General features: G+C 45.8%; 47 protein-coding genes and 1 other RNA gene (2 of these 48 cut by a window edge). 43 read left to right on the top strand and 5 right to left on the bottom strand.

What is annotated here, in order from left to right:
• Positions 1-897, top strand: partial view of an ABC transporter ATP-binding protein gene (locus MHI27_RS23900; RefSeq protein WP_076284793.1) — the 3' portion only. The gene continues 810 nt to the left of window position 1, outside the view; 897 of the gene's 1,707 nt are visible here — the last part of the coding sequence; its start codon lies beyond the left edge, outside the window; it ends in the stop codon at positions 895-897.
• The gene (locus MHI27_RS23895) at positions 894-1,724 is read left to right on the top strand and encodes an energy-coupling factor transporter transmembrane component T (RefSeq protein ID WP_340972259.1); all 831 of its coding nucleotides are present in this window, start codon (positions 894-896) and stop codon (positions 1,722-1,724) included. Before MHI27_RS23900 ends, MHI27_RS23895 begins: the two co-directional genes overlap by 4 nt.
• A 52-nt stretch (positions 1,725-1,776) precedes the next feature.
• Here the strand turns inward: MHI27_RS23895 and MHI27_RS23890 are convergent, their stop codons facing one another.
• Positions 1,777-2,763 carry a Na/Pi cotransporter family protein gene (locus tag MHI27_RS23890; protein ID WP_076284792.1) on the bottom strand — a complete coding sequence of 329 codons (987 nt, stop codon included), beginning with the start codon at positions 2,761-2,763 and terminating at the stop codon, positions 1,777-1,779.
• Between the two features lie 99 nt (positions 2,764-2,862).
• Between MHI27_RS23890 and MHI27_RS23885 the strand changes: the two genes are divergently transcribed.
• Positions 2,863-4,287 (top strand): class I SAM-dependent rRNA methyltransferase, encoded by a 1,425-nt coding sequence (locus MHI27_RS23885; RefSeq protein ID WP_405174840.1) that lies wholly within the window; start codon positions 2,863-2,865, stop codon positions 4,285-4,287.
• Between the two features lie 461 nt (positions 4,288-4,748).
• Here MHI27_RS23885 and MHI27_RS23880 read toward each other — a convergent pair whose 3' ends face one another.
• Positions 4,749-5,423, bottom strand: a complete 675-nt coding sequence (locus MHI27_RS23880) for a DUF4097 family beta strand repeat-containing protein (protein WP_405174839.1) — start codon at positions 5,421-5,423, stop codon at positions 4,749-4,751.
• A 397-nt stretch (positions 5,424-5,820) separates the two neighbouring features.
• Between MHI27_RS23880 and MHI27_RS23875 the strand changes: the two genes are divergently transcribed.
• The 30 genes from MHI27_RS23875 (at position 5,821) to rnpB (ending at position 43,138) form a co-directional block, all read left to right on the top strand.
• Entirely contained in the window at positions 5,821-6,621 is an 801-nt protein-coding gene (locus MHI27_RS23875; protein ID WP_405174838.1) for a MerR family transcriptional regulator, read from the top strand.
• Positions 6,622-6,914: 293 nt separating this feature from the next.
• Positions 6,915-10,427, top strand: coding sequence for a helicase-exonuclease AddAB subunit AddB (gene addB / locus MHI27_RS23870; RefSeq protein WP_405174837.1), 3,513 nt, complete (start codon positions 6,915-6,917; stop codon positions 10,425-10,427).
• 2 nt (positions 10,428-10,429) lie between these two features.
• On the top strand, positions 10,430-14,548 hold the full coding sequence (locus MHI27_RS23865) for a UvrD-helicase domain-containing protein (protein ID WP_405176787.1): 4,119 nt from the start codon (positions 10,430-10,432) through the stop codon (positions 14,546-14,548).
• A gap of 41 nt (positions 14,549-14,589) precedes the next feature.
• Positions 14,590-15,771 carry an exonuclease SbcCD subunit D gene (locus MHI27_RS23860; protein WP_076284787.1) on the top strand — a complete coding sequence of 394 codons (1,182 nt, stop codon included), beginning with the start codon at positions 14,590-14,592 and terminating at the stop codon, positions 15,769-15,771.
• A gap of 1 nt (position 15,772) precedes the next feature.
• The gene (locus tag MHI27_RS23855; protein WP_405174836.1) at positions 15,773-19,186 is read left to right on the top strand and encodes an AAA family ATPase; all 3,414 of its coding nucleotides are present in this window, start codon (positions 15,773-15,775) and stop codon (positions 19,184-19,186) included.
• 366 nt (positions 19,187-19,552) lie between these two features.
• Positions 19,553-19,912 carry a histidine triad nucleotide-binding protein gene (locus MHI27_RS23850; protein WP_042130338.1) on the top strand — a complete coding sequence of 120 codons (360 nt, stop codon included), beginning with the start codon at positions 19,553-19,555 and terminating at the stop codon, positions 19,910-19,912.
• A 139-nt stretch (positions 19,913-20,051) separates the two neighbouring features.
• A complete protein-coding gene (gene rpsU / locus MHI27_RS23845) occupies positions 20,052-20,225 on the top strand; it encodes a 30S ribosomal protein S21 (protein ID WP_036657994.1) in 174 nt (57 codons plus the stop codon).
• Between the two features lie 15 nt (positions 20,226-20,240).
• A complete protein-coding gene (locus tag MHI27_RS23840) occupies positions 20,241-20,684 on the top strand; it encodes a GatB/YqeY domain-containing protein (RefSeq protein ID WP_042190953.1) in 444 nt (147 codons plus the stop codon).
• A gap of 139 nt (positions 20,685-20,823) precedes the next feature.
• A complete protein-coding gene (locus MHI27_RS23835; protein WP_076284868.1) occupies positions 20,824-22,188 on the top strand; it encodes a nodulation protein NfeD in 1,365 nt (454 codons plus the stop codon).
• Positions 22,189-22,251: 63 nt separating this feature from the next.
• Entirely contained in the window at positions 22,252-23,253 is a 1,002-nt protein-coding gene (gene floA / locus MHI27_RS23830) for a flotillin-like protein FloA (protein WP_042190951.1), read from the top strand.
• Between the two features lie 18 nt (positions 23,254-23,271).
• Positions 23,272-23,823 (top strand): hypothetical protein, encoded by a 552-nt coding sequence (locus tag MHI27_RS23825; RefSeq protein ID WP_076299665.1) that lies wholly within the window; start codon positions 23,272-23,274, stop codon positions 23,821-23,823.
• Between the two features lie 171 nt (positions 23,824-23,994).
• Positions 23,995-24,288: a sporulation protein YqfC gene (gene yqfC / locus MHI27_RS23820; protein ID WP_060621997.1), complete on the top strand. Its 294-nt coding sequence runs from the start codon at positions 23,995-23,997 to the stop codon at positions 24,286-24,288.
• On the top strand, positions 24,285-25,466 hold the full coding sequence (gene yqfD, locus MHI27_RS23815; RefSeq protein ID WP_076284784.1) for a sporulation protein YqfD: 1,182 nt from the start codon (positions 24,285-24,287) through the stop codon (positions 25,464-25,466). The genes yqfC and yqfD overlap by 4 nt, the downstream gene beginning before the upstream one ends.
• A gap of 15 nt (positions 25,467-25,481) precedes the next feature.
• Positions 25,482-26,453 carry a PhoH family protein gene (locus MHI27_RS23810; protein WP_042190944.1) on the top strand — a complete coding sequence of 324 codons (972 nt, stop codon included), beginning with the start codon at positions 25,482-25,484 and terminating at the stop codon, positions 26,451-26,453.
• A gap of 14 nt (positions 26,454-26,467) precedes the next feature.
• Positions 26,468-28,723 carry an HD family phosphohydrolase gene (locus MHI27_RS23805; protein WP_076284783.1) on the top strand — a complete coding sequence of 752 codons (2,256 nt, stop codon included), beginning with the start codon at positions 26,468-26,470 and terminating at the stop codon, positions 28,721-28,723.
• On the top strand, positions 28,720-29,217 hold the full coding sequence (ybeY, locus tag MHI27_RS23800) for an rRNA maturation RNase YbeY (protein ID WP_076117315.1): 498 nt from the start codon (positions 28,720-28,722) through the stop codon (positions 29,215-29,217). Before MHI27_RS23805 ends, ybeY begins: the two co-directional genes overlap by 4 nt.
• Positions 29,217-29,612, top strand: a complete 396-nt coding sequence (locus MHI27_RS23795) for a diacylglycerol kinase family protein (protein ID WP_405174835.1) — start codon at positions 29,217-29,219, stop codon at positions 29,610-29,612. The genes ybeY and MHI27_RS23795 overlap by 1 nt, the downstream gene beginning before the upstream one ends.
• Positions 29,613-29,816: 204 nt before the next feature.
• Positions 29,817-30,236: a cytidine deaminase gene (locus MHI27_RS23790; RefSeq protein WP_042190934.1), complete on the top strand. Its 420-nt coding sequence runs from the start codon at positions 29,817-29,819 to the stop codon at positions 30,234-30,236.
• A gap of 551 nt (positions 30,237-30,787) precedes the next feature.
• A complete protein-coding gene (gene era / locus MHI27_RS23785; RefSeq protein WP_042190933.1) occupies positions 30,788-31,681 on the top strand; it encodes a GTPase Era in 894 nt (297 codons plus the stop codon).
• A 112-nt stretch (positions 31,682-31,793) separates the two neighbouring features.
• Positions 31,794-31,937, top strand: a complete 144-nt coding sequence (locus tag MHI27_RS23780) for a YqzL family protein (protein WP_076117313.1) — start codon at positions 31,794-31,796, stop codon at positions 31,935-31,937.
• Positions 31,938-31,973: 36 nt separating this feature from the next.
• Positions 31,974-32,729 carry a DNA repair protein RecO gene (recO, locus tag MHI27_RS23775; RefSeq protein ID WP_042190931.1) on the top strand — a complete coding sequence of 252 codons (756 nt, stop codon included), beginning with the start codon at positions 31,974-31,976 and terminating at the stop codon, positions 32,727-32,729.
• Positions 32,730-33,154: 425 nt separating this feature from the next.
• Complete coding sequence (gene glyQ, locus MHI27_RS23770) at positions 33,155-34,042, top strand: glycine--tRNA ligase subunit alpha (RefSeq protein ID WP_042130314.1); 888 nt, start codon at positions 33,155-33,157, stop codon at positions 34,040-34,042.
• Positions 34,035-36,110: a glycine--tRNA ligase subunit beta gene (gene glyS / locus MHI27_RS23765; protein WP_405174834.1), complete on the top strand. Its 2,076-nt coding sequence runs from the start codon at positions 34,035-34,037 to the stop codon at positions 36,108-36,110. Before glyQ ends, glyS begins: the two co-directional genes overlap by 8 nt.
• Positions 36,111-36,349: 239 nt before the next feature.
• Entirely contained in the window at positions 36,350-36,826 is a 477-nt protein-coding gene (locus MHI27_RS23760; protein WP_042194373.1) for a DUF188 domain-containing protein, read from the top strand.
• A gap of 39 nt (positions 36,827-36,865) precedes the next feature.
• A complete protein-coding gene (gene dnaG / locus MHI27_RS23755; RefSeq protein ID WP_042190927.1) occupies positions 36,866-38,686 on the top strand; it encodes a DNA primase in 1,821 nt (606 codons plus the stop codon).
• Between the two features lie 40 nt (positions 38,687-38,726).
• A complete protein-coding gene (gene rpoD, locus MHI27_RS23750) occupies positions 38,727-39,860 on the top strand; it encodes an RNA polymerase sigma factor RpoD (RefSeq protein WP_042130309.1) in 1,134 nt (377 codons plus the stop codon).
• 106 nt (positions 39,861-39,966) lie between these two features.
• A complete protein-coding gene (locus MHI27_RS23745) occupies positions 39,967-40,791 on the top strand; it encodes a hypothetical protein (RefSeq protein ID WP_405174833.1) in 825 nt (274 codons plus the stop codon).
• Positions 40,792-40,796: 5 nt separating this feature from the next.
• Positions 40,797-41,567: a tRNA (adenine(22)-N(1))-methyltransferase gene (locus tag MHI27_RS23740; protein WP_405176786.1), complete on the top strand. Its 771-nt coding sequence runs from the start codon at positions 40,797-40,799 to the stop codon at positions 41,565-41,567.
• Positions 41,543-42,658, top strand: a complete 1,116-nt coding sequence (locus MHI27_RS23735; protein ID WP_076284780.1) for a Nif3-like dinuclear metal center hexameric protein — start codon at positions 41,543-41,545, stop codon at positions 42,656-42,658. Before MHI27_RS23740 ends, MHI27_RS23735 begins: the two co-directional genes overlap by 25 nt.
• A gap of 64 nt (positions 42,659-42,722) precedes the next feature.
• Positions 42,723-43,138, top strand: an RNA gene (rnpB, locus tag MHI27_RS23730) — RNase P RNA component class A.
• A gap of 532 nt (positions 43,139-43,670) precedes the next feature.
• Here the strand turns inward: rnpB and MHI27_RS23725 are convergent.
• On the bottom strand, positions 43,671-44,891 hold the full coding sequence (locus MHI27_RS23725) for a PLP-dependent aminotransferase family protein (RefSeq protein ID WP_405174832.1): 1,221 nt from the start codon (positions 44,889-44,891) through the stop codon (positions 43,671-43,673).
• 93 nt (positions 44,892-44,984) lie between these two features.
• Here MHI27_RS23725 and MHI27_RS23720 point away from each other — a divergent pair, with 93 nt between their 5' ends.
• Positions 44,985-46,424: a PLP-dependent aminotransferase family protein gene (locus MHI27_RS23720; protein WP_405174831.1), complete on the top strand. Its 1,440-nt coding sequence runs from the start codon at positions 44,985-44,987 to the stop codon at positions 46,422-46,424.
• Between the two features lie 5 nt (positions 46,425-46,429).
• On the opposite strand, the gene MHI27_RS23715 is transcribed toward MHI27_RS23720, so the two are convergent.
• Positions 46,430-48,370: a S8 family peptidase gene (locus MHI27_RS23715; protein ID WP_076299660.1), complete on the bottom strand. Its 1,941-nt coding sequence runs from the start codon at positions 48,368-48,370 to the stop codon at positions 46,430-46,432.
• Between the two features lie 309 nt (positions 48,371-48,679).
• Here MHI27_RS23715 and MHI27_RS23710 point away from each other — a divergent pair, with 309 nt between their 5' ends.
• The 6 genes from MHI27_RS23710 (at position 48,680) to thiI (ending at position 53,518) form a co-directional block, all read left to right on the top strand.
• Entirely contained in the window at positions 48,680-49,177 is a 498-nt protein-coding gene (locus MHI27_RS23710; RefSeq protein ID WP_042190914.1) for a YpuI family protein, read from the top strand.
• A 234-nt stretch (positions 49,178-49,411) separates the two neighbouring features.
• Entirely contained in the window at positions 49,412-49,633 is a 222-nt protein-coding gene (locus MHI27_RS23705) for a DUF1540 domain-containing protein (protein ID WP_042190912.1), read from the top strand.
• 12 nt (positions 49,634-49,645) lie between these two features.
• Entirely contained in the window at positions 49,646-50,059 is a 414-nt protein-coding gene (locus MHI27_RS23700; protein WP_231573335.1) for a DUF5353 domain-containing protein, read from the top strand.
• A gap of 182 nt (positions 50,060-50,241) precedes the next feature.
• Positions 50,242-50,949, top strand: a complete 708-nt coding sequence (locus MHI27_RS23695) for a lytic transglycosylase domain-containing protein (protein ID WP_076284776.1) — start codon at positions 50,242-50,244, stop codon at positions 50,947-50,949.
• Positions 50,950-51,076: 127 nt separating this feature from the next.
• Entirely contained in the window at positions 51,077-52,228 is a 1,152-nt protein-coding gene (locus MHI27_RS23690) for a cysteine desulfurase family protein (protein ID WP_405174830.1), read from the top strand.
• A 3-nt stretch (positions 52,229-52,231) separates the two neighbouring features.
• Positions 52,232-53,518 carry a tRNA uracil 4-sulfurtransferase ThiI gene (gene thiI / locus MHI27_RS23685; RefSeq protein WP_231573334.1) on the top strand — a complete coding sequence of 429 codons (1,287 nt, stop codon included), beginning with the start codon at positions 52,232-52,234 and terminating at the stop codon, positions 53,516-53,518.
• Positions 53,519-53,555: 37 nt separating this feature from the next.
• Here the strand turns inward: thiI and MHI27_RS23680 are convergent, their stop codons facing one another.
• On the bottom strand, positions 53,556-54,248 hold the full coding sequence (locus MHI27_RS23680; RefSeq protein ID WP_405174829.1) for a TerC family protein: 693 nt from the start codon (positions 54,246-54,248) through the stop codon (positions 53,556-53,558).
• 173 nt (positions 54,249-54,421) lie between these two features.
• On the opposite strand from MHI27_RS23680, the gene MHI27_RS23675 reads away from it, so the two are divergent.
• From MHI27_RS23675 to typA, 3 genes are all read left to right on the top strand, one after another.
• Positions 54,422-55,081, top strand: coding sequence for a TerC family protein (locus tag MHI27_RS23675; RefSeq protein ID WP_405174828.1), 660 nt, complete (start codon positions 54,422-54,424; stop codon positions 55,079-55,081).
• A 269-nt stretch (positions 55,082-55,350) separates the two neighbouring features.
• On the top strand, positions 55,351-55,860 hold the full coding sequence (locus MHI27_RS23670; protein WP_042190902.1) for a hypothetical protein: 510 nt from the start codon (positions 55,351-55,353) through the stop codon (positions 55,858-55,860).
• A gap of 206 nt (positions 55,861-56,066) precedes the next feature.
• Positions 56,067-57,671, top strand: the 5' portion of a protein-coding gene (typA, locus tag MHI27_RS23665; RefSeq protein ID WP_042190900.1) for a translational GTPase TypA. 237 nt of this gene lie beyond the right edge of the window; the window shows 1,605 of its 1,842 coding nt (coding positions 1-1,605); the start codon lies at positions 56,067-56,069; the stop codon falls past the right edge of the window.

Raw genomic sequence — 57,671 nt, 5'->3', positions numbered from 1 at the left:
GATGAAATTCGGCTGGACTCTTGCTCCAGCAAGCTTGAGTACTGGTATGATAATAATAATTCGCAGCAGGATAAACGTGAGAGTCTACCTATCCTTGAGTTACATGATGTTTCATTCGGTTATGAGAAGAGCAGACCAGTACTTCATAAACTTAACCTTCTTATTCATAAAGGAGAAATGGTCTGTATAGCTGGGAGAAATGGTGCCGGGAAATCCACGGTATCTAAGCTTATCTGTGGCTTTTATAAGCCCACTTCCGGTTCGATATTGATGAACGGAAGGGATATTGCCAAGGATACGATTAAGGAGCGGGCAGAGCGGATCGGTTTCGTGATGCAGAATCCTAATCATATGATTTCTAAGACGCTTTTATATGATGAGGTTGCGCTAGGCCTTAAATTACGAGGGGTGTCCGAGGAGATTATTCGTGAGCGAGTGCATCATGTTTTGAAAATATGCGGTCTATACGCTTTTCGTAGCTGGCCCATCTCTGCGCTCAGCTACGGTCAGAAGAAACGTGTGACTATTGCTTCTATTATGGTCCTGGAGCCGGAAGTGATCATATTAGATGAGCCGACTGCAGCACAGGATTATAGGCACTACAACGAAATGATGGAATTTCTTTTGATGCTTCGGGAACAGGGAATGACGGTCATTATGATTACGCATGATATGCATCTTATGCTGGAGTATGCCGATAGAGCTGTAGTGTTGTCTGATGGTATTAAGCTTGCTGATGATAGCCCTGAGCGAGTATTAACCGATATAGAAGTAGTGAGGAATGCTAATTTGAAAGAGACCTCACTATTTACATTGGCTATGAAGGTCCAATTGGATCAGCCAGAAGAGTTCGTAAGAAGATTTATTGCATACGACAGGAGGAGCCGGGGCGGATGAAGGCCACAATGTTAACTTTTACGAAGCAAGATTCACCTATTCACCGTCTTACAGGCGCTACTAAGCTGATTTTATTTATAGTGTGGTCTGTGACAGGGATGATTACATATGATACAAGATGTTTAATAGTGATGCTATTATTTAGTTTGATTGCCTTTAGAGTCTCTAAAGTTCAATTTCAGGATTATGCTTTCGTACTATATTTTATCCTGATCTTCTTTGTGCTTAATCATATAGCTATCTTTATTTTTTCTCCTTTGGAAGGTGTAAAGGTTTACGGTTCACGTCATGATATTGTTCATCTTGTAGGTCGGTATACCGTTACATATGAGCAGCTATTCTATCAATTAAATATTGCCCTTAAGTATGCAGTAGTCATTCCCATGGCACTGTTGTTCCTTCTAACGACAAATCCTAGTGAGTTCGCAGCGTCTTTAAACCGGATTGGTGTGAATTATAAAATTGCATATTCTGTATCGCTTGCGCTGCGGTACATTCCGGATATCCAAAGAGATTATGAGAATATATCGTTCTCTGCTCAGGCACGGGGAATAGACATCTCTCGAAAAGAAAAGCTGCCTAAGCGGCTTAAAAATATCATTTCGATTCTAATGCCCTTGATTCTGACTAGCATTGAGCGAATTGAGAATATTAGTACGGCTATGGAGTTACGTGGCTTCGGAACTAATAGAAAACGGACTTGGTACAGCAGACGTCCGTTCTCAAGAAATGACTATATTGCTTTAATCTTATTCGCTCTGATCGCAATATCTTCGACGGTAATCACTTTTTACGATGGATCGCGGTTTTATAATATTTTCGATTGAAGTATAATAGTACAGTTGTGGAAAGTTTGGGATCAGGCGTTACAGTATATTGTTACGATTGAAGACGTTTCTCCAGTCTTGACCATACAGGCAGGTAACATAATGGCAGTGCGATTAGCGAGCATACTACATTAAAAATAGTCTGTGCATGGGCGATTTGTGAGGCGGCTCCTCCGCCAATCCATGCAGCAGTTGCTTGTAGGGGCCCAATAAGAGGTAGGAACAGTAGCGCACCGCCTACATTGAGCGCAACATGCGACCAAGCGACGAAGACGCCGGAAGATGAGCCGCCGATGGAAGCAATGACTGCCGTGACGCAGGTACCGACATTAGCACCGAGCACGATGGCTATGCCGAGCTCTGGCGGCATGGCACCCGAGGCGGCAATACCCATGGCCATGGCTATAACTGCTGCGCTGCTATGTAACAGGGCAGTTAAGCAGGCACCTGCGGCGAGTCCCCATAGGGCACTTGTGGCGGCATGATTCAGGAACCAGAGGAATAGGCCACTCTCTTGAAGAGTTCCGCCGATGGATTGCATGACTGCGATTCCCCATAAGACTAGGGCGAATCCTGATACAGCCAGGCTGATGAATTGCAGCGGCTCTGATATTTTCCGGCACAGTGCTACCGCCCGTGACGTATGTGGTAACTCGCCTGCTATAACCGCAGCTGCCCACAGACTCAGCGAGGCAGCCAGCAATGGGGAGGCCATGGAATTGATCTGAAGTCCGATCAGTTCTGTGGTCAAAGTAGTGCCGATGTTGCTACCTAAGATAATGCCTAGTGTACGAGCATAGGTGAGCAGGCCGGCATTCACCATACCGATCGTTAGCACGGTTACAGCCGTGCTGCTCTGAAGCAGGGCCGACAGCAAGCTACTGGCAATCATTCCTTTGATTGGTGTAGAGGTAGCCTTATTAAGGCTTCTAGTCATCAGAGGGCCTGCGAGCTTGGACAAGGCTGTTTCCATAAGCTTCATGCCAGCCAGAAAGATAATAAGACCATATATGATAGGGAAAAGCAGTTCACGGAACATAGGGCATACTCCTTTGGACGAGGGTTGTACACCAATATATGAAAGTAACAAGTAGGACATGTATAAAATCATTTTTAGAAAAACAGGGAGTTGAAGTCATTGGCATCGGTTATTTTAGAACGCAATCGTAAAAAAAGACTGGAACAGGGCCATCCATGGGTCTACGCAGGTGAAGTTGCATCAGTTGAAGGAAACCCAGAGGCTGGGGGATTAGTTGATGTCCTTAACCATCAAGGTCGGTTTCTGGCTGTAGGATATTACAATCCAGCATCGCAGATTCGGGTGAGAATTGTATCACAGGGACCGTTGGCTATAATGGACACCGCTTTTTTCACAGAACGGTTTACGAATTGTCTACAGCATAGAGAACGTTTCCTTCCTGGGGCAGATGCTTACCGTTTGGTTTATGGAGAGGCGGACTTTTTGCCAGGGCTTATTGTGGATCGATTCGGGGATATTCTGGTTGTGCAGCTCCTTACACTTGGAATGGACAAGCGCCGTACAGAGATTGTTGAAGCACTTGTACAGGTTATGACACCGCGTGGTATTTATGAACGCAGTGATGTTAGCGTGCGCGAACTGGAAGGGATGGAGCAGACTACGGGTGTGCTGTACGGGGAATGCCCGCGTCATGTTACCGTAAGTGAGAATGGCCTTAAGCTGGTAGTAGATATCGAAGAGGGCCAAAAGACAGGCTACTTCTTTGATCAGCGTGAGAATAGAGCATCCATTGCCCCACTCATGAAGGGCTGGGGTGGACGAAGTGGCATTACGCTGCAAGAAATCGAAGCAGAAGATGGCTCGTTACAAACTTTGCCGGTAAACAAGAGTGGTAAACACGTAACCTTCCCTTATTGGGATGGTGCTACAGTGCTGGAATGTTTCTCTCACACAGGCAGCTTCACTCTGCATGCTTGCAAGTATGGTGCGAAAAAAGTAACCTGCCTTGACGTTTCCGCTCATGCTATAGAGAGTGCCAAGGTCAATGTGGAGCTGAATGGCTTTAGTGATCGAGTGGAATTTGTAGTGGATGATGCTTTTGCCTACCTGCGCAATCAGGTAAAAGGTCTGGAGGAACGTTCGGAGCGGGCGACGATTGCAAGCGGAACGGAATCAACAGTAGCGTCTACAAATGCTAAATCCGGAGGCAAAACAACCAAAACGGATACCTCCAAGCCGATGACAGCAGGAGGAGGTAAAACTTGGGATGTAGTTATCCTAGACCCTCCAGCGTTTGCGAAAACTAAAAGTGCAGTAGCAGGTGCTTGCCGTGGTTACAAGGATATTAATCTACACGGCATGAAGCTGGTGAACGAAGGCGGATATTTGGTTACTGCAAGTTGTTCTTACCACATGCAGCCGGATCTATTCCTTGAGACGATTGCCGACGCAGCTAAAGATGCAGGTAAAGTATTGAGACTTGTGGAATGGCGTGCCGCAGGCAAAGACCATCCGCAGATTCTAGGCGTTAACGAAGGACACTATCTGAAGTTTGCGATTTTTGAAGTGCGGAGTAAGAAATAAGCTGGCTGTTCATATAGGTAATGGATTTTAATCCGTAAAAGGAGTCTTCGATTGAGGCCTCTTTTTACGGATTTTTTGCTATGTTCTAAGAAGAGTAGGATTCGGGATTAACAAGGTATGTCCGCTTAGTCCGAAAAGTTGCCAAAACAGCACGAAATTCATGAATGGCGACTCCTGAGTCCGAATGTAATCCATAAAGTATAAGCCGCTGTAGTGCGGCTTATATTTTATTTTGATGGAAGTTACGATCAAGCTTAATTTTGGGCTTCGGGTACATCATAAGATAATCGATGTACGAGTCGGATCAACAACTTTATCGAGGTGATTTTCCATTACAAGAGGGATATTTTATCGGTCATAGGCCGGTGGAATAGTCGAAGAGGTAGGACCAGAAGTTTCAAAAGTGAAACAGGGGTTATCCCTTGTATTTGATTTCATACGAGCCAATATTTAACTACTGGCTACTCAGAAAATTGTAAGGTAATATCGCCGTTATTTGTATAAGCAGATAATTTTTTCGAACCATTCTCTTTATTGGCAGGCAAATTGCTATCTCCTTTTTTTACCTTGCTTAAGATCGCGAAATCATCATATGACCCTGAAATTGAACCGCTAATATTTCCGTTTTTTGTTTCAAGGGTTATAGCCGTTCCTACATTCAATTTGTCCAGTTGGATATTTCCGTTATTTATGTTTACTTCCACTGTCCCTAAAAACACGATTGTCGGTAATACAATACTTTCATTTGATGTTTTTAAAGTCAAATTTTTTAAAGTTGCATCAGGTATCGATACCTGAATAGTTCTGGTTACTTGCGAGCCTTTTCCTCCGATATAGTCGTTCCATTCCTTATTACTGTCACTTACCATTGACAGTTCTTTATCGTCAGATAGATCAATCTTGTAAAAATCTTTCTCACTTTCATAGTAAACAATATGAATTTGTTCATCTTTAGATTGGAGGATATTTATTTTTTTGTCCTTTACATCAATTGTTAAGGTATCAATCTTTTGGGCAGGTATGATGTAATTTTTTTCCTCCATGGAAGTGGAGTCGGAGGAACATCCTGCTAATGATATCAATAGTGTCACCAATATGCCTATAGTAGTTAGTAATTTTTTTGCAGTACTTTTCATTATAAAATGCTCCTTTGTTAAATCATTTTTCTTTTAAATATAGCCAGTCCTACGAATGCCAATCTTAAGCTGCTATGCAGACAAGTTCCGATATGCAACAAAGCATTAGAGTTGAACATAATGATCTTGAAAAAGTCTACCCAAATATGTTGCAAGGGTTGGATTGGAATAAATACACAAAATGATAGTCACTAAAGTAGGATCTGTCAGCCAACCATACCAATATGACTGCATAGACAGCAATACATGTTTGATAATCCTTTGATACATGATTTAGTTCTTCATATTTGCCTTCCTCTCTGGTAATAAATTCATTTTGTATTTCGTTGCGTTTATCAGTCGCATATGTTTTAATCATCATAAACTTTTGTGTTACAAAAAGGTCAAGAGGGTAGATATGAACAACTATTTTACAATTAAGCAAGCAGCAGAGATCGTAGAGATGACCACTGAGACCTTGCGGCACTATGATCGTATTGGATTAGTCAAGCCATGCCATAAAGATGAATTGTCGGGATATCGATACTATTCCGAGCAGGAGCTCGTAAAGCTGCAAACCATTGAACTGCTCAAAGCAATGGATCTTACTTTAATGGATATTAAAGATATTTTGCAGCAGAATGATCTCTCTAAAGTAATTGCATTTCTAAAACAAGCAGAAAAAAGAGCAGACGATAAAATTGCTCGTCTGCAGTATGCAAAATCGAAAATTAAACGTGCCTATCTACATTATGAAAATAAGTTCCACGACGGTTATAGTCAAAGTGAAAATTACTTTGTCAGACACATAGAGGAAAGGGTAATTATGCTTTCGAATAAAATGGAAAGCCCCACACTTAAGAATTTATGGGACTATCACAGACATTTCTATCAACAAATTGAAACGTCTCTGCATTCACAATTTCTGTTTGAAGATATGGCAGGAATGTTCACGACTGAAGGAATAACACGATTATTTGCTGTTTGCTTGAAATATCCGTCTTTAGAGGGGCTGACTGTGCTACCAGAAGGGGACTATCTGTGTGCAATTTGTACCGAAGAGAATAAGAATGCTGTATTACAAAATTTACTTGAAAGGGCAAAGACGGAATACGATGTGTGTCCAGATTTTGTTCTTCATAACATTATTGTGACTGGAATATTGCAGTGGGATTATCAGATACAACTGTTCATTAAGAAGGAAAAGAAAAATGTTTGATTGAAAGTCGCTAATTTAGCGGCTTTTTTTGATTAAGGAATCACGTTTCTTGCTTAACAAACTAGAAATACTAAACAGCAACTCACCAAAATACAATAGTTGCTGTTTACTTCGTAGCTTTTTTATTGTAAATCATTAGAAAATACTAGCAAACGCATGTTCTGATATGTGCAGCTATGTTATACTGAGGGGACGAGGAACGACTGAACTTTTTCATTTGAACATTATCAAACGGTGAGTATTTCACCTTGTATCATATACATTTTCTCCGCTACGGAAGGAGTCTATCATTTATGTCGGTAACCTTTTTACTAGGCCGCTCTGGTAGTGGCAAGACAACAAAAATATGGGAGTCTATTTCTTCTTCATTAGAGAAGGAGCCTCTTGGCGCGCCGATCATTATTCTTGTACCTGAACAAGGTTCCTTTGGAGCAGAACGGGGGCTTTTGACCGTAGGGAATGTGAAGGGAAGCATTCGGGCGCAGACACTGAGCTTTTCTCGGCTTGCCTATCGAGTGAAACAGGAAACTGGAGGCAGCGCTAGTCTGCCGATCAGTGAAGAGGGTAAAAAGATGTTGATTTACAAAATCATCAGTCGCCGTAAAGAGGAACTGAAATTATTCGGTGCCTCTGCCGACAGACCGGGTTTTGTCGAACGGTTGAATCAACTGCATACGGAGATGAAGCGTTGCTGCTTGGCTTCCTCTGATTTAGAGGAGCAGTTATCCGCAATGCGAGGCGCTATTGCAAGAAGTCCTATTCTTGAAGGCAAGCTGGATGATTTACAGCTGGTATTCAGCGATTTAGAGAAGGAAATGTCACGCCTCTATATCGACGAAGAGGATCGTTTAGCGGAACTAGCTGAGCATATTCCTGATTCCTCTTACATTCGCGGGTCGGAGATTTGGGTAGATGGGTTCCACGGCTTTACCCCGCAGGAATTCGTAGTGCTTCGAGAATTGATGCAGCAAGCATCGAAGCTGACCGTGTCCCTTACACTTGATCGTTCGTATCCCTATGGAGATCAGTTGAATGAGCTTGAATTGTTTCACCCAACTGCGGTTACTTACATTAAACTGCGTGGAATAGCTGAAGAGCTGGGCATTGATGTGTGGGACGAGCTTCTGGAGCCAGCGGTTCTTCCGCGTTTTGAAGAAAGTCCTGTTCTTGCTCATCTCGAAAGGGGATATGACCGCCGAAAGGTCTGGATGGGTGCAGATGAACTGGCAAATGAAGCGATATCTATAGGCGCAGCAGTTTCTCATAGAGCAGAGGTTGAGGGAGCACTGCGTGAAATGATCAGACTGGCGCGAGATGAAGGTGCAAAATATGGTGAAATGGCCGTATTGATGCGTAATATTGGAGATTACGAGCAACTGATTAAACCGTTGTTCCAAGATTACGGAGTACCTTTTTTTCTGGACCAGAAGGTAAATGAGCTGCACCATCCATTGGTAGAGTTTGTACGCTCCGCATTGGATGTGGTGCGTCGACGCTGGCGCTTCGAGGATGTATTCCGCTGTGTAAAGACAGAGCTTTTGCTACCGCTGGACGGTAGTATTACGCGTGAGGATATGGACGCCTTAGAGAATTATGTGCTGGCTTGTGGGATTCAAGGGTATCGCTGGACGGATGGCCGTTCATGGAAAGGGATTCCTAGCTTGTCGCTGGAAGGCGGCAGACAGATGGATGAAGAACTGCTTGCTACAATGGAGCGATGCCGTGCTAGTATAACGGGACCTCTATTTGCTTTTGAGAAACGGATACAGAAGAGTAGAAGCGGCCTTGAACTATGTACCGCAGTGTACAAGCTGCTTAATGAGACGGATGTTGCCCGAAAGCTGGAGAAACTTAGTGTCGGTGCTATGGAGAAGGGGCAACCCGAGAAGGCTAGAGAACATAGTCAGCTGTGGGGTGCAGTGCTTGATCTGCTAGATCAGATCGTCGAGATGATGGGCAACGAGAGACTTGAATTTGATGTGTTCACCGGAGTCCTAGAGACAGGACTTGCTGAGCTTAAGATGGGACTTGTTCCTCCCGCGCTCGATCAAGTACTGGTTGGTAACATGGATCGGACTCGACCAACGGGAGTTAAATACGCTTTTTTGCTTGGATTTAATGAAGGTGTTGTGCCTGCGCAGTTTAAGGAAGATGGAATTCTCTCGGAAGGCGAACGCTCTGTGCTTGAGAACGCCGGTATGGAGCTTGCTCCTGGTGCTTCTCGTAAGCTGCTGGACGAGCGGTTTTTGATCTATAATGCGCTAACGACAGGAAGTCGAAAGCTCTGGATTAGCTACGCCACTGCTGATGATGAGGGCAAGGCGCTTCTTCCCTCTGAGGTAATCCGTCATTTGCATAGAATGTTCCCAAGTGTTCATGAGCACAGCTTGGCAGCACTTCCACCTGCAGGACTACCAGAAGAAGTCAGAGATTCCATTCACCTCGGTTACATTGGTCATCCAGAACAGAGTCTTCGTGCATTGATTATGCAGCTACGCCAGTGGCGCCAGGGGACGGAGATACCTGAATTATGGTGGGATGTGTATAACTGGTTCGCTGCTGATGATATTCGTAGTCTCGAATTGAAACGTCTGCTCAGTTCATTGTTCTACCGTAACGTGGGAACGAAGCTAAAACGTGGAACAAGCCTTAGATTGTACGGTGGATCGACACTGCGAGGCAGTGTGTCCCGGATGGAGAAGTTTGTTGCTTGTTCCTTCTCCCATTTTGCATCTTACGGACTTAGACTGAAGGAACGCCAGCTATATAAGCTGCAAGCACCTGATATTGGACAACTGTTCCATGCTGCGTTAAGTGACATGGCGGTAAGACTGAAAGAAGAGGGCCGCGGCTGGGGAAGCTTGTCTCCAGAGGAATGTCGGCGTGAGGCAAGTGAGACGGTAGAACGTTTATCGCCGATGCTGCAGGGTGAAATTCTGATGAGCTCTAAACGTTACGGATACATCTCACGCAAGCTGAAAAATATTGTTGGACGTGCTTCTGTAATTCTGGGCGAGCATGCCCGCCGAGGCAGCTTTGAGCCGGTAGGGCTGGAGCTGGATTTTGGACCGGATAAGGAGTTGCCTCCTTTAAGAATTACGCTGCCGAATGGCTGTGTGATGGAGGTTGTTGGACGGATTGACCGTGTAGACATGGCCCGAGGAGAGAATGGAATTCTTCTGCGGGTGATTGACTATAAATCGAGTCAAAAAGACCTCAAGCTGCACGAGGTGTACTATGGATTATCGCTACAGATGCTGACCTATCTGGATGTGCTGCTTACGTACTCGGAGCAATGGCTCGGGCAACCGGCGCTTCCAGCAGGGACACTGTATTTCCACGTACATGACCCACTGTTAACCTCATCTAACGGGATGAACAAGGAACAGGCAGAACAAGAATTGCTGAAACGCTTCAAGATGAAAGGACTGCTTACAGCAGACCGCGAGGTAGTATCCCTGATGGATACGACTTTAGACAAAGGGTATTCTTCTATCGTGCCTGTAGCAGTAAAAGCTGATGGCAGTTTTTATAGTAGTGCTTCTGTAGCTACACCAGAGCAATGGGGACACTTATTATCATCCGTTCGGGGAACGATCTCGGATATCGGGACACGCATTACGGAAGGTGATGTGGCGATTGAGCCATACCGGATTGGGCAAGAGACAGCCTGCACATTCTGTTCCTTTAGACCCGTCTGCCAGTTCGATGAAGCCGTGGAAGGCAATGGCTACAACAATCTGGGTAAGCCAGGGAAGGACGTTATTTGGGATCTGCTGTCCCGCAAAGGAGGAACTACACCGTGAGTATGAAGTCTGAAATAGAAGCGAAACCGGTAGGAAGCATATGGAGTGATGACCAGTGGCGCGCCATCGCTGAGAGCGGTGATGATATCCTCGTTGCCGCGGCGGCAGGTTCCGGTAAGACAGCGGTACTTGTAGAACGGATTATTCGCAAAATCAGCAAGGAAGAGAATGGCTTTAGCGTAGATAGATTGCTGGTAGCTACGTTTACCAAAGCTGCTGCTGCCGAGATGCGCCAGCGGATTAGGGAAGCACTAGATCGGGAGCTTGAGGAGAATGGAGAGAATGAACATTTACGCCGTCAGCTGTCGTTGCTCGGGAAAGCCTCGATTACAACACTACACTCCTTCTGTCTGGAAGTAATCCGGCGTTACTATCAGATTATTCCTATAGATCCTGGTTTCCGTATCCTGAACGAACATGAAGCAGAGATGATGCGGCAGGAGCTGCTTCAAGAGCTACTGGAGGAAAAATACGGTGAAGTAGGTGAAGATGGCGCGGATAGCGTATTTGTACAGCTTGCTGACTGGTTCAGTGGTGAACGCAGCGATGATGCGGTACATGCGCTCATACAGCGACTGCATGATTATGCCCGCAGCCATCCTTGGCCAGAGCAGTGGCTTCGTGATACCGCAGCTGATTTCTCATTACCAGACACAGATAGCTTAGGTCGAACTCCTTGGGTGCTAAGTATTCTTGAAGAAGCGAAGTTGACCCTTGCGGGTGCAGCCAGTCAGCTTATCCAAGGCCGGGAGATCGCGCTACAGCCGGGTGGTCCGGCGCCTTATGCCGAGAATTTGACGACTGACCTTGAGATGGTAAATGCATTGCAGGAGGCTGTGAATGAACGGCCATGGGCAGAATTATATGATATTTTCATGGAAGTATACTTTGGAAAATTGAAAGCTTGTAAGAAGGATTCGACAGATCCTGGACTGCAGGAAATGGTTAAAGAACTGCGCGATAGTGTGAAGAAGAGTATTTTAGATCTTCAGAAGGCATTGTTTGGTCGTCCTGCAGATGTTTTTTTGAGAGAACTGAACGAGGCGGCTCCTCTTATGGCAGAGCTTGCTGAGACGGTGATAGCGTTCGGTGAACGTTATCGAATCGAAAAAGCAGGACGGGGTCTCGTCGACTTTAGTGATTTGGAGCATTATTGTCTGCAAATTTTGCGCCATCCAGATTCTCTACCAGGCCATTCCCTGCCTTCTGATGCAGCGATGGAGTACCGTGCCCAATTCGATGAGGTTCTGTTAGATGAATATCAGGATACGAATAGTGTGCAAGAAGAGATTGTGCGGCTTATATCCCGCGAAACACCTGGTAACCGATTTATGGTCGGAGATATGAAGCAAAGTATTTATCGGTTCCGTCTGGCAGAGCCGGGGCTGTTCCTGGATAAATACCGTAGCTTTGGCTCTAAGAATGCCGGAGGTGGCAGTAATACAGTTGGCGAATCCGAGTTAAGTGAGTTATCTGAGAAGCCTAATGAATCGTCCGGCGGTTCGGTTATCGATCTAGCCCGTAATTTCCGTAGTCGTATGGAGGTTGTAAATGCCGTAAATATGATTTTTCGGCAGATTATGAACGAGACAGTGGCGGAGATTAATTATGACGAACGTGCTGAGCTTGTGTATGGAGCGAATTTCCCGGGTGCAGCAGAAAAGGGGCCAGATACTTTTTTTGCACCAGAGCTATTATTGATCGATCGCGGAGCGGCAGCAGGTAAAGTAGAAGAGACTGAGGACGGTGAGACTCCACTTCAGGAGAGCGAAGCTATTGAGAGTGAGACTGCGCAACTGGAAGCACGGGCGATTGCTCGCCGCATTTCACAGATGACTGGCCTGAATGGCGGATCTCCGCTACTGATTTATGATAAAGGGCTTAAGATTATGCGCCCAGTGATTTATGGTGATATCGTGATTTTGCTTCGTTCGGCGAGAATATGGACCCCTTTAATTATTGAAGAGCTTCGAATGGAGGGAATCCCTGCTTACGGGGATCTGAATAAAGGCTATTTTGAAGCTACAGAAGTAGAAATTGCACTCTCACTCTTAAAAATAGTCGATAATCCTCAGCAGGATATTCCACTCGCTGGCGTGCTTCGTTCACCTGTTGTTGGTTTAACTGAAGAGGAACTGGCTAAAGTTAGGATGTACAGCCATGGTTCTTTCTATCATGCTGTACAAATGGCAGCGAACATGCAAGATGGAAAGGAAGCTGAGGAAGAATACGATCTTTTCTCAGCTCATGTGATAGAAACAGCAAGTGCAGCGGAAGAGAAAGTTACCTCAGATAATAATGATGAAATCATTAATGATGTGGAATCTGGAAGTGGAGCTTTACCGCAAATCAGCCTAAAGCTGAAGCATAAGCTTAAGAATTTTCTAGAACGGCTTGAAAGCTGGAGAGATGCGGCTAGACAAGGCAGTCTCAGTGAGCTGATCTGGCGTATTTATGGTGAGAGCGGCTATCTGGAATGGGTTGGAGGCTTGCCTGGAGGCTCACAGCGACAGAACAATCTTAAAGCTTTGTATGATCGGGCTGTTCAATTTGAGAATGATACTGCGGCGCGTGGGTTGTTCCGTTTTCTGGTGTTCATTTCACGGCTTCGTGAGAATGGCGGAGATCTTGGTGTAGCTGGTGGTGGCGGCGAAGAGGGCAATGGGGTCAGAATTATGACTATCCATAAATCCAAAGGCTTAGAGTTTCCTGTTGTTTTTATAGCGGGTATGGCCAAGCAGTTTAATCGGCAGGATTTGCATTCTCCTTTCCTGATGCACAAGGAGCTTGGCTTTGGGCCACGTTTTGTGGAGCGGGAAACACGGGTCAGCTACCCTACGCTTCCTTATTTGGCTATTAATCGTCGTACACGACTTGAATTATTGGCTGAGGAAATGCGGGTATTATATGTAGCTTTAACTCGTCCGAGAGATAAGATGATTCTAGTCGGTACCGTAAGAGATTTACCACGGAAAATTGCTAGCTGGAGCAGTGTGCAGAATCGGGATGAGCTACTGCTTGCTGATCATTTACTAGCCCGGGGTCGCAGCTATCTGGACTGGGTTGGACCGGCATTGATCCGGCATCCGGCGGCGGCTATTCTTCGGAAGCTAGGCGGCTCTGAAGGTACCGTCTCGACAGTGCTGCACAGCGATGTCTCAAACTGGAGCATCAGTGTGCAGAATGCTTCCGAACTGAATTCCGGGGCGTTCCTTCCTTCGGATAACTCAGAGGACAAAGCAGAAGAACGTCAATCTGTACTCAAGGCGCTGCAAAAAGGTGAATCTGTAAGTGTCTATGGATCAGTGAATAGCGATGAAATTGCTAGAAGACTAGAATGGCCCTATCCGTTTGCGGCTGCCTCTGGTATTCCTGCCAAAACCTCTGTTACAGAGTTAAAATCTTTGTTGTCGATGCAGGACCAGCCTTCTTATGATCTCTTAGAGGAAAGTGGCTATCCTGTCACCTCAACAGAAAACAATAAACGTACAGATGTGGCAGGAGCAGACAGTCTGCATTTGCGGCGTCCGAAATTTATGGAAAAGCGCAGTCTAACCCCAGCGGAGCGCGGGACAGCCTACCATACGGTTATGCAGCATATTCCGCTGGAGGGTTCTGTTGATCCTAAAGTTGTGGAAGAAACATTAGCCCGTTTGCAGAGATTAGCTATTCTAACTGCTGAGCAGGTGGAGGCGGTATCCCCCGATCAGATAGAGACTTTTTATACGAATGAACTTGGTCGTAGATTAATAGATTCTTCTTGGAAGCTTAGAGAAATGCCGTTCAGTTATATGCTTCCCGCAGGCGAGGCTTATGGAGGGCTCGATTATATGAATAAAGCCGTCACAGAGCTAAGCCATGGAAATAATAATGAAGGCTTTAGTGAAGGAGTGCTGATCCAAGGGGTCATTGACTGCCTGTTCCGCGAAGAGGACCGGATTATTCTGTTAGACTATAAGACGGACTCTGTTTTAGAACATCAGGGTGGGTTAGAAGCGCTTAAGGAAAAATATCGTTTTCAGCTAGAGTTATACAGCAAGGCATTACATGATATTTTGGGAGAACCGATCAGCGAGATTTGGCTGTACTTTTTTGACGGCGGACATGCTGTGAAATTATAAATCTATTCATTACCGCGTAGGAGCGGGGAAAGAGGACGAAGATGCGGATATTGCATACGGGAGATTGGCACCTCGGCCGAACGCTGGAAGGAAGAAGCCGGCAGAAGGAGCAAGAGCAGTTCATAGATGAATTGGTGGAGATCGCCGATTTTCATAAAGTGGATTTGATAATGATGGCGGGAGATGTGTACGATTCCGTTAATCCACCAGCGGCTTCAGAACAACTATTCTATGAGGCTGCCGCAAGGCTGACTGCAGGGGGCAGGCCCCTTGTTGTGATCGCCGGAAACCATGATCAACCGGAGCGCGTATCTTCAGTTTCACCGCTTGTATTAAGGCAGGGGATTACATTAGTGGGGCTTCCTACCTCAGAGCCAGTGACTGTTCATGCTGCACGCACGGGTGAGATCGCCAAAATCGCAGCTCTTCCTTATCCCTCCGAGGCGCGTCTCGGTGAACTACTTGCAGGAGATAGCGGAGAAGAGGAGCTTCGACTGGCTTATAGCGCACGGGTAGGCAAGCTCATGCAGCTATTGGGACGGGAATTTACGCCGCAGACCGTAAATTTAGCGATGAGCCATATTTATGTGCTTGGTGGTGTGGAAAGTGATTCGGAACGTCCGATTCAAGTGGGTGGAGCGTATACCGTTGATCCTTCTGCTTTGGCTTGTGGAGCGCAATATACTGCACTAGGACATCTTCATCGCGCTCAGCGTGTCAAAGGTGAAGGAATGATCCGTTACAGCGGATCTCCGCTGGCATACAGTTTTTCTGAAGCAGGACAGGCCAAATCGGTAACGCTGATTGATGTTGCGCCGGGCGGTGAGCCAATTTTTGAAGAAATTTACCTTCGCTGTGGGCGTCCGCTTGTAAGATGGAGCTCCACAGGTGGATTGCAGGAGGTATATAACTGGCTGGATGAAGGTAGAGATGCTTCTGCTTTTATAGATTTGGAGATTCGGCTTAGTGAAGCTATGTCGATGAATGATATACAGCGTCTGCGCAAGTCACGCGAGGGAATTATTCATATTCGTCCAATTTACCCGCAAATGGAGATGGAGCTTGAACAGACTTCCCGTTCACGTATGCCGGTGCAAGAATTGTTCCGTAAATTCTATCAGCGTCAGACAGGTGGAGCGGAACCGGAGGATAGCTTGATAGAGCTGTTCTTACAGCTAACCGAAGAAGAACGGCGTCAGCCAGAGGAAGGAGAGGAGAACTAAGGTGAAACCTATCCTATTAAAAGTAGCAGGATTACAGAGTTATAGAGAAATGCAAGAAATAGATTTTGAAAGTCTGTGTGAGACGGGTCTGTTTGGGATTTTTGGACCTACGGGCAGCGGCAAGTCTAGCTTGCTGGATGCTATTACTTTGGCGATGTACGGGAAAGTGGAACGTGCCGTTAATGGAACACAGGGGATTATGAACCACTCTGAAGATTTACTCAGCGTAGCGTTTACCTTTGAGCTCACTTCTTCCGCGGGGGCACGTCGTTATCGGGTTGAACGTAAATTCAAACGTACAGGAGAGCAAACCGTCAGCAACACGATTAGCCGTTTCATCGAAATTACATCTGACGGAGATAATGTTATGGCGGATAAGCTCGCAGATGTTACGCGCTGTGTGGAGGAGCATATCGGTCTAAAAATGGATGACTTCACGCGAGCGGTTGTATTGCCGCAGGGGAAATTTGCCGAATTCTTATCGCTTCGTGGCGTAGATCGCCGGCAAATGCTGCAGCGCCTGTTCCATCTGGAACAGTATGGCGATCAGCTTGCGATCAAGCTTAGCCGCCGGGTGAAGGAGAATGAGGCTGCGCTCCGCGCGCTGGAAGCGGAGCAGCAGGGTCTTGGCAGTGCAGGCAAAGGGGATGTAGAGGCAGCGGCGGAGCGCCTCGAGCAGGCCACCCTTTATGCTGCGGAATGCCGCCGCAAACTGGAGGCGGCGCTGCAGGTCTCGGAGCGTTTTGCGCGTATACGCGAGCTCCAAGAGGAACGGACCCGCCGCGAGTTACAGCGGCAGGGGCTGCTCGCCAAGGAGGAGGAGATTCTCCTCCTTGAACAGAAGCTCGGCCAAGCTGACGAGGCCGAGGCAAGGCTTCCCGCGCTGAAAGCATGGCGCAGCGCGGAAGAAGCCTTTAAGAGCCGATTGGCCCGCGCGGAGGGCCAAGAGGTGCTGGCCGCCGCCGCCGAGCAGGAGGCGGCGCGTGCCGCTGCCGTCGCGGCTGCTGCGCAGGCCGCACTTGTGGCGGAAGAGCCGGCCCTCCGGGAGGGGGCCGGCACCTATCGCCGCGCGCTCGAGCTCGAGTCCGAGCTCGGCGGCCTGCGGCGCGAACTCGCGGCTCTGCGCGAGCGCCGCGAAGAGGCCTCCCGCAAGCTGGCGGAGCTGCGGGAGGGCATGGCCCGGGAGCGTGAGCTTTTGGCCAAGGGCCAAAAGCGCCAGCAAGAGCTGCAGCAAAGCTTGCAGCCGCTCGGTGTCCGCTCCCAGGAGCGGCAGTCTCTGCAAGAAGCGATGCAGAGACTGCAAGGGCTGCACTCCGCCGAATCCCAGTGGGATAAGGCGGAGAAGGAGCGCCGCGAGCGTGCCGCTGCACTTGCGGCTGCGCAGGCGCGACTCGCGGAGGCCGAGGGCCGTCGCGAGCTGCAGGAAGCTGCTCGCGGGCAACTGATCCGCGAGGCGGCGCTGCATCAAGAGAAGCTGCTGGCGACAGAAGAAGCTGCGCGCGCCGCAGCGGAGCGCCTGGAGCAACATGTCAGCACTTTGGAAGCGGCTATGAAGGATCAAGAGCTTCACAGATTATCGTTAGCACTAGCTAAGGAGCTGGAAGAAGGACAACCCTGCCCTGTATGCGGCAGCGAGCATCATCCTTCACCTGCATTATTGCAGGATAGCTTAGAGCAACAAGAACTGGAAATGAAGCTTCAGCAAGTCCGAACATTGTCTAGACGGGCTTTGGAAGCTCGTCATCTGTTCCGTGGTCTTCGTGAACAGGATCAAGTATGGCTGGAGCAGGTATTTGGAAATGAAGTCATCGAAGCGGCAAATCACCCTGCAGCTGCAGGTTCAGAAGTAAGTAGTGCAGTTACTTCCACCGATTTAATCATTCCAGATGAAAAAGCCTTGGCAGAACTTGAAGCTGCACATTTGGGATTAAAAGGACAGTCAGGTGAAGTACGCCGAACTGCGGTACAGTGGCAGCAATCGATGCAGGCGGTCCAGCAGCTGTGCCTCAAAGAAGCGGCAGCTGTCGCAGGTGAACGGAGCTGGGTAGAAGGAATTGCTGCCAAAGCTGAGGAACTCAGCGCCCAGCTAACGGCTCTACGGCAGAACTGGACACAGCAGTTCCCGGATCTGGCACCTGGAGAAGTGGAACAAGCTTACCGTGATCTGTTAGCTAAGGATGCACAAGCTGAAGAAATTAGATCTCGACTTGATATCAGTGTCAAGTTTCTGGAGGAGAAAAGTGCTTCAGTGCAGAACCTTCAAGAGACCATAACGGGGCTGGATAAAGAGCTGGCTCAGTGGATCACACAGATCGAAGGCAAGGAAGAATTGCAGCGTGAAAAAGAACAGCGTCTACTGGAGTGGACGAATGGTCGTTCTGCTGCTCCTCTTCTTGCGGAATGTGAAGGACGTCTGCAGGAATTGTTAACTGCTCTGGAGACAAGCAAGCAGTCACATCTCGCAGCGGCGGAGAAGGCTCAGCATGAGGTTAAGGAAGCAGCGATTACTCGCCAGGCTGCGGAATCTGCGCGTGAACATTACGTAGCAGCTACCAGTCATTGGGAACAAAGCTTGGCTTCTTCACCGTTTAGTTCAGCCACTGAGGTTGAAGGAGCAGCGCTCACATCCGAAGCAAGGGAAATGGCTTATTCCCGCGTACGTGCTCATCGTGCCGAAGAAGCTGAGGTCTCGTTGCAACTGCGTAATATTGAAGAGAAGCTTGACGGAGCCAGCATAAGTGAAGAAGAATGGCAAGAAAGTCAGGGGATCTTAAGAGAAAGCAAGGCTGAGGATGAAGTATCTCTTCAGTCAAGAGCACGTGCAGAGCGTGATCTGGAGGACCTGCGGCATCGACATATTCGCTGGATGGAGCTCGAAGCTAAGCGGATTGAGCACGCTTCTATGCAAGATCAACTCTCCAAACTACAGACGGTCTTACGTGGGAACGCCTTTGTTGAGTACATTGCTGAGGAACAATTGATGCAGGTGTGTCAGTCCGCTTCCCAGCGGCTTCGATTCCTGAGTAAGCAGCGTTATGCATTGGAGGTTGATTCGGGTGGCGGCTTTGTGATCCGTGATGACGGGAACGGCGGGGTGAGAAGACCTGTCTCAACCCTGTCTGGTGGAGAGACCTTCCTAACATCCCTTTCGCTGGCACTTGCTCTTTCAGCTCAGATCCAGCTGCGTGGGCAATATCCGTTACAATTTTTCTTCTTAGATGAAGGGTTTGGTACTCTCGACCCAGAGCTGCTGGATACAGTGATTACTTCACTTGAAAGGTTGCATAATGACCAGCTGTCTGTCGGTATTATCAGCCACGTTCCAGAGCTTCGTGCAAGGTTACCGCGCAAGCTGGTGGTAGTTCCTGCTGAACAAGGTGGAGGGGGATCTCGTATCCTTTTGGAAAAAATGTGAAGCATTTTAAACTGTGTGATCGATATCACAGATACAGCATCAACGCGCTGTTATAATACAGCTAAGCCGACATTACTTTAGAAACACCTCGGCGGACGTATGACCGGGAATGTACTCCTTTTCATACGTCCGCCGCCGAATCAGCTTTATAAGCTGTGAAGGGTGTTTCTCTTTTTTTTGCCTTTTTAGGCCCTACGGGTATATATATAGCTCAACTTCATTTGTAAACGGATTTCATTCTGTAATAGATACAGTTTTAGAGTGTGGATGTTGAATCTTCTAGCGTCTTTCGTAATTGGTGATTATCCTGTATGATTATCTTATGATGAAGTGGAATTTCACCAATTTTTAGGAGGCAAGCACTCTATGGAGACCGTGTTTAGCAAAATTATTGAGGGTACTATTCCTTCCAAAAAAGTATTTGAGAACGAACGTATTCTTGCATTCTACGACATCGAGCCGGCTGCACCGGTACATGTGTTGATCATTCCAAAGAAGTTCATTGCTTCCATGAATGATGTCACACCTGAGGATCTTCCGCTAATTGCAGAAATTCACAGTGTAGCGCAACAGATCGCTATCGACCTTGGGATTGCCGAATCTGGTTATCGTTTGATCAATAATTGTGGTCCAGATAGTGGACAAGCTGTGCCTCATCTTCATTATCACTTGCTTGGTGGGGCCAAGCTGGGAGCTCTCACAGGAAACTCAGCTTCTCACGCATAGTACAATCATTAAATGTTGAAGAACTTGCCAGAAAAAAAGAATAACACGAAGGTTGACACCATATTTCCGTTTGACCTATAATGGAATTTGATAAACCGTGTTATGCTCTTGGACGGTATGGTCGGAGGGAGGGGAAACTGTGTCTGAAACGAAAGTTCGCAAAAACGAGACAATTGATGCTGCACTTCGTCGCTTTAAACGTTCCATCGCAAAAGATGGTGTCTTGGCTGAGGTGAAGAAACGCAAACATTACGAAAAGCCAAGCGTTAAGAAAAAGCTGAAGTCTGAGGCTGCTCGTAAGAGAAAGTTTTAGGAGGATTACCCACGCATGAATCTTAGCGAGAGATTGAACGAAGATATGAAGCAAGCGATGAAGAGTAAGGACAAGTTCACGCTCTCCACGATTCGAATGGTTCGTTCTACAATAAAGTATCTTGAAATAGATTTGAAGAGAACATTGGACGACAACGAAGTGCTTGATATCCTTAGTCGTGAAATCAAACAGCGCAAAGATGCCCTCCAAGAATTTGAATCAGCGGGTCGCGACGAGCTTGCCGCGAGTACGAAGGCAGAAATCGAGATTATTATTAAGTATCTTCCCGAGCAACTTTCCGAAGAAGAAATTAAAGCAATTGTACAGCAGACCATCCAGGAAACCGGTGCTTCTTCGAAAAGCGAAATGGGTAAGGTCATGAGCGCACTGATGCCTAAGGTCAAAGGTCGCGCCGATGGTAAACTCGTGAACCAAGCGGTTCAGCAATTTCTGCAATAATATAGCGCCAGCACCCCTTGTAAAAGGGGTGCTTTTCTTTGTTTTGAAACGTAATTACGCTTACAACGTAATAAAGTTTATGTGTCCCGGGTCAAGTTGAAGAAGGGAGGTAAAAACATTGAAAAGATTACGGAAAATTATGTTAGCCAGCATTCCAGTTGTTTTACTGCTACTGCTCTTAACGCCGTTTATCCCGAATGTCAGCGCTGATGTAACAGTACCAAAAGCACCGAATGCTGCGAATGGTGAGATGAAGAAAGGCCCTGTGTTTATTATTCCGGTTGATCAGAAAATTGAAAGAGGTCTGCAAAGCTTTTTGGAAAGAGGGTTCGCAGAAGCTGCTAATTATGGAGCGGTTCTAATTGTACTGGAGGTGGATACACCGGGTGGACTGGTGAGTTCAGCAGAACAGATTGGGACGATGGTAAGAGATAGTGACATACCTACGGCTGCTTTTATTAAAGGTGATGCCGCTTCCGCAGGCAGTTACATAGCACTTAACGCAGGTGCAATCATCATGAAGCCGGGCAGCATGATCGGTTCTGCATCTCTAGTAGATAGTAGCGGCCAGAAAGTAGATGACGCGAAGATGGTCTCCTACTGGAAATCAAAAATGATTGGAGCCGCTGCTCTAAATGAGCGTGATCCTGATATTGCTGCGGGAATGGTCGATAGTAATTTGGTTGTGGATAAGCCAGATCTTGGCGTATCTAAAGCGCAGGGCGAAATTATTGCCTTGTCTAGTGACGAAGCTTTAAAAGCTGGTTATGCTGATCAAATTACAACCACTCCAGAAGAGGCGATTACTTGGTTAGGTTATACTACAGATGACATTTTTCGTGTGGAGCATACGGGTGCCGAGAAAATGTCGCAATTTCTGACGAATCCGATTATTATGACGATTTTGCTATTCATCGGGATCACAGGCATTGTGATTGAGTTGATCGTTCCGGGCTTCGGTGCACCTGGGATTATTGGGACATTAGCCTTTGTTTTATATTTTTTCGGAAATTCTGTAGCAGGGTTTGCCGGATCAGAGACTTGGCTTTTGTTCATAATCGGACTTGTCATGCTTGTGCTGGAGCTATTCGTGCCGAGCTTTGGGATATTGGGGATACTTGGTTCCGTGAGCCTTGTGGCAGGTGTCGTACGCGCAGCATACAGCTTCACACATGCATTGTTTAGTCTCGGTATCGCATTCGCGGCTGCAACAGTAGTCATTGTGATTGTGGCTGTCGCATTTAAAGAACGTGGAATTTGGAATAGGTTTATTTTAAAGGATACGCTCTCTAAAGATCAGGGATTTGTACCTGTTGAAGAAAAGTTAAGCTTAGTTGGAGCTATAGGAAACAGTATTACTCCACTTCGTCCATCCGGAACGGCTATGATTGGCGGCGAGCGAGTAGATGTCGTTACTGAAGGCAGCTTTATTAGCGTTAATGCACCGGTCTCTGTTGTAAAAGTTGAGGGCGGACGGATTGTAGTGAAGGAAATTAAGGAATAAGGTAAAAGATAAAGGGTATGGCGAATAGTAGCTCCACAATAATTTACTGGAGGTTGTAAAGTTATGGAAGCATCTTTAATTACTTTTTTGTTGATTGCGGTAGTTGTAGTCATTTTGTTGAGTGTCTTTTTAAGCTTCTTCCCGGTCATGCTCTGGATTTCTGCATTGGCGTCAGGGGTTAGGATTAGTATTATTACCCTAGTAGCGATGAGACTGCGTCGTGTAACACCAAGTCGAATCGTTAATCCAATGATTAAAGCGACTAAGGCAGGTCTTGGACTGAATATTAATCAACTGGAGAGCCACTATCTCGCAGGTGGTAACGTAGACCGGGTGGTTAATGCGCTTATTGCAGCACAACGTGCAGATATTCCTTTGGAATTTACACGCGCAGCGGCTATTGATCTTGCAGGACGCGATGTGCTTCAGGCTGTGCAAATGAGCGTTAACCCTCGTGTAATTGAAACACCAGTTGTTGCGGCTGTCGCTAAAAACGGGATTGAAGTTAAGGTAAAAGCACGTGTAACTGTACGTGCCAATATCGACCGTCTCGTGGGTGGTGCGGGTGAAGAAACAATCATTGCCCGTGTTGGTGAAGGGATTGTAACGACAGTAGGTTCAAGTGATTCACATAAAGATGTCTTGGAAAACCCGGATTTGATTTCTCGGACGGTATTGTCCAAAGGTCTGGATTCAGGTACTGCTTTTGAGATCCTCTCTATTGATATTGCGGATATCGATGTAGGCAAGAACATCGGTGCGTATCTTCAAACCGAACAAGCAGAAGCGGATAAACGTATTGCACAAGCTAAGGCAGAAGAACGCAGAGCAATGGCTGTCGCTCATGAGCAAGAGATGAAAGCACGTGTAGTTGAGATGAAGGCGCTGGTTGTGGAAGCTGAATCTCAGGTGCCTATGGCGATGGCTGAGGCACTCAGAAATGGTCAAATCGGTGTGATGGACTACATGAACATCAAAAATATCGAGGCGGATACCCAAATGCGCGGTTCCCTCGGCAAAATGAATGATCAGGACGACAATAACCGTCCTAACAATAATAAATAAAAGGGGATGTGAATCTCCATGAGCTGGATCTATATTGTTGCGGTTATTATCTTCGCGATTGTATCCAATGTGAACAAAGCTACGAAGAACAAACCCAAAGGTACTACACGCGGAGGGATGCCGACCTTTGGTGGAGGAGACGGGAATCCTCTCCACCGTAATAAGGATGTAGACGGGAACAGAGATCAGCCAGAACTGTCTGGTAGCGGGTTTCCTGCTCCTGTTACTACATCCTCCCGTGAGTATGACGCATCACCTGCCTTTCCAGAGCCTGCGTACATCCCGACACCAGATTATTCTACTGGAGAAGGTATGTCTTTGGAGCATGCTGATGACGGAGTTGAGTTACGCACACAAAGAATGCAGGAAGAGGTGCGGCGTCTTCAATCTGCTTTTGATGGAATAGCTGGAGCAGATCCCAGGTCGAAGAAGACGAAGAGTTCATCCCCTGATACAGATGTTCAGTCAAATAGAACAGGGAATAGGGATGAGCTGCGTAATGGTGTGGTTTGGGCGGAGATTCTAGGACCTCCGCGTGCTCGCCAGCCGCATTCCTCCCGAAGATCGTAATTTTCGGTCAAGTAAACAATTAAGCCTTAGCTTTCTTATCTTAACGATAGGAAAGCTGAGGCTTTTTTTATGTTTTTTATACTTGAAAGGTGCTCCTTTATGAGTTCTTCTCATAAACAAAAGCGTTGCCGCATAAGGTGTACAGAAGGCAGGAAGGGGGAGCGTCTACTTATGACCCGTATTGGCCGCAGGCTGCGGGGATGGACAAACGGGGTGTTGGATTTACCACAGGACTTACTACAGGAAATGCCCCGGATCACCCTGATCGGCAATAAGGAACTGTATATCGAGAATCATCGCGGCGTGCTGCATTTTTCCTCAGGCCAGCTTAAGCTCGCGTTAGCTAAAGGATCGCTTGAAATCACAGGCGAGGATCTTGTCATTCGCAATATTCTTGGTCAGGAGCTGGCGGTAGAAGGCATTATCGGAGAGATCAGATATAAAGAAAGCGAGGGGAAATCATGAAGGAACCACCTCTTTCATCACTGCGGGGATTCGTTACACTGCATGTGACGGGGCCTCAGGTGGAGAGATTCATTAATGTCATTTCTGAAGCAGGTATAGTGATTTGGGATGTGAGGCCCGCGGAGGGCGGCGCTTCCCTTAAGCTGCTTCTGAATGATTTTTATGTCCTCCGTCCGATTTTAAAGAAGACAGGCTGTCGGATGCACGTTACAGGAAGAAGCGGACTGCCTTTTTTGATGGCGCGGCTTTGGAAACGTAAATTTTTTGGCATGGGAATATTAGTATTCGGGATTATGCTCTTTATGTTATCCACGATGGTATGGAGCATTAGAGTCGAGGGGAATGAAAAAATTGCCTCTGAGGATATATTGGCAGCTGCTCGCCAGGAGGGGGTGTATCCTTTTCAATGGATATGGCGTCTGGATGAGCCGGACAAGCTCTCTAAGGGGCTCCTAGCCCAATTACCCGGCGTTTCATGGATAGGGGTGCAGCGGACGGGGACGAGCATTAAAATTCAGGTGGTAGAATCTAAACAGCCGGATATCAAACCTCTACTTAGTCAGCGGCATTTGATTAGCAGAACAGATGCGGTGGTAACTGAAATATATGCGGAGCAGGGCAGACCGGTTGTAGCGCGTAACTCACGGGTTAAAAAAGGGGATATCCTGATCTCGGGTGCTTTAGGCGACGAAGAGAATGTACAGTACGTGGTGGCTAAAGGTGAGGTTAAGGGTCTAGTGTGGCATGAATACAATATAGAAGTGCCTCTTACAACAACAAATAGCTCATATACAGGGGAGCGTAAAGATCGAACCTATCTGGTGCTTGGTAAATGGGCTATCCAGCTATGGGGTTATGGCGATTCTCCTTTTGAGAAATCACGAACACTTACTGAGCACGATCCGCTGTCCTGGCGGTCCATTAAGCTGCCGCTGGGCCTAATGACTGAGAAAGAAATGGAGATTAGTGAAACAAGTGAGACATTAACTCCAGAGGCTGGATTTGAAAAGGGAATAGAGCGAGCGAAGAATGATATTTTGGCGCGTTATGGCGTTGATAGCGTCATCAAAAGTCAAAAAGTTTTGCATGAGAAGAAAGAGAATGGTAAAGTTTATATGAAAGTGATCTTTGAAGTAGAAGAAAAAATTTCCGAAGAACTGCCAATAGTAAACAATTGAGGAGAATGAGGCTACTTGTCAGAACAGACTGCAAGCATTCGTATTACTTTGCAAAATGCGGGAGAAGCGCAATCGCTGTTCGGCCCGCAAGATGGATTCCTAAAAATCATCGAGAGTGAAATTCCTGCTATTATTGATTCCCGTGAAGCAGAGTTAACGATACGTGGTGCGGAGCGGGAAGTAGACATGCTGGGACAATTGTTTAATGTGTTGCTGTCCCTCATTCGGAGCGGTTACATACTTACTGAACGTGATGTGCAGTACGCTGTGGAGCTGGCGAAAGACTTTCGGGTCGATCAATTGCTCGATTTGTTCAAGGGAGAAATTACAACAACTTTTCGTGGAAAGCCTATCCGTGTCAAAACGATTGGCCAGAAGCATTATGTGACAACGATCAAGAAGCGTGATATTGTATTCGGAATCGGTCCTGCAGGAACGGGTAAGACCTACTTGGCGGTAGTGCTTGCAGTTACGGCACTTAAAGAAGGTTCTGTTAAGCGTATCATTCTTACGCGCCCAGCAGTAGAAGCAGGAGAGAGTCTAGGGTTCCTCCCAGGGGATTTGCAAGAAAAGGTAGATCCATACCTTCGTCCGTTATATGATGCCTTATACGACGTTATGGGGCCCGATCAGGTGGCTAAGGCACTCGAACGGGGATTGATTGAAATTGCTCCGCTCGCTTATATGCGTGGTCGTACGCTGGATGATTCATTTATTATTTTGGATGAAGCCCAGAATACAACGCCTGAGCAAATGAAAATGTTTTTGACTCGACTCGGCTTCGGGTCCAAAATGGTGATTACGGGTGACGTTACCCAGATTGACCTGCCTCGCGGCAAGAAATCCGGTTTGATTGAGGCTAAAGCGATTTTATCCGGCATAGAAGAACTCGGTTTTGTTTATTTTGCGGAGCAGGATGTAGTACGGCATTCCCTGGTGCAGAAAATTATCGTTGCCTATGACCGCTCTGCCGAAAACCTCCAATAAAGGGGATTGTCTTCATGGCTTCAAAGCAACCATCTAAATTAAGCGGATTTGTATATACGAACAACGGATGGAAGTATAGCGCGGCGACACGCTATGCTCTTTTCCTGTTACTCGGACTTGTGTTCTACTTCAGTCTGTCGCCCGATCTACTACCTAAGCGGTACGATATTAAAGAGAATACGCTCAGCGCGAAGGAGATAACAGCGCCTAAGCAAATTTTGGACAAGAAGGCAACACTAAAGGCGGCGGAAGAAGCAGCCGAAGGTGTATCTCCTAAGTATAAAATCATCCCGATGAGGGCCGATAATCTTGTGACATCGCTGCTGGACCGGATTGATCGTCTGAATCAGGATGATTTGATTTCGCAAAGCGATAAGACTGAGATTTATCGTGATGAGATCCCGCAGAGAGCCAATGATTTTATTTTGAATTTCATAGCCTCAAATCGGGGTGCAGGTACTTATTCCGATCATCTTTTGGAGGAAATGCAATCTGTCATAAAAGAGCAGACCTATGTCATACCAGATGAAACTTACATTAAGATTCCGCGACTGACCTCTCAGGACATTATCGAAATGAAGCCTGTCGCTCGTGATATTGTGACTAGGCTGATGAACGATCAAATCACGGACGCCCAGACTGCGCGCGCCAAAGTGGCGGAGCAGGTCAGTATCAGCTCTCTGAGTCAGCGTACGGCGCGTGAGGTTGTGCAAGAGTTAGTCCGGCTCGTTATTACAAGCAATAAGTTCTATGACGAAGATGCAACGAAGGAAGCGAAGGTACAGGCTCGTGAGAACACACCTGATGTGTTTATTGAGCAAGGGGAGGTTCTTGTCGCTAAAGGGCAAAAAATCACCCCTGAGCTGTACGCCCTATTGGATGAGAATGGCCTGCTAAGCAATGAGGTCAACTATTGGCCTCAGGTTGGATTGCTATTACTTGCTACCATGCTATCTGCGGGTCTGATGGTGTTTATCCGTTACTCTGGCGGAACTGCGGGCTTCAAGTATAATAATTCCCAGTTATTAATGCTGGTGCTTGTGTTTGTTATTACGATCATCTCCATGCGGTTGACCGCAATTTTGCAGACGGATGTCCATTCCTATCTCGGGTATCTGGCTCCAGTAGCCATTGGTGCTATGCTGATTACCATGCTTCTGGATATGACATTAGCGTATTTCTGTTCTATTCTGATCAGTATACTCGCCAGTATCATTTTGAATGTTCAGCAGAATTCGGTGTTTGATTTTACCTTTGGCTTCTTTTCAATTGTTGTTTGTTATGTAGCTATTTTTGCCACTCATCGTGCAGGCCAGCGTTCCACATTATTAAAAGGCGGGATTATGGTATCCCTTTTTGGCTGTGTGACCGTCTTTATGCTGACCCTCTTAGCTGGTGGTGAATGGAAAGATGTAAGCACGCTGTATGCCGTTGGTTTTGCTTTTGCGAGTGGACTTTTGACTGCAGTGCTTGTGATTGGTCTGATGCCTTTCTTTGAAGCTACCTTTGGCATTCTATCTGCCCTGAAGCTGGTAGAGTTGTCTAATCCGAACCATCCCTTATTGCGCAAGCTTCTTACGGAAACACCAGGAACCTATCACCATAGCGTAATGGTAGGTAACTTGTCAGAAGCGGCCGCAGAAGCGATTGGAGCAGACGGACTATTGTGCCGGGTAGGATCGTATTATCATGATATTGGTAAAACAAAACGTCCGTTTTATTTTATTGAAAATCAGAATAATATGGAAAACCCACATGATTCTATTGAACCGAAGCTTAGTAAATCTATCATTGTAGCTCACGCCCGCGATGGGGTGGAGATGCAACGAGAATATAAGCTGCCCAAACCGATTCGTGATATTGCTGAGCAGCATCATGGGACGACGTTCCTGCATTATTTTTACCATAAAGCCCTGAAGCTGGCGGAAGAAAAAGGTGTAGAGCCTGATTTTACCGAGGAAGATTTCCGTTATCCTGGCCCGAAAGCCCAGTCGAAGGAATCGGCTGTTGTAGGAATTGCCGACAGTGTTGAAGCTGCGGTGCGATCCTTGCGCAAACCAACCGTCCTTCAGGTGGAAACGATGATTGAGAAAATTATTAAAAGTCGACTGGATGATCATCAGTTTGACGAATGTGATTTAACGATTAAAGAATTGGACATTATTGCACGGACGCTGAAAGAAACGGTCATGGGGATTTTCCATTCACGGATCGAATACCCAGAAGATGTGCGTAAGCCGAAAAAAGAGGAAGGGGCAGCTAACCCATGAGTTTGGAGATCGTTTGGGATAACGAGCAAGAAGAATACGAGATAAAGGACGATCTCATAGCACTGCTGGAGAGCATTTTGCAAAAAGCAGGTGAGGCGGAAGGGATCGATCAGGGAGAGGTTGCGCTTACTTTTGTCGATAACACTCGTATTCATGAGTTGAACTTGGAATACCGGGGAATTGACCGTCCGACGGACGTACTTTCTTTTGCGATGAATGAAAGCGGAGAGGACGAGCTGGACATTATATACGAAGTAGAAGAAGGCGAAGCGCTGGAAGATGTTCCGGATGTACTGGGAGATATCATCATTTCCGTAACTCGTGCTCAGGAGCAAGCGCAGGAATATGGTCATTCGCTGGAGCGTGAGCTTGGTTTCCTCTTTGTGCACGGATTTCTGCATTTGTTAGGATATGATCATCAGGATGAAGCTTCAGAGGCTGAAATGATGTCTAAGCAAGAGAAAGTACTAGCTCAGGTTGGGTTGACTCGCTAATGGTGAAGAACACGGCGGTAGGACATAAGAAGTTCTGGCACTCTTTTCGGTTTGCATCGCAAGGTATCGTATCGGCATTCAAATCCGAGCTTAACATGAAGGTGCATTGCTGTTTGGCTGTGGTTGTACTTGTTGCCGCTGCCGTGTTCAGACTTCCGCTGGCCAGTTGGATGTTGCTGCTCTTCTCAATCACGCTTGTCTTAACCGCCGAGTTGCTCAATACAGCAATTGAAGCGACGGTAGACTTGATCTCGCCGGAGATTCACCCACTGGCTAAGAGAGCAAAAGATACCGCCGCAGGAGCTGTGCTTCTTACGGCGGTGTTTGCTGTCTTAGTCGGGATCTATGTTTTTTACCACCCGATGATGGACTGGATTACCGGACTTATGTCATAATCAGGTTACAATTCAATTCAGGGGAGAGGCGGACCCGCGTTTTGCGATTCCGCCTCTTTGGTTACTGGATGTTTAGGAAGCGAGTTTTGTACGAAGAAAATTCAATGAAGTATTGCTAACAAAACTAAGTGGATGCTTTGAAGCAAGTTTTGTACGAAGTGATTCCACGATGTAGCGCTAACAAAACTTTAGGAGGACCCAAATATGGATTCCGCTCTTCTTATGCAAGAAGCGATTAAAGCACGTGCTAAGGCATATATTCCTTACTCCCGATTCGGAGTTGGAGCCGCCCTTCTTGATCAGGATGGTCATATTCATCACGGATGTAATGTAGAAAATGCTGCTTTTGGCCCAACCAATTGTGCAGAGCGCACCGCGTTATTCCGTGCCGTTGCCGACGGTCATGCTATCGGTTCTTTCAAGGCAATTGCCGTTGTTGCCGATTCCGATGGCCCCGTATCTCCTTGTGGTGTATGTCGCCAAGTTCTGATTGAGTTGTGTTCACCCGACATGAAGGTTATCCTTGGAAACATGAAGGGCGATATAGTTGAGACCACGGTGGGAGAATTACTTCCCGGCGCTTTTGGTCCCGTAGATCTGAAGCAAGGACAAGCTCCAGAATAAAATGAGGGTTTGATTTAATGCCTGTTTAAAGGCAAATCAGGTATAGTTAGACGAAGGTTGCTACTTTAATTGCACAGAATACAACTAAAACACCAAAACATAAATTCAAACTCAAATTAGTTGTACAAAGTACAATTAAAATTGTGCAGTCATCATCAATTAAGCTAGAATGATGCAAATTATGTGTTGTTAGAGTAACATTACGAGGTAAGCGCCGCGGCAACGCCGCTAGCGATTCTTTGCACATCGTAACTTGAAACCCTGCCTGTAAGCTGCATCACAGTAATCTTTATCCATGGTGAGCTTAATGCGAACCGTGTTAATAAACGACAGTGAAGCGTGTCCCCAACAGGGGACGAAAGCGCTCATGCACGACCGTCCCTCTAATCCCGCCGAACGTTGCAGGTACGTCTATTTCCGGGTGCCCAGAGGGCCGGGGCCCTTGGGGGCCCCCTTGGCTAAGGGGGATTTAGGGGGATCGAAAAAGCTTTGAAAAAGATTGAATGATTGAAAAAGATTGAACTAGAAGGAAAGTATGGAAGGAAGATAATATGAAATTCAAATCAGGCTTTGTCGCAATTATCGGCAGACCGAACGTAGGCAAATCGACACTCATGAACCAGGTTATTGGACAGAAGATTGCAATCATGTCGGATAAGCCACAGACCACTAGAAACAAAATCCATGGGGTCTATACAACGAATAATTCGCAAATCGTGTTCCTGGACACACCAGGTATTCATAAAAGACAGTCCAAGCTAGGCGACTACATGAACCAAACTGCAATGAGCACGCTGGGTGAAGTTGAGGCTGTGCTGTTCCTTGTGGATGCTGCAGATGGTTTGGGCGGTGGAGACCGATACATTGCTGAGCAATTAAACGGACTTAAGACGCCAGTTATTCTTGTACTCAACAAGATCGATAAAATAGAGCCGGAAGCATTGCTCCCACTTATGGCTCAGTATAACAAGCTGCATAACTTTGCTGAAATCATTCCAATTTCTGCCAAGATGGGTAGCAATGTTAACACGCTGTTAGAGCAAGTCGCTAAGTATTTACCAGAAGGTCCGCAATACTACCCAGAAGATCAAATTACGGATCACCCTGAGCAATTTGTGTGCGCAGAACTAATTCGTGAGAAGATTCTGCATTTGACGCGCGAAGAAGTACCGCATTCCATTGCTGTGGCTATCGAAGATATGAGGGTTGAGCCGAATGGTGTTGTGCATGTGTCTGCCGTTATTTTTGTTGAACGTGATTCTCAGAAGGGGATCATTATTGGTAAGCAAGGTGCGCTGCTGAAAGAGGTTGGCAGACGTGCTCGGACTGACATTGAGAACCTTTTGGGTTCGAAGATTTTTCTGGAGCTATGGGTAAAAGTGAAAAAAGACTGGCGTAATCAGGACCGCGTTCTGCGGGATTTGGGCTTCCATAAAGACCTTTAAGATCTTTATCCGTCATTCCTCGTTTGGCAGGAATTGCAAGGATAGAACCTGGCTCATCGCACATCCTAATTCTTGAAGAGACATCGTCTTTCCCAAGAAAGGATGAATACGAATGCGAAACTTTTCGTGGAAGTATTTTGCAATGACAGGAGACGTCGATGCTTACCTGCTATACAAGGAAGCTGGCTATCCACTTGAAGACAGTGGATTACAGCTAGTGGAAGAAGAGAAGGTCTGTGATGAAGAAGCGCAATAAGGACTGGTTGCTTGCCGAATGGTTGGGGGAAGAGGCATGCTACACAGGGTGGAAGGGATCGTCATCCGCAGCATGGACTACGGCGAGGGGAACGCAATTATTACGCTTTGCACCGAGAACGCCGGGAAAGTAGGAGTTCTGGTACGAGGTGCTAAGAAGGTTAAGAGCCGCCATGCTGCCCTGATCCAGCTGTTCACCGTCGGGGAATTTGTTTTTTTTAGAAATAACGGAGGTCTTGGAACGCTGAATTCCGGCGAGATCACGAAGTCTCACCACCCTCTGCGTGAGGATTTGATTAAAGCAGCATATGCATCATACGCTTGTGAACTGCTTGATAAAGTCCTGCATGATGAGGAGACGGGGAGCTTCTGGTTTCGCCAGCTTACGGCCTGCTTGAACGCACTTGAAGAAGATAAGGAACCTGGAGTTATCATAAATGTTTATGAAATGAAGATTTTGCAAGCAGCCGGTTATGGTCCAGAGTTCGACACCTGTGTGATATGTGGAGCTGAAAAGCCTGATGAACAACTGCTGATAAGCCCTCGCCTTGGTGGAGCACTCTGCCGCAGCTGTAAACATAATGATCCTCCAGCAATGGAGGTCTCTGCTCGTGCGTTGAAATTACTACGCTTATTCGCCAGACTTGATCTAACTAGATTAGGGAATGTGGATGTCAAAGAAAGCAGCCGTGATGAGCTAAAAAAAATTATGCGTGCCTTTATGGATGTGCAGCTTGGATTAAAGCTAAAATCACAGAATTTCCTGGATCAGCTCGACAAGTACAAGATTTGACGAAATCTGATTTTTCCGTTACTATAGGAACAGTTTAATTATAAGATTATCGCCGTTTTGCTCCACTTCGGGAGAACGTGCATTGATCGGGAAAGTAATGAGCGATATTGTCGCGATTCAGCGAGCTGGGGGTAGTGAGAGCCTGGCGGGACAATGTTCATGAACATGGCACCCGGGAGTACGGATATGGCGAATGAAAGTGGATTTCGTTCTTGTCTTTAGCAAGTGATATTGCTGAATCAAGGAATGGAATCAAGTAGGGTGGAACCGCGGGAGAATAAGTTAAGCTCTCGTCCCTATGTCTGTTAATCAGGCATGGGGGCGGGGGTTTTTTGTTGCTGTCAGGAGCGAAAAATGCCGCCTCCATGGTAAGAAGTTTTAAGCAAGATGAACTAAAAAACTTGTAAAGCGAAGGAGACGGTATTATGAACTTTCAGCAGATGATTTTGACGCTGCAGCAGTTCTGGGCTGAACAGAACTGTATTATCGTACAGCCTTATGACACTGAAAAAGGCGCCGGTACGATGAACCCTATGACATTTTTACGCTCACTAGGTCCTGAACCATGGAGAGTTGCTTACGTAGAGCCTTCACGTCGCCCATCCGATGGACGTTATGGGGAGAATCCGAACCGTCTGTATCAGCATCATCAATTTCAAGTCATTATCAAACCATCGCCTGATAACATTCAAGAGATTTACTTGGATAGTTTGAAAGCACTCGGCATTGATCCGCTCTTGCATGATATCCGTTTTGTTGAGGATAACTGGGAGAACCCTTCACTGGGTTGTGCAGGTCTAGGATGGGAAGTATGGCTAGATGGTATGGAAATCACTCAGTTTACGTACTTCCAACAGGTCGGTGGAATTGAGGCCAATCCAGTTGCCGTAGAAATTACTTACGGAATGGAGCGGCTAGCATCCTACATTCAAGATAAAGAAAATGTATTTGATCTTGAATGGGTTAGCGGCATGACTTATGGTGATGTTTTTCATCAACCGGAGTTTGAACATTCTACTTACACCTTTGAAGTATCTGATGTAAAAATGCTATTTTCACTGTTCAACATGTACGAAGAAGAAGCGCGTAGAGCGATGGAGCAGCATCTTGTGTTCCCTGCCTATGATTACGTGTTGAAATGCTCACATAGCTTTAATCTGCTGGATGCACGTGGAGCCATCAGTGTTACTGAACGGACTGGATTTATTACCCGAGTGCGTAATCTTGCCCGCTCTGTAGCGGCAACATATCTTGAGGAACGCGAGAAGCTTGGCTTCCCGCTGCTGAAGAAAGAAGGTGCTGACCGTGTCTAAAGATATCCTGTTTGAGATCGGTCTGGAGGAAATTCCTGCACGTTTTATCCGCGCTGCGATGGAACAGCTGCAAGATAGAACATCCAAGTGGTTGGATTCTGCACGGATTACCCATGCTGGAGTTACTGCTTATGCAACGCCACGTCGTCTCGCTGTTTTTGTTAAGGATGCGGCTGAGAAGCAAGAGGATATCAGCGAAGAAGTCAAAGGACCATCACGCAAAATCGCACTGGATGCAAACGGAGACTGGAGCAAAGCTGCTTTAGGATTTGCCCGTAGTCAGGGTGTATCTCCGGAGCAATTTACGTTCAAAGAGTTAGCTGGAGTAGAGTATATATATGCTACTAGAAATAGTGCTGGGGTAGAGACAGCTTCGCTTCTTTCAGAAGGGCTTTTAGGGATTGTAAATGCGATGACTTTTCCGAAAAACATGCGTTGGGGAGCTTACGATTTTAAATTCGTGCGTCCGATCCGCTGGTTAGTTGCTCTTTTCGGGAAAGATATTATTGATTTGGAAATTACGGATGTAAAAGCGGGTAATGTGAGCCGTGGACATCGTTTTCTGGGTACAGAGACTGTAATTTCGGAGCCTGCACAATATGTTGAGAGCATGCGTGCGCAGCATGTCCTTGTAGACGTGAAGGAACGGGAAGAATTGATCCTGAAACAAATCAATCAATTGGCTGAAGAAAAAAGCTGGACGATTGCGATCAAAGAGGATCTTTTGGAGGAAGTACTGTTCCTAGTTGAAACACCAACCGTGTTGTTCGGAACCTTCGACCCATCTTTCTTGAACATTCCACAGGATGTGCTGATTACTTCGATGCGTGAGCATCAGCGGTATTTCCCGGTATTTGATGCAGCGGGCAAACTGCTACCTTTCTTCGTAACGGTGCGGAACGGGAATGCAGTATCTTTGGATGTTATTGCTAAAGGTAATGAGAAGGTACTCCGTGCTCGTCTATCAGATGCCAAATTCTTCTATCAAGAAGATCAAAAGATGAAGATTGATGATGCACTAGCCAAATTGGAGAATATCGTCTACCATGAAGAGCTTGGCAGTGTTGGAGATAAAGTGCGTCGTATTCGCCAAATCTCCGATCGTCTTGCTGTAAAGTTGGGATTGTCTGATATAACCCTTTCTGAAGTAAGTCGGACTGCTGATATTTGCAAATTCGACCTTGTGACTCAAATGGTTTATGAATTCCCAGAACTTCAAGGCACCATGGGTGAAGATTATGCACGCAAAGCAGGAGAACCTGAAACTGTGGCAAAAGCAATCTTTGAGCATTATCAGCCAAGGTTCGCGGGTGATGCAGTACCATCGACAGATGCCGGTTCAGTTGTCAGCATTGCGGACAAGATCGATACGATTGTAGGTTGCTTCTCTATCGGTATTATCCCAACAGGCTCACAGGATCCTTACGCACTGCGTCGCCAGGCTGCAGGGATTGTTCAAATCGTGCTGGAGCATAAATTGCCGATTACGCTGCGCGAGATTTTTGAAGCAGCGATTGAAATTCATAAAAATTCAGGGAATTCGAAACATTCTGACGATGAACTACGTATAAACCTGTACGAGTTCTTCGGTCTGCGTGTTAAACGACTTTTATCCGACAATGTACGCTATGATGTTGTGGACGCTGTTACAGCAGCTGGCTTTGACAACGTGGTAGATGTTGTGGGCAGAAGCCGTGCGCTTATGGGTGCTGTGTTAGACCAAGCAGACTTTAAAATTACTGTAGATTCACTCACTCGTGTCAGTAATTTGGCAGCTAAAGCAACCAGCGAAGTGATTGATCCTTCTTTACTTAAAGAAGATGCTGAGCTGAAGCTGTACAAGACATGGCAGGAATTACACACACCGTATCTTGAAGCGATGTCCGCGAATAATGCCGAAGAAGCACTCCGTATTCTCTCGGGTCTAAAAGATGCTGTTACAGCATTTTTCGATTCCGTTATGGTTATGGCAGAGGATGAGCAGGTACGTGCTAACCGTTTAGCTTTGCTAGCTGGTATTGATGCTGACTCCAAGGCGTTTGCTGATTTTGGCAAGCTCGTTTGGTAAACGACTGAGCACCGGAGTTCCCGGCTGAATTCAAGATTCGACATTTGATCAAAGGACAGCTTTTTGAACAACATCTATAAGAAAAGTTTGTGTCTTATGGTATAGAATGTTGGTTTGGGGTATAAATATACGGAACGGTGCCAATGCGTCATTTGACATCCGTTCCGTATTTATGCATAGAAAGAAGGATTTCTTGCGGTAAGGGCGTATATATATTACACAGGAAATTGGTGATGATCATGGAGAAGAAGTCCCGGTCTAGAACTATAGTCGTGGATGGGGATGCTTGTCCGGTCAAAAAAGAGATTGCTGAAGTTGGCCGTGCCTTTGGTGTGCCGGTACTGATGGTATCTTCTTATGACCATGCACTGAAAGCTGAAGAGGGTGTAACGGTTGTGCAGGTGGACCGGGGAGATCAGAGCGCCGATCTATATATTGCCAATCATATTTCTGCTGGAGATGTGGTATTGACTGGGGACTATGGTCTCGCAGCACTTGCACTAGGGAAACGTTGCAGTGTTCTTTCTTTTCGTGGCCAGGAATATGACGATTCCAAAATGGATTTTATGTTGGAAGGCAGGCATGCCAGGGCCGTGGAACGAAGACGGGGACATTATTCTAAGGGTCCAAAACCTATAACGGCAGAAGAAAAAATATATTTTCAACATAAAATGACAAAACTTTTAATACTTTTGCAGGAGAATGTGGAGCAATAGCGAATTATATTTATTTGTTAAGAATTGAAGGTGGTTGAAGTGGCTAGCGGACACGGGAATATTCCGGAAGAAGTTATCGAAAGCGTGCTTGCACGTCATGATATTGTCGATACAGTCGGTAAGGTAGTCCATTTGTCCAAGCAGGGGAAATATTTATGGGGCCTCTGCCCGTTCCATTCGGAGAAAACCCCTTCCTTTACAGTTACCCCCGACCGGGGAGTATTTCATTGCTTTGGCTGCGGCATGGGTGGAAATGCCATCAAATTTAGGATGGAAATCGAAGGATTAACCTTCCCCGAAGCCGTCAAAATAATGGCTGAAGAAAGTGATATTCCCGTTCCTGAAGGTAAGGGAGGCCTAATGTCTCCTCCTGATCCGGAACGCGATCGGTTGATTCAAGCTTATGAATGGTCTGCAAAGTTTTATCATTACTTGCTGAAGAATACGGAACACGGCAAAGCCGCAATGGAGTATTTAAGAGCCCGGAACTTCAGCGATAAAATGATTGACCAGTTTCAGATCGGATATGCTCCGGACCGCTGGGATACTTTGCTACAATTTTTGGAGAAACGGAATTTTGACCTTGCTGAGATGGAGAAAGGTGGACTCTTGTCTGCCCGAGGTGAGGGTAAAGGCTATATAGACCGTTTCCGTGGTCGGATTATTTTTCCGATTGCGAACCGCACAGGCAAGGTGATTGCGTTTGCCGGAAGAATTTTTGGTGAAGGACAACCCAAGTATCTTAATTCTCCAGAGAGTAGATTGTTTAACAAAAGCCGGATTTTATACAATTTGCACCAGTCCAAAGCATCCATCCGCAAAACGCGGCAAATCGTCCTCTTTGAAGGATACGGAGATGTCATTTCGGCCTGGGAAGCAGGTGTGCATAACGGTGTAGCAACAATGGGAACATCTTTAACTGAAAGTCATGTAGCACTGATGAAGAGTCTGGCCGATGAAATTGTACTGTCTTATGACGGTGACCGGGCAGGACAAGCAGCTGCTATGAAGTCCATTCCAATGCTTGAAGGCAGTGGCTTGCGTGTAAAGATCGCCTTACTGCCAAGCGGGCTCGATCCAGATGAATTCATCTCAATGCATGGTGGAGAAAGGTTTATGGATCAGGTTATTGATTCAGCGGTTTCATCCATAAAATTTAAGCTTATATATCTGAAAAAAAACCATATACTCCTAGAGGAAGATGGCAAAATTGCCTACGTCAAAGAAGCTTTGGAGGTCATTGCTTCGTTACATTCCTCGACCGAGAGAGAGGTTTACCTAAGGGAAATCGCTTCTGAGCTGGAACTTTCATATGATAGTTTGAAGCAGGATTGTAATTTACTTAGGGCATCGATGCAAAAAAACATCCCTGAAGGGGATAATAACGACAAAAGGTGGAATAATGGTAGGCATAAAAAAGGGCAAGTGCAGACACCAACTTTGCTGCCCGCTTATCATGTCGCGGAACGGCGTCTACTGTCCTTTATGATTCAGGACCCGGAAGCTGCCACGTATGTGGGCGAACGCCTCGGAGAAGATTTCAACATCGATGATCATGCGGCAATTGCCGCTTATCTATATGCCTATTACGCGCAAGGCAAACCACCCGGCATTAGTCGGTTTCTATCATCGCTTCAGGATGATCGTCTAGAGAAAACTGCTACATCAATTTCCATGATGGATACACCTCCAGACTGGAATATGCAGGTGCTGGATGATTGTATCCGTGAAGTACGGAAATACCCACTGCAGCGCAAGATGGATCAGAAGCGTGAAGAGATGATTCAGGCGGAAAAGTCAGGTGACTTTTTGCGTGCGGCACAAATAGCAAGTGAGATTATAGCCCTAGAGAGACAATGAAATGTTGACAGGATGTACCTAGGGAGGAGGGAGTCGAATTATGGCGAACGATCAGCATACTGAATTGGAAGCAGAATTTACTTTGGATCAGGTTAAGGATCAGCTTATTGAGCAAGGCAAGAAAAGATCATCATTGCTATACAAAGATATTATGGAGAAATTATCGCCGTTTGATCAAGACCCCGAGCAAATGGAGGAGTTCTATGAACAACTCAGTGATTTGGGGATTGAAGTTGTAAACGAGAACGATGAGGAGGTTAACAGCCTCCGGCCAAATGAGGACAATGAAGACAAAGAGGGCGATGAGTTCAGCTTTGATGATGATTTGTCACTGCCGCCAGGGATTAAGATTAATGACCCTGTCCGTATGTATCTAAAAGAAATTGGACGCGTTCCGCTGTTGTCGGCTGACGATGAAGTAGAGCTTGCTATGCGTATTAAGAATGGTGACGAGGAAGCCAAACGTCGTCTCGCTGAAGCGAACCTACGTCTTGTAGTAAGTATTGCTAAACGTTATGTTGGACGCGGTATGCTGTTCCTTGATTTGATTCAGGAAGGTAATATGGGTCTGATCAAAGCGGTAGAGAAATTTGACCATAACAAAGGGTTCAAATTTAGTACGTATGCAACTTGGTGGATTCGTCAGGCCATTACCCGCGCGATTGCGGATCAGGCACGTACGATTCGTATTCCTGTACACATGGTTGAGACGATCAACAAGCTGATTCGTGTCTCTCGTCAATTGCTGCAAGAACTGGGACGTGAACCTTCGCCAGAGGAAATTGCGGCTGAGATGGAGCTGACGGTTGAGAAAGTTAGAGAAATCATGAAAATTGCCCAAGAACCAGTATCGCTCGAAACACCGATCGGTGAAGAAGACGATTCACATCTGGGAGATTTCATTGAGGATCAGGAAGCCTTGGCTCCTGCGGATGCAGCAGCTTATGAACTGCTGAAGGAACAGCTGGAGGATGTACTGGACACGCTCACGGAGCGTGAAGAGAATGTACTTCGTCTGCGTTTTGGCCTAGATGATGGCCGGACGAGAACACTTGAAGAAGTGGGCAAAGTGTTCGGCGTTACCCGCGAACGGATTCGCCAGATTGAAGCTAAAGCATTACGTAAGCTTCGTCACCCTAGCCGCAGTAAACGGCTTAAGGATTTCCTTGAATAGTATTTCATGAACTGGACCTTCTGCTGCTCAGTAGCAGGAGGTTCTTTTATTTGAATTACGACCCTAAAAGTGCTGACCCTGTGTATCTGGAAAGAAGGATGAGCCAGTGAATTTGGAAAAACGCGAAATTATTATAAAAGAGATTCAGTATTGGAGAAACAACAGATTGCTACCAGAGCAATATTGCGACTTCTTAACCAACCTGTATGATGATGAAGCTGCGGCGAAGGATAGAAATCCGATTTCGCTGAAGAATCTACAGCAGGGAAACATCAAAATTTGGCTGTTTGGTTTTGGAATTATTTCCTTGATTTTCTTGATTAGTCTTTATTTTAGCGTTTTTCCCTGGCCTTTGCAACTTGCAACAGCACTATCCGTATTAATTATTTGTTATGGATATTCAGCGGTTTACAGGAACCGAAATCATGTTATTAGTCTTATCCTGGCGGGGCTGGGCAGTGTGTTATCGCTTGGTTTTGGACTATGGCTGATTGCTTTGCATGATCTTGATCCTCAGCTCTGGAGACCGATTCTGATTGGGGTTTGTGGCTTGTTATGGTGTATTCTGGGATTTGTGCTCCGTATAGGCTTGCTGCAGTATTGCGGTTATGCTTTTTGGGCCTTATTATATGCGGGATTCTTCGGTGGAAAACGCCCTGAGGCTTCGATGCTAGAGCTTGAGCTCTTATGGCTTCCACTCTGTGTAATGATGGTGTGGCTGAGCTGGCTATTACATCACAAAGTTAAAGGCGTTGCCAGTGTTTTTTTTGCAGTGGGAGTATCACTATGGATGATGCCGGAACTCGATGCTCTTTTATTGAGGCAGGATTATCCACAGTGGATTTCGTTTATGCTAATTTTAAAAATTGCGGTAGGCTTGGCCCTGCTGTTCTTGTTTCGAAAAAAATGGATAACGTGGGTGGCAACATGAACAATGTGAAATTATCAGATCGACTTCAGCAATTGCTGGAACAAATTCCGCAAGGAAGCAGGTTGGCAGACATCGGCTCTGATCATGCTCTGCTTCCTGTGGCTGCTGTAGAAAGCGGTAAGGCTGTATTCGCAGTAGCAGGTGAGGTAAACCCGGGTCCCTTTGATGCTGCTTGTAAGGGCGTTGCAGAGGCCGGACTAGGAAAGATAATCTCGGTGCGTCGAGGAGATGGCCTTGAGGTACTGGAACCTGGTGAAGTTAATTGTATCACGATCGCTGGCATGGGAGGGGCTTTAATTGCCTCGATTTTAGACCGTGGTCAGAGTCAAGGCAAGCTTAAGGATGTTACAACACTGGTACTTCAACCGAATGTGGGCGAGGATATTTTGCGCCGCTGGCTGTTAAATAATGAATGGGTTCTTACCGCTGAAAGTATTCTGGAAGAAGATGGCAAGTTATATGAAGTATTAACGGCTGTACCAGAGGATGCAGGTGCCGGAATTACAAATGCCAATGTATATCGAGAGATAACGTTAGGCGATTCCGCTATGGTTCGTGGTCAGGAGACCTTGCTACAGATGGGACCTTTTCTGATTCAAGCACCGAATGAAGTGTTTTTTGCCAAATGGCAGGGAGAGGTTCAAAAATTGGAAGGCATTCTTACTTCATTGTCACGTTCAGAACTCGAATCTGCGGAGAATAAACGGAAATTAATTCGAGAACAGATCATGGAGATTACGGAGGTGCTGCAATGCTTGCCAAAGGACAAACAGTAATTCAATATATGGAGCAGCTGGCTCCAAAGCATTTAGCTGAAGATTGGGACAAAGTTGGTCTGCAACTAGGTTCCTTACAGAAAGAAATAACCAATGTACTGGTTGCACTGGATGTGAACGATGAAGTCGTTGAAGAGGCAATTCGTCTCGGCTGTAATCTAATCATTGCCCACCATGCGATTATTTTTCGTCCGCTGCAAGGGATTCAAACAGACACTCCAATGGGCCGAATGTATGAAAAATTGATTAAAAATGACATCGCGGTATACATCAGTCATACTAATCTGGATGTTACCGAAGGTGGAATGAACGATTGGATGGCGGAAGCTCTTGGTATAGAGAACGGAGTGCCTATTAAAGACATTCATTCCGAGCAATTGTCAAAGCTGGTTGTGTTTGTGCCGAAGGATCATCATCAGAAGGTACTGGATGCCATTTTGAATGCAGGAGCAGGGGCAATCGGCAACTATAGTCATTGCAGCTTCAATATCGAGGGATACGGGACTTTTATTCCGGGAGAAGGTACAGATCCTTATATCGGGGAAAAAGGGAAGCTGGAGCGTGCTGAGGAGATCCGTATTGAGACAATCGTGCCACACAATATCCGCAATAAAGTGGTACAGGCTATGCTCAAGGCTCATCCTTATGAAGAGGTTGCCTATGATTTGTACACGATGGATCTTAAAGGCCGCAGTTTAGGGCTTGGGCGGGTTGGAAAGCTCAAAGAGCCTACCACACTTGGGCAATTCGTTGAGACGGTAAAAAAAGGTCTGAAAGTTGACCATGTACGTGTTGTGGGTGATTTGGATCGTCCAATTCGTAAAGCGGCTGTTCTCGGCGGTTCGGGTGGAAAGTATTATAACAGTGCTATTTTCCGCGGTGCGGATGTGTTGGTTACGGGAGATCTTGATTACCATACAGCACAGGATGCCGTGCTCGCTGGGATCACTCTGATTGATCCAGGACATAATGCAGAGAAGATCATGAAAGAGAAAGTAGCAGAGTGGATGACTGGGAAACTGGTGGAGCATAAGTACGATACAGCTGTACATGCTTCGCAGGTGAATACGGAGCCATTTAAGTTCCTATAAAATTGCCATTTAATAATGCTTGTGCCAGACAGGTGATGTCTGTATAATATATAATGTTGTTCGGAAAGTTTGACAGACAATCGCCGGTGACGTGAAGACGTCACGGGAGGAAAGTCCGGGCTCCATAAGGCAGGATGCTGGATAACGTCCAGTCGGCGCGAGTCGAAGGATAGTGCCACAGAAATGGACCGCCGATGGCCGCCTTAGGGCGGCACAGGCAAGGATGGAACCGAGGTGTAAGAGACCCCGAGGAACGCTGGTGACTTCGTTCCTGGTAAACCCCATCTGGAGCAAGACCTAATGAGACGCAGCAGATTCCTTTATTGGAATAGGCAGCCTTAGCCTGAGGCGCGTCTAGGTTGGTCGCTGGAGCTGTGCAGTAATGTACGGCCTAGATAGATGATTGTCGCTTATGGTGGGAGGGTAGTTCCCGATTGAACCACGACGAGCACAGAACCCGGCTTACGGCAAACTTTCCTAACTGCAACGTTATGATAACAACAACAACCATACAAGCGGCGGCGTATCTCGGGAAACCGGATCACGTCGCTTTTTTAAAATATAAGAAAGTATAAGTTTCACTTTATACATTATCCTTATATTTCTCGCAACGCTTACCATCCTTATAAAGACGCCGAATGTGTTTATGCTCGTGGCAAGAAGATATGTAGAAAGTGGGAAATGTGTAGCATGGGTAATTATCAGATTTGCGGGTTCTGCGGACATTTATATGAACGAAACAATAAGAGGATGTGCAATAGTTGTGATGAGATGTATCAGAGAATCAGGCGTATCGTAGAGACTTCACCCGACACGATGGTATTAAATATATCCCTTCAGACAGGGGTAAGTGTCAGTCGAATCATGTCTTTCGTTGAAAATGGATATTTTAGACTCAATAAAGATAGCATAGAAGTATCTAAGAAATAAATTACTCTAAGCATGGCTGAGAATTAAAAAAAACCCGTCTTCCTCATCCCATAAAGGATGAAGAAGACGGGTTTTGTCATGCTCATGATCGAATGCCGGTCTGACTCTCCTGCCATTGTACCAAAGCCTTCTCCAGACGCTGTACAGCAACGGGTACAAGCTCAGGTGGCGTATGTGTGAAATTCAGACGCATCTTATTCTTATGGGGCTGTGATGAATAGAACACTTCACCTGGAACAAAAGCAACACCGTTCTCTACTGCCAGAGGAAGTAATTCCTTCGTGTTGATCTCTTGGGAAAGCGTTAGCCAAAGGAACATACCGCCTCGTGGCTCCAGAAAATGAGCTCCTTCCCAGTTCTGCGATCGGAGTTCCGCGGATAAGAGCTTCATTCGGGAATAATATTCTCGTGAGATGACACGGATATGCTGCTCAATATCGAAATGCAGCAGCAGTTCATCTAAAGCGCGCTGGTCAATGGTGCTAGAATGCAGATCAGCTGCTTGTTTTGCCTTCGCGATGGTCTTGATTAGATTAGAATCGCCGATAATCCAGCCGGTACGCAAGGCAGGGGCTACGATTTTGGAGAAGGTTCCAGTGTAAGCGACACAATAACCGCCGTCATAACTTCTGTCGATGGACGCTAGTGAGGGTGGATAAAGATCTTTATTTTCTTCAAAGGTTATTTCACCATAGGGATTGTCCTCTAAGATAAGAACATTGTAGCGGCGGCAAATTTCAACGATTTTCTCACGACGTTCCTTACTCCAGGTTGCTCCTGAAGGATTGTTGAAGGTCGGAACTGCGTATAGGAGTTTGGGCCGTAGTTTCTGAATTTGATCTTCCAGGTGATCAGGCAAAATGCCTTGCTCGTCGTTATTTATCGTATAAATATCAGCTCGGTAAGAGCCAAGTACCTGTAAGGCTGCCAGATAAGTAGGAGCTTCAACAAGGACAGCATCACCGGGATCAAGTAGTATTTTACATAATAAATCTATGGCTTGCTGGGAACCTGTTGTCAAGATCATCTCAGATGCTGTAACAGGGATTCCTTGCCGAGTAAGTCTTTCAGCGATTTTGTCACGTAGTGGAGTAAAGCCCTCGGTTAGTCCGTATTGAAGCGATGAGGTATCGCTGGAGAGTACACGGTTATAAGCGTCTCGTACTGCCTCCAAGGGAAACAAATCCTCCCCAGGCAACCCGCCTGCAAGTGAAATGATGTCATTGCCCTGTGTAACTTTTAGAATCTCACGAACGGCTGATGATCCTAGATGATTGGCTGCGGCCGAGTATTTGATATCCATAAATGAGTTCTCCACCTTTCGATTTGGTGCTATCATAATAGCAGTACTGTATAACAGTAAAGCGTTGAATATAACAGTGGAGGTGAGGGGTTCATGCATATCGATTTGATTCGCAGCGGCAGTAAATCTTTGCCTCATCAAATCAGTGAAACCCTAAGTCAGCGGATCTCATCAGGACTGCTCCAGCAAGGTGTCCGGCTACCCTCCGTAAGAAGTTTGGCTACAACATTGAGAGTAAGTCAGGTAACAGTAAGCAAGGCGTACGATGTGCTTGAGAAGCGGGGGCTTATTTATTGCAGACAAGGGAAAGGCTGCTTTGTAACCGACCCTGAGCATACTAGAAGTCAGGAAGATGGTCGCTGGCAGGATGGATATGATGATTATTTGCCGCGAGCACAGCTTTGGCGCAATTTTGATTACTCTGAAGTAAAGTATCCCTTTCATATAGCTGCAATTCATAGTGAGTTACTTCCTCTAAAAAATATCGGTGACTCCTACGCAGCATTAGTCACTCAGCAGCCGGAGCTTATGGCAACCTACGGGAACTTCCAAGGGGATCTGGAGCTGCGAGGAATCATGAGAGATCATCTGAACGCACGTGGAATGGCACTCAGTTCCTCTGATTTGATGATCACAAGCGGAACTCAGCAAGGCATTGATCTGGTGGCTCGTACTTTTGTTGGAACAGGGGACGCAGTGTATCTTGAGGCTCCTAGTTATACTGGGGCTATTGATGTTTTTGCAGGACGAGGTGCAGAGATGATTTTTGTGCCTACGGACAATGAAGGGATGCGGGTGGACATTCTTACAAAAATGTGTGATCAAAGACCACCTAAACTGATTTATACCATTCCCACTTTTCAGAATCCAAGTGGAGTAACCATGAGCATAGCAAGAAGACAACGTCTGCTGGAATTAGCTCGCAGTTACCGTTGCCTTATTGTTGAGGATGATCCATTTAGTGATTTATATTTCCATGCGCCTCCGCCGCCTACGATCAAATCGATGGATTCCGAAGGGCATGTAGTATATATGAAGAGTTTCAGTAAAGTTATTGCACCCGGCTGCAGAATTGCCTGTGTAGCCGCTAGTGGGAATATTCTGTCCCGGCTTATCGCCGCCAAGTCCGCAAGTGATTTAGGGAGTCCGCTGCTTACACAAAGGGCGGTACTGCCATTCATAGCGGGCAAGTATGAAACCTATGCTGCTCAGTTACGAGTTACTCTCCGTGGTCGCATGGAAAAGGCGGCGAAGCTTCTGAAGCTTTACGCGCCGCCTGGAGTAAAATACATTCTCCCAGAGGGTGGTCTTAATCTCTGGCTGGAGTTGCCGGCTTCACCTGATATCGGAAGGCTACATGAGCTGGCCGAACAGGAAAGCATTTCTTTTTTACCGGGTGATGTTTGTTACTCTGCGGATACCCCTTCCCGGCATATCCGTTTGTGTTATTCACAAATGAATGAAACGGATATGGAGGAAGGCTTACGATTATTTCTCCGTTTGCTTGGTAGATTTTTGAAGATGGGTGGTTAAGGTTGTTACTTAGAGTTACTTAATCTTTGTTTCAATTGATTCATTTGTTTTTGGACATGCTGTGGCCATAGCTGTAGTGGAACCTGATTGCCGCTAGCGGCTTGCAATGTTTTATAGATATCGACCTGACCCCAGCCAAAATATTTGTCATGCCCGGGAGTGCCTAAATCAACAGCATTTTTGGTCATAAGATCCATAACTTCCGTATTCGTTAGATTCGGATTTAGTGAACGCACCAGACCCGCCAGCGCAGCGACATGAGGACTGGCCATCGATGTACCGGATAACGCGGCATACTGGCTGTCTGGGTAAGTGCTTGCTATGCTTTCTCCGGGTGCTGCGACATCAATATAATCGCCGTAGTTGGAGAAGGAAGCTTTTTCCCCTGAAGCATTTGTTGCAGCTACTGCAATCACTTCGGGATACGCAGCAGGAAAACCTGGTCGTTCTGTATTATCATTGCCTGCAGCAGATACGAGGACGATATCTCGGTCGTAGGCATATTTGATCGCGTCATGAAGAAACTGGGAATCCGCATAGTTACCTAAACTCAAGTTTATGACTTTCGCACCGTTGTCCGCTGCCCAAATGATTCCTTCTGCAACAGAATAAGTGGTACCTGCTCCTGAATTATCGAGTGCTTTTACCGGAAGGATCTTGTTGTACCAGCTGATTCCAGCTACTCCCTCTCCATTATTGACCAGGGCGCCTATAATTCCAGATACATGTGTCCCATGTCCAACATCATCTTCTGGAGTGGAGCCATTGGTGATCGCGTTATACCCTGTCAAAAGCTTACCCTTCAAATCCGGATGATTGATCTGGACTCCCGTATCCACTACGGCTACGATCACTTCTTTACTTCCCTTAGAAAGATTCCAGCCCAGCTCCGTTTCGATCGCTGGCAGATTCCATTGATAGGTGGAGAATAACATGTCATTTGGAGTAACTGTTCCCTCTGCGTTTTTAGATATCGTATCATTGGTTAAATACATATAGTGAGGCTCCGTATATTCGGGGTGCCATTTATTGGTGAAATAGTCTTTGAGCTCATAATAAGTCATCTTCTCCGAACGGAAAATATAGGCATACCCAAGCTTACGTGGCTTCTTGCCGTTGATATCAGCGGTTATCGTTTGAAGCTGCCCCGGAGTAGGTGAGTTGTTGCGGAAACGGACGACAATTTCATTCTCATAAAAATGGCTGGCGTTTTCGTTATCATGACCGGTCTTAACGGTGATATCTTTTAAATTATCGGTATGAACGGATTCTACACGATATTTACCTTCCTTCGGATAAGGAATGAGACGCAGGTTCTTCAGCTGATGGTCTGCCACACGACCAAGCACCTTTTGGTTAATAAGTGCAATGATGCCTACATTTTTTTCTTTGTTCCGCTGAGCGATAAAGTAATATTTCTCTTTACCGATTGTAAACGTTGGAGATTCATAGGATTGATGACCATGGATCGCTGATTTCGCCGTCTTAAGATATTTTTGCAGCTGCTGATTCTCCTGTTCGGTTCCTTGAGGGAATGAAGAGGACTTAAAGGTTTCCGTTTTATGCTTGCGAAAATCAATCCACATAAGCATAGTGATAAATCCGTGGTTCTGCTGCAAACGTTTTGCATACACTGATTTATCATGAAGCGAAGTCATTCCATCCGTTTCAGAGAGGAGCTTAGTCAAATGTCTGCTGACATCCACTCTATTCAGATGATCCGTCGCATCAACATCTTGAGATAAGGAGCTTTTCTTCAATGATTTTTCCTGTGAAGGGTTTGGTGCTGAATGTAGGGCTGAAGTTGGAGCAGGATTTGGTACAGCAACATTAGCGACTTCTCTGGTCGTCGTCCCATTAGTGGCAGGACGTAGCGCAAAGGTAAGTAATACAACTGTGAACGCAGCTGTTACCAAACCTGCAACCGTTAGATTTTTACGTGACATGATTTCCGCTCCTCTACGCATTGTAATGCCTATAGGTTTAGAAGAGAGCGTATGTTTTATGCATCTTAGAAAAGGATACCTTCCTAACGTTTTTTATGATAATATCAGAGAGAATAAGCATCTTGAGTTCGCATCCTGATATTGCAGGAGATACGTTGATAGATGTTCTTTTGATTTTCAGAAGGTTAGACTTCTCTGTGTTTGCATCCTGATATTGCAAGAATAAAGAGATATGTCTAAAGACTATTTCTTCATAAGATTAACTTTATTGACTACAAGAGCAGGGAATAATAAGGGGGAGCAACCGCCATGTCAGCAGCCAATGTGCAGAAATTATGTGAATCGACGAGAGACAAACTTAAAGATGTAATTGATAAGATGGAAATTTTTCTGAACGAGCATGCATTGCCTCAGCTTGTAACAGAAGATGATGAAGAAACTGTACAATTTTATCAAGGATTTCTGTCCGATGTCCGTCATCTGTTAGTGTTCTCGGAAATGTCTTATGAGAAGCTGGGAGTTGCGCTGCGTCGTGCTACATTCGATGAATCTTTTGCGCAGAAAGCGCTTTATAATGTATATCACTATGGCGTGAATAACTTCTTCTATCCAAAGAACGAAAGCTATTCTGAAGATGGACGTTATGCTTATACTGGACAGGATGCTATCCGTTTCCGTAAAAAGCCAGTTCGTCCGGCGCGTGATATCATTCTAGAAATTACCAAGACCTATGAAGAGCTACGCGATGACCTTACTTATTATGAGAACGACTATTTGACTGAGAAACGTATGCAAAATCAGGTTTAACAGTTAACTCGTTCGTGTAAAGGATCAGCACTTCGTCATAATGACGAGGGCTGATCCTTTTTTGACGTATTAGAATTTATATATTTGGGGCCCCCACAAAGTACCTGAGTACGCATCGAAGCAACCCCACCACTTTGTGGGGATATTTTGCGTGGGCATCGTTACATCAACTGGAAACCGTCCTGTCGAATAGGGGGTAAATCATGCGGACATAATGAAGCCGAGGTGATAAATATGTCGAGTGTAAAGCCATTAGTCAAATGCAGTGTAAGCAATTGTCATTATTGGGGCGAGCATAATTTATGCCGGGCAGAAGAAATTATTATTGAGATCGACAAGCACGCTGGCAGTGGATTTAAAGAAGAATATGCTGAAGAAATGACGAATGAAGGTCACCACGATCAAGTCGCAACATCGTCTGCAACATGCTGTTTAACATTTAAGCCGAACTCCTAGGAGGCCGCCCTAATGGACAGAGAAAAGGAACATGAATCAGGTTCATCAAATGAACAATCCGGTCCGAGAAAAGTTATTTTGCGTCCACGCAGAGTAGACTATCCACGCCGGGACAGAGAACATCAAGAGGAATATGCCGCAGAGGTGAATCCGGTTTCGATGCCGATCCGGGATACAACACCACGCGTGGCGAGTGAAGCTAAGGAGCATGAAGAGGAATATAGTGGAAGCAAAGCGATAGGTTATACTGGGCTAGCTATGGGTATTGCCTCCTTGTTTCTCTGGTCCATCATACTTGGGCCCATTTCAGTTGTGATTGGTTATTATGCATATGCCAAGGAGCAAAAAACGCTTGGGGCATGGGCGATGGGGTTAGGGATTGTATCCACACTTAGTTACTTTGTGATGATACCCTTTGCTCGCTAAAAATGAACTGGTAAGTTTGAATTATAACAGGCTTTAGACCTAAATATCAGGGTCTGAAGTCTGTTTTTCATTCCAGCATATAGCAATAATCTCGGATAAAATGTAATATTAAGCCGTAATTCATCGAAATCTAAGGTTAGACCAATAGATATGATTCAACAGGATCAAAGGAGTGCGCCGGTATGGAGATTAATCCCGCTGTAACCAATGGGTTAGGGCAGCTTAAATGGGTAAGCTTAAAGAGTGCAACCGACAAGAGTAGCTCAGCAAATGAAACTAAAAGATCGGGCGCGTCAGCCTCTCAGTTTGCAGCAATGCTTCAAGCTTTATCTTCTAACTCGTCTAATGGCGGGGATACAAACTTCTTGACGTCACTTCCGGATGCTTCATCAGTTAGTAGCTTGTTATGGCAACAGATCGGAACAGCTGAAAGCATCGATAGTGTAATTTCCGGGGAAATAACGGATACTAAACCAACAAGCTATGATGATCTGATTCAAACGGCGAGTGCTAAGTACGGGGTGCCAGTCGATTTGATAAAAGCTGTAATTGATACAGAATCTTCCTTTAATCCAAACGTTGTCTCTTCGGCTGGTGCTAAAGGATTAATGCAATTAATGGATGGAACAGCGCGTGGTTTAGGGGTTTCTGATTCATTCAATCCTGCTCAAAATATTGATGGTGGTGTACGCTATCTGTCTTATCAATTGAAACGCTTTGACGGACAGGAAAAGATGGCATTAGCGGCTTACAATGCAGGGCCTGCAAGGGTAATTAACCTTGGAGTAAGCAATGATCAAGAATTATTGGAGAAACTTACACTGCTCCCTAAAGAGACGCAGTCTTATCTCACTAAAATAGAACGCGCTCGCGCGGAATACGCTGTATAATAAAAAGGATCAAACAGGTATTTCCCTTAAACCACATGCTGGTATTTGGGATCACCGTTTGATCCTTTTTCGAAATTTAATAAAGAATGATTCTGTACTTTAAAGAAGTAAAGGAGACAATCGATATATGCTTTACTGGGATTATGCCGCCGCCACACCACCCTATGAAGACGTGGTGAAGACGATGGAACAAATTATGAAGCTGCATTATGCTAACCCGTCCTCCTTACACCGTGCCGGTAGTGAAGCGGCAAAGCTGATCAGGCGTTCACGAGAAGTATGTGCAGCTGCGTTATCTGTACAAGCAAAGGAGATCCTATTTACATCTGGGGCTACGGAGAGTAACAATTTAGCCATTAAAGGTGCTGCTTTGCAATATCAATCAAGAGGACGTCATCTGATAACTACAGAAATAGAGCATCCCTCTGTGTATGAAAGTTGTCTGCAGCTGCAGCAAAATGGCTGGGAGATTACTTTTGTAGCGCCTGACAGCACTGGAATGATTGATCCAGAGCGAGTGGCTGCTGAAGTACGGCGTGATACCGTACTCGTAAGTGTGATGCATGTAAATAATGAAATTGGAACAGTACAGCCGCTGATGGAGATTGGCAGGCTGATTAAATCCGTAAATCCACGAACCTTATTTCATGTGGATGGTGTTCAGGGATATGGTAAGCTTGCTGTTGACCTCAAAGGTTGGAAAGCGGATCTTTACAGCTTGTCTCCTCACAAAATTCGAGGTCCTCGCGGAGCGGGGCTTCTCTATATTAAAGAAGGAATTCAACTGTTCCCTTTACTTTCAGGTGGTTCTCATGAAGAGGGACTACGTGCTGGAACTGAGAATGTACCTGCAATTGTTGCTTCTTCCAAAGCCGTGCGGATGGGTGTTGAGCAGCGCGAAACCTTCTATGCCCGATTGCTCCCACTTCGGGATCGGCTGTTACGCTTCTTGCACAGCGTTCCTGAATTTGTTATAAACAGCAGAGAGGATGGAGCCCCTCATATTGTGCATTTCTCATACCCTGGCATGAAAGGGGAAGTGTTCGCCCGTAAGCTGGAGGAACTAGGGATGGCTGTTTCTACTCGATCGGCTTGCTCCTCCCGGCTGGCAGAACCTAGTCGTGTTCTATTATCTATGGGGAAAGATGTCTCTGTAGCTTCAGGAGGCATCCGCATCAGTTTCGGTGATAGTCACACTGAAGAAGATGTCGCAGCGCTTGAGAAAGCACTAATTACTGCGGTACGAGCTTTAAAGATTGCTGAAGGAGGTATGAAGTAACTAATGAGTGTGATGAATCAAGAATCTGCTAAAGGCAGTGCCAATAGTATTGATTATGCCGATATGCTGCTTTTGCGTTTCGGGGAGTTTACATTAAAGGGCAAAAACCGTGCCAGATTTGAGAAAACGGTACTACGTCATGTGAAAGAAATGATTAAGCCATATCCAAAGGTGGTTCTAACCAAAGAATTTGGAAGAATTTACGTGGAACTGAATGGAGAAACTGCTGCCCCATTGGTAGAAGCATTGAAGAATGTATTCGGAATCGCTTCTGTCAGTCCGGTAAAGGTGGCCAAGTCAGATCTCGAGGATATTGTGGCTGTCAGCCGTCATTTTTTGGAGATCATCGCTCCTGCACCGGGAACTACATTTAAAGTTAATGCACGCCGGGTGTGGAAAGAGTTCCCATATGGCTCCATGGAGATGAATAAGCTAGTCTCGACACCACTGCTGCAAGGCTATTCCGGACTTACTGTGGATGTAAAGTCACCTCAATTGGAGCTGAAAGTCGAAATTCGTCAAGGTCATACTTTTATATTTTGTGAAAATATTGCTGGTGTTGGTGGATTTCCGCTTGGTACGAATGGAAAAGCGATGTTATTGCTGTCCGGAGGCATTGATAGTCCTGTAGCCGGTTGGTCATCCATGCGTCGTGGACTCGAAGTGGAGTGCGTACATTTCTATAGTTATCCTTATACGAGTGAGCTTGCCCGGCAAAAGGTGGTTGATCTTACGCGGGTATTGTCACGATATGCGGGAGTCATCAAGCTACACTTAGTACCTTTTACAGAGGTGCAGACATCTTTTACCGGAATAGGTCAGGATAATCTGATTATTACGTTGATGCGTCGAGCTATGCTGAGAATTACTACACAGCTTGCTGAACGTGAGGGTGCCCTCGCGATCGTAACCGGTGAAAGTCTTGGACAGGTTGCTAGCCAGACGTTACCAAGTATGAATGTGATCGGTCGTGCGACAGAACTTCCTCTTTTACGTCCGCTGGTAATGATGGACAAAAGTGATATTGTAGAGCTGTCTAAGAATATCGGCACCTATGACCTGTCAATTCTTCCTTATGAGGATTGCTGTACATTATTTGTACCTAAATCACCTACAACGAATCCGAATTTACGGATTGTAGATAAGATTGAAGCTACGCTCCCAGGTTACTCTGCATTACTGGACGCAGCGATTGAAGCCACGGAGACCGTGCTGATCACTCCGTATGGAGATGAGAAGCCTAAAGATGTAGTAAGTGCTCAGGCTGGATTACAGGAAGAATGGTTCTAATATTATAAACAAAAGGCTGTCTCATTCGTAGCAACATCTACGGTTGAGGCAGCTTTTTTGAATTATTATGGCTTGATTGGCGTCTCCAGTGTCCTCCAATTAAGATGCCAACAATGATCACAAATATAAACAGAGCTCTCAATAGTGGATGCTGCTCAAAAAATGGGGATAGCTGCTGCTCATCTGTAATCATGCTTGAGGCTGTAAACCCTAGGACTGCTGAGCCAATATAAATAATCCATGGATATTTGTTGATTAATTTAATAAAGAGAGTGCTTCCCCAGACCACAATTGGAACGCTGATTAACAGTCCTATGACAACTAGAGAGATATTGTGCTTAGCGACTCCCGCAATGGCGATGACATTATCCAGTCCCATCGCAGCATCGGCTAGAATGATTGTACCCACAGCGGCCCCTAAGCTTTGACCAGCCTTGATATTCGTTGAATTGTTCTCATCTGTTAACAGCTTATAGGCAATTAGAATAAGTAAAATCCCGCCTGCCAGCAGTAACCAAGGGATTTTTAATAACCATACGACCAGAACCGTTGCGAAAATCCGTAATACGACGGCACCTGCTGTTCCAAGCACAATTGCTTTTTTTTGAGTGCTGATCGGCAAATTACGCGCAGCAAGTCCGATGACTATGGCATTGTCTCCCGCCAGAATGAGATCTAGAAAAATAATATTGAGCAGTGATAATACAAACTCCCATATGGATGTATTCAAGGCATTGTCACCCCTAAAGTTAGTTAAGATGAGCACGAAGATATGCTTAGTTTTGTATACGCAAAAAAAGGGGCATACATGCTTTCATCCTCAAAAAAAAGTTGGACAGGAAGCATAGCTTGTCACTTCCGAACATACATGTAGTTACATGTGATTCGGGGAGGTAAAAGCGAATGGAATCATTGTTGCTCCTTGGTGAAATATTGATGATCAATCTTGTGCTGAGTGGAGATAATGCTATGGTCATCGCGATGGCCAGTAAGGACCTTCCGGAGAAGCACCGGAAGATTGCGGTATGGTGGGGAGCTGCGGGAGCTGTTATTCTGCGCTGCTTGCTAACTTTTGTTGCGGTATTACTGTTGAAAATCCCTTATATCCAGGCTGGAGGAGGAATTCTGCTGCTATGGATTGCGTTCAAGCTGCTGCTGGAAGAAGAGGAGGACCTTAGAGTCGCGGAAACATCCTCCGTATGGAAATCCATCCGAACGATTCTCGTGGCTGATTTTATTATGAGTCTTGATAATGTCCTGGCAATTGCCGGTCTAGCCAAAGGGGATTTGGCTTTAATTGTCATCGGGATTGCGCTCAGCATTCCGATTGTAGTATGGGGAAGTGGCCTCATTGTGGGGTGGCTGCATAGATTTCCGATACTCATATTTATCGGCGCTTATATTTTAGCCTTTACAGCAGGTGATATGATGCTTCAGGATGCAAAATTAGGGACAATGCTCTCCTTTTTGCTCCCATCCACGCATTCCATACTGCCGATAGCTTTAGGAATATTAGTAGTTGTTACAGGAGCAGTTAAACGAAGAACAACATCACTAGGTTAATAAATTGCAATAAAAGGCAATACTACAAGGACATCTCCATAAATTGGAATCGTCCTTTTTTGACGTATCAGAAAGTATATATTTGGGGCCCCCGCAAAGTACCTGAGTACGCATCGAAGCAAAGCGCCACTTTGTGGGGATGTTTTGCGTGGTCAGTGATGGCATTTTGTGTATGTTTCAGATAATATATGAATAAGAATCCTGTCGTTTTCTGGGTATGAGACGGCAAGGTAATGAGGTAGACGTGAATTTGAAGGGATGGGTGAAGGATGTCTTCCAAGAATGACATGAGATTAGGTATATTCATTGTAGCTGCGGGCGTCTTGATTTTATTCGGTAAGCTGGGGGTCTTCGGATTTTTGGGACGAGCCCTTTGGCCGCTAGTGATTTTACTTCCAGGATTGGTTCTACATATGTTATTTTTTAGCCGCCGCGCTTCGGCAACAGTATTGATTCCCGCGGGAATATTAACGGTATATGGTTTATTGTTTGGTCTTTGCAATATATGGGGATGGGGGCTTATGAAATATTTATGGCCTGTGCTTCTGCTCGGCATTGCCGTAGGTCTGTATGAATATTCCATAAATTCTCCAAGACGGTCAGGGGGACTATCTGCAATTGCTGTAATACTAGGCGTTCTAAGCATAGCGCTTTGTATTTTCAGTCTTATGGGTACGGGTGTGATCTATCTAATTGGTATTGTATTCATTGTGGCAGGAATTTGGCTGATTACAGGTCGGGGTAGAACTCGTGGCCGAAATAGATGGTATCGAAGTTAATTAATGTTGGATCTTGTGAAAAAAAACGGAATTTGCCAACTGTTTTTTTCATAAAAAGACTTGCTTTTCATAGTGCTTTCACTATAATATTAATGTTATGTTGAAGCGTCGGCTTTCTGCCTGGCGCTTCTTTTGTGAGACTGCCGTGACATGCTAAGAATTTTAACAGTTTTAATTTGATAAATGAGAGGATTTGGATACAAATCATGCATTCAAGAAAAGATATTCGCAACATTGCGATCATTGCCCACGTTGACCATGGCAAAACAACACTCGTCGATCAGCTTCTTCAGCAATCGGGGATCTTCAGCGCACACGAACACGTACAAGAACGCGCTATGGACTCTAACGATATCGAGCGGGAACGCGGAATTACAATCCTAGCTAAAAATACAGCAATTACTTATAAAGAGTTTTTGATCAATATTGTGGATACACCTGGACACGCTGACTTCGGTGGCGAAGTAGAACGGATTATGAAAATGGTTGACGGTGTATTGCTGGTTGTTGATGCTTATGAAGGCTGCATGCCGCAAACGAAATTCGTTCTGCGTAAAGCATTGGAACAAAAACTTACACCGATCGTTGTCGTGAACAAGATTGACCGTCCAGCTGCTCGTCCTAAGGAAGTTATTGATGAAGTGCTCGATTTGTTCATCGAACTTGAAGCAAATGACGAACAATTGGAATTCCCGGTTGTCTATGCATCTGCTCTTAATGGTACATCAAGCATGGTTCCTGAGAAGCAAGATGAGACAATGCTTTCACTTTACGAAACAATCGTTGAGCATATCCCAGCTCCAACTGAAAGTGTAGAAGACCCGCTTCAATTCCTCGTAACGTTGATGGATTATAACGAATACTTGGGTCGTATTGCTATTGGCCGTGTAAACCGCGGTGTGATCAAACAAGGTCAATCTGTAACTGTAATTATGCGTGACGGTAAGAGTAAAACCGCACGTATTGAGAAATTGTTCGGGTTCCAAGGTTTAAAACGTATTGAAACAGAAGAAGCGGGCGCAGGGGATATCGTTGCTATCGCAGGGATCAAGGACATTAACATTGGTGAGACCATTGCTGATCCAGCGAATCCAGAAGCACTGCCTGTTCTTAAGATCGACGAGCCTACGATGCAAATGACTTTCCTTGTGAATAACAGTCCTTTTGCTGGTAAAGAAGGTAAATGGGTAACTTCCCGTAAACTGCGTGAGCGTCTCTTTAAAGAACTTGAGACAGATGTGAGTTTGCGTGTGGATGAAACGGATAGTCCTGATGCATTTATCGTTTCTGGACGCGGTGAGCTTCACCTTGGTATTCTGATCGAGAATATGCGTCGTGAAGGTTATGAAATGCAAGTTTCTAAACCACAAGTAATCATTAAAGAAATCGATGGTGTTAAATCGGAGCCACTTGAGCGTCTTATGATTGACATTCCTGAAGAAAGCATGGGCTCTGTTATGGAAAGTCTGGGCACTCGCAAAGCCGAAATGGTCAACATGATTAACAACGGTACGGGTCAAGTACGTCTGGAGTTCCTGATTCCTGCACGTGGTTTGATTGGTTACAACACTTACTTCTTGACTTTGACACGTGGTTACGGCGTTATGAACCATGCTTTTGACAGCTACGCTCCACTGGTTGCTGGTCAAGTTGGCGGACGTCATCAAGGTGTGCTTGTAGCCAGTGAGACTGGATCAACAACACAATATGGAATAGTGGGCGTTGAGGATCGTGGTATTCTCTTCTTGGATGCAGGTACAGAAATTTATGAAGGTATGATCGTAGGCGAGCATACCCGTGATAACGATATT

The sequence above is a fragment of the Paenibacillus sp. FSL H8-0261 genome (assembly GCF_045040645.1).
In the GTDB taxonomy this organism is placed as follows: domain Bacteria; phylum Bacillota; class Bacilli; order Paenibacillales; family Paenibacillaceae; genus Paenibacillus_AQ.
Note: the sequence above shows the minus strand (reverse complement) of the source record. Positions and strands in the feature narration are given on the sequence as shown.

Bases quoted from the DNA above. Each gene is read 5' to 3' on its own strand.
- MHI27_RS23895 (WP_340972259.1), top strand. From the start codon at position 894: ATGAAGGCCACAATGTTAACTTTTACGAAGCAAGATTCACCTATTCAC.
- MHI27_RS23890 (WP_076284792.1), bottom strand. From the start codon at position 2,763: ATGTTCCGTGAACTGCTTTTCCCTATCATATATGGTCTTATTATCTTT.
- MHI27_RS23880 (WP_405174839.1), bottom strand. From the start codon at position 5,423: ATGAAAAGTACTGCAAAAAAATTACTAACTACTATAGGCATATTGGTG.
- MHI27_RS23875 (WP_405174838.1), top strand. From the start codon at position 5,821: ATGAACAACTATTTTACAATTAAGCAAGCAGCAGAGATCGTAGAGATG.
- addB (WP_405174837.1), top strand. From the start codon at position 6,915: ATGTCGGTAACCTTTTTACTAGGCCGCTCTGGTAGTGGCAAGACAACA.
- MHI27_RS23865 (WP_405176787.1), top strand. From the start codon at position 10,430: ATGAAGTCTGAAATAGAAGCGAAACCGGTAGGAAGCATATGGAGTGAT.
- MHI27_RS23860 (WP_076284787.1), top strand. From the start codon at position 14,590: ATGCGGATATTGCATACGGGAGATTGGCACCTCGGCCGAACGCTGGAA.
- MHI27_RS23850 (WP_042130338.1), top strand. From the start codon at position 19,553: ATGGAGACCGTGTTTAGCAAAATTATTGAGGGTACTATTCCTTCCAAA.
- MHI27_RS23840 (WP_042190953.1), top strand. From the start codon at position 20,241: ATGAATCTTAGCGAGAGATTGAACGAAGATATGAAGCAAGCGATGAAG.
- MHI27_RS23835 (WP_076284868.1), top strand. From the start codon at position 20,824: ATGTTAGCCAGCATTCCAGTTGTTTTACTGCTACTGCTCTTAACGCCG.
- floA (WP_042190951.1), top strand. From the start codon at position 22,252: ATGGAAGCATCTTTAATTACTTTTTTGTTGATTGCGGTAGTTGTAGTC.
- MHI27_RS23825 (WP_076299665.1), top strand. From the start codon at position 23,272: ATGAGCTGGATCTATATTGTTGCGGTTATTATCTTCGCGATTGTATCC.
- yqfC (WP_060621997.1), top strand. From the start codon at position 23,995: ATGACCCGTATTGGCCGCAGGCTGCGGGGATGGACAAACGGGGTGTTG.
- yqfD (WP_076284784.1), top strand. From the start codon at position 24,285: ATGAAGGAACCACCTCTTTCATCACTGCGGGGATTCGTTACACTGCAT.
- MHI27_RS23805 (WP_076284783.1), top strand. From the start codon at position 26,468: ATGGCTTCAAAGCAACCATCTAAATTAAGCGGATTTGTATATACGAAC.
- ybeY (WP_076117315.1), top strand. From the start codon at position 28,720: ATGAGTTTGGAGATCGTTTGGGATAACGAGCAAGAAGAATACGAGATA.
- MHI27_RS23795 (WP_405174835.1), top strand. From the start codon at position 29,217: ATGGTGAAGAACACGGCGGTAGGACATAAGAAGTTCTGGCACTCTTTT.
- MHI27_RS23790 (WP_042190934.1), top strand. From the start codon at position 29,817: ATGGATTCCGCTCTTCTTATGCAAGAAGCGATTAAAGCACGTGCTAAG.
- era (WP_042190933.1), top strand. From the start codon at position 30,788: ATGAAATTCAAATCAGGCTTTGTCGCAATTATCGGCAGACCGAACGTA.
- MHI27_RS23780 (WP_076117313.1), top strand. From the start codon at position 31,794: ATGCGAAACTTTTCGTGGAAGTATTTTGCAATGACAGGAGACGTCGAT.
- recO (WP_042190931.1), top strand. From the start codon at position 31,974: ATGCTACACAGGGTGGAAGGGATCGTCATCCGCAGCATGGACTACGGC.
- glyQ (WP_042130314.1), top strand. From the start codon at position 33,155: ATGAACTTTCAGCAGATGATTTTGACGCTGCAGCAGTTCTGGGCTGAA.
- MHI27_RS23760 (WP_042194373.1), top strand. From the start codon at position 36,350: ATGGAGAAGAAGTCCCGGTCTAGAACTATAGTCGTGGATGGGGATGCT.
- rpoD (WP_042130309.1), top strand. From the start codon at position 38,727: ATGGCGAACGATCAGCATACTGAATTGGAAGCAGAATTTACTTTGGAT.
- MHI27_RS23735 (WP_076284780.1), top strand. From the start codon at position 41,543: ATGCTTGCCAAAGGACAAACAGTAATTCAATATATGGAGCAGCTGGCT.
- MHI27_RS23725 (WP_405174832.1), bottom strand. From the start codon at position 44,891: ATGGATATCAAATACTCGGCCGCAGCCAATCATCTAGGATCATCAGCC.
- MHI27_RS23720 (WP_405174831.1), top strand. From the start codon at position 44,985: ATGCATATCGATTTGATTCGCAGCGGCAGTAAATCTTTGCCTCATCAA.
- MHI27_RS23715 (WP_076299660.1), bottom strand. From the start codon at position 48,370: ATGTCACGTAAAAATCTAACGGTTGCAGGTTTGGTAACAGCTGCGTTC.
- MHI27_RS23710 (WP_042190914.1), top strand. From the start codon at position 48,680: ATGTCAGCAGCCAATGTGCAGAAATTATGTGAATCGACGAGAGACAAA.
- MHI27_RS23705 (WP_042190912.1), top strand. From the start codon at position 49,412: ATGTCGAGTGTAAAGCCATTAGTCAAATGCAGTGTAAGCAATTGTCAT.
- MHI27_RS23700 (WP_231573335.1), top strand. From the start codon at position 49,646: ATGGACAGAGAAAAGGAACATGAATCAGGTTCATCAAATGAACAATCC.
- MHI27_RS23695 (WP_076284776.1), top strand. From the start codon at position 50,242: ATGGAGATTAATCCCGCTGTAACCAATGGGTTAGGGCAGCTTAAATGG.
- MHI27_RS23690 (WP_405174830.1), top strand. From the start codon at position 51,077: ATGCTTTACTGGGATTATGCCGCCGCCACACCACCCTATGAAGACGTG.
- thiI (WP_231573334.1), top strand. From the start codon at position 52,232: ATGAGTGTGATGAATCAAGAATCTGCTAAAGGCAGTGCCAATAGTATT.
- MHI27_RS23675 (WP_405174828.1), top strand. From the start codon at position 54,422: ATGGAATCATTGTTGCTCCTTGGTGAAATATTGATGATCAATCTTGTG.
- MHI27_RS23670 (WP_042190902.1), top strand. From the start codon at position 55,351: ATGTCTTCCAAGAATGACATGAGATTAGGTATATTCATTGTAGCTGCG.